We start from the raw sequence: 57,671 nt of genomic DNA on the forward strand, positions 1-57,671 counted from the left end.
CCTTTTGTTCCGTCAGCGTTGGAGAATGGCCATCAACCGTTCCGCGGAAGCGATGACCATCTTCTCGGTAGTCCAGGCCGGTTTGTTTCCGGTAATCCACATGGGTCGCCCATGGATGGGTTATTGGGTACTTCCGATCCCAAACCAATTCGGATCACTTTGGGTAAACTTCAACTCGCCACTCCTTTGGGACGTATTTGCGATCTCGACTTACCTTTCGGTTTCACTCGTATTCTGGTGGACAGGTCTTTTGCCTGACTTTGCGATGCTTCGTGACAGAGCCGTGACGCCTTTCACAAAAAGAATCTATTCCATCCTTTCGTTCGGATGGAGCGGACGCGTAAAAGACTGGCAGCGTTTCGAGGAAGTTTCCCTCGTATTGGCAGGTCTTGCGACGCCACTTGTACTTTCTGTACACACGATCGTATCCTTTGACTTCGCTACCTCGGTAATTCCGGGATGGCACACGACCATCTTCCCACCTTACTTTGTTGCGGGAGCGGTATTCTCAGGATTTGCGATGGTAAACACGCTTCTCATCATCATGCGTAAAGTGTGTCACCTCGAAGCCTACATCACTTTGCAACACATCGAATTGATGAACATCATCATCATGATCACGGGATCTATCGTTGGTGTGGCCTATATCACGGAGTTGTTCGTGGCATGGTATTCAGGAGTGGAATACGAACAGTATGCTTTCCTTAACCGTGCAACCGGACCTTACTGGTGGGCTTACTGGTCGATGATGACTTGCAACGTGTTCTCTCCACAATTCATGTGGTTCAAGAAACTCAGAACTTCGATCATGTTCTCTTTCATCATCTCGATTGTTGTGAACATCGGTATGTGGTTTGAGCGTTTCGTTATCATCGTAACGTCTTTGCACCGCGATTACCTTCCGTCTTCATGGACGATGTTCTCGCCAACATTCGTCGATATCGGAATCTTTATCGGAACCATCGGATTCTTCTTCGTATTGTTCTTGCTTTACTCTCGTACGTTCCCTGTAATTGCACAAGCCGAGGTCAAGACAATCTTGAAGACATCTGGAGAATATTTCAAAAAACGCAGAGACGAAAATCCTTCACACCATGAGCACCACTAATAAAGTACTACACGCCATTTACAACGATGACGACGTCCTTATGGATGCCGTGAAGAAAACACGTGCGGCCCATTACCACATCGAGGATGTATTTACGCCTTTCCCTGTCCACGGACTTGACAAGGCAATGGGAATCGCTCCTACGAGACTCGCTATCTGCGCTTTCCTTTATGGATTGACAGGTCTTTCGGTTGCGACTTGGATGATGAACAACATCATGATTCAGGATTGGCCGCAAGATATCGGCGGTAAGCCAAGTTTCACTTACTACCAGAACATGCCGGCTTTTGTTCCTATCATGTTCGAAATGACGGTATTTTTCGCTGCCCACTTGATGGTAATCACTTTCTACATGAGAAGTAGATTGTGGCCGTTCAAAGAAGCCGAAAACCCGGATGTCCGTACGACAGATGACCACTTTTTGATGGAAATTGCCGTAAACGACAACGAAGCCGAACTCGTTTCCTTCTTCGAGAAAACAGGAGCGGTAGAAGTTAAAGTAATCGATAAGCACTAACTGTAGTATGAAGACAGTATTCAAAATATCACTATTGGCCACGGTGGCGTTTTCAGTGACTTCTTGTTTCAACAAGAGAGAGCCGAACTACCAATACATGCCAAATATGTACGAGTCTACGTCTTACGAGACGTATTCTGAATCGCCAGCTTTCAAAAGAGGTGGGGTAGAAGCGCAGTTACCGGTGCCGGGGACAATCAAAAGAGGTTTTACGCCTTATGAAATCCCGAACACTACAGAAGGTTATAACTTTTCAAAAACGGTTGCCACTTCGCCTTTGGATTCTACCGAGGTCGACATGGAGAAAGCCAAAGCACTTTTCGATATCTATTGCGGAATTTGCCACGGAACGGCCGGTGACGGAAAAGGAAAACTCGTAAAGCAGGAGAAATTCCTTGGAGTTCCGAGCTACAAAGACAGAGTCGTGAGCATAGGAAGCGTGTATCACGTGCAAACTTACGGACTGAACTCAATGGGTTCATACGCCAACCAGCTTAGCCAACAAGAGCGTTGGATGGTCGCGGCTTACGTAATGAAGCTCAAAAGCGAATTGAAATAACAGAATTAACTGATCGTAATAGATATGTACACTATTTCAAGTAAATTAAAAACATTTTCGGTAATCCTGATGGTTCTCGGACTTCTCGGGATCGGATACGGGTTTTTAACTGCGCCAAAAGATATTAAAGAAGTCGAAGCGATCCTGGCTGCCGAAGCGCACCACGGAGGCGGACACGGTGAAGAACACGCGGCTCCGGCTCACGGAGAAGCGACTCACCACGAAGCTGCGGAAGCTCACGCAACGGCCGAACCTGCTCACGATGCCGCGCATCACGAGACTACAGGCGATTCTGCTACTGCTTCGCACGATTCTGTTACTTCATCAGTTGATACGGTTGCTGCTCATGCGACTGCCGAAGCTCCGGCTGAAGCGCACCATGCCGAAGCGGCTGCTGCCCACGCCGAAAACGGTGAAGCAGACGCTCACGCTGAACACCAAGAACACTTGGAGCATGTTTACCACCAATTGCAAAACAAGCCTTGGGCTGCACTTTACGTCGCTTGTATCTTCTTCTTGTTGATTTCTATGGGCGTTCTTGCTTTCTACGGAATCCAGCAAGTGGCTCAGGCAGGCTGGTCTCCGGTTTTATTCCGCGTTATGGAAGGAATCACGGCTTATTTGCCAATTGGATCCATCTTGTTCTTCGTTTTCCTTTTGACTTGTGCTTTCCACATGAATCACTTGTTCATTTGGATGGGAGAAGGTGTCACAGATCCAAAATCAGAGCATTACGACGCGATGATCGCCGGTAAATCAGGCTTCCTGAACGTTTGGTTCTGGCTTGCACGTGCTGCTGTTTTCCTTATCGGATGGAACATCTACCGTTTCTTCGCCCGCAAGAAAAGTTTGGCTCAAGATGAGTCCAACGACGACAGCAATTACAAAAAACTATTCAAAGGATCGGCAGGATTTCTGGTGTTCTTCATCGTTTCGGAATCGATCATGTCTTGGGACTGGATTATGTCGCTTGACCCGCACTGGTTCTCGACTTTGTTCGGATGGTACGTTTTTGCCTCTTTCTTCGTAAGTGGAATCACAACAATCTGTATGGTGACACTTTACCTGAAATCGAAAGGCTATCTGGAGTATGTGAACACAAGCCACATCCACGATTTGGCCAAGTTCATGTTCGGTATCTCTGTTTTCTGGACTTATCTTTGGTTCTCACAATTCATGCTTATCTGGTATGCGAACATTCCGGAAGAGGTAACTTACTTCGTCCAGCGTATCAACGACTTTGGAATCTTGTTCTGGGGCGCAGTTGTACTGAATTTCGTATTCCCGATCCTCATCCTTATCAACACCGACTTCAAGCGTGTTACCTGGATTTTGATCGGAGCGGGATCTATCATCCTCGTCGGACACTATATTGATTTCTTCAACATGATCATGCCGGCAACGGTTGGTACACAATGGTTCATCGGAATCCCAGAAATCGGATCCCTTTTGTTCTTCCTCGGATTGTTCCTACTTGTCGTATTCTCGGCTCTTACGAAAGCACCACTGCTTCCGAAAAGAAACCCGTTCATCGAAGAAAGCAAGCATTTTCACTATTAATATTTAAAGACATCACAGATGACGACTTTGTTGGTAATTGTAATTTTAGTCCTTTTGTCTGTTGCTATTTGGCAATTGACTAAGATATTTGACTTAACACAGGCAGGCCAGGTTGCTGATGCAGATAATTCGCAAGTGGCGAACGACACTGACAATAACATCCAGGGTTATTTGATGTTCGGAATGCTTGCCTTCATCTATTTGTTCACTATATACGGACTGTTCAAATGGGGACATTTGGTACTTGGCACGCCGGCTTCGGCTCACGGTGCACAAGTGGACAACCTGATGAACATCACTTGGGTTCTGCTTTTCGTGGTTCAGGCCATCACGCAAGGTTTGTTGCACTGGTTCGCATTCAAATACCGCGGAAAAGAAGGGCAAAAAGCGCTTTATTTCGCAGATAACGACAAACTTGAATTTATCTGGTCCGTTATTCCGGCCATCGTTTTGGCAGGTCTTATCCTTTACGGACTATACGCTTGGACAAACATCATGTTCGTTGACGAAGACGAAGATGTGTTGGTAGTGGAAATCTACGGAAAACAGTTTTCATGGGAAGCGCGTTACGCCGGGGAAGACAATGTTCTCGGAAAAGCGAATGTTCGTTACATCGAGGGTGTTAACACGCTTGGTGTCGATATGGCAGATCCGCACGCTCAAGACGATAAGGTCGTAAACGAACTTCACTTGCCGAAAGGAAAGAAAATCCTTTTCAAGATTCGTTCACAGGATATTTTGCACTCGGCTTATTTCCCACATTTCCGCGCTCAAATGAACGCTGTTCCGGGAATGGTAACACAGTTCTCTTTCGAGCCGATCTACACCACAGCCGAAATGCGCGATATGCCGCACATGAAGGAAAAAGTTCACGAAATCAACGAGATCCGTGCACAGAGAAGTCAGGAGTTGATCGCGAAAGGTCAGCCGGGATTGGATCCTTACACATTCGATTACCTATTGTTGTGTAACAAGATCTGTGGTGCGTCACACTACAACATGCAAATGAAAGTGGTAGTCGATGAACCGGAAGATTTCAAAGAATGGTTGGCAGCTAAAGAAACGCTTTCTGCCGCAGTAAAAGCAGAGAAGTCAAAACCAGCCGACGGAGAGGCAAACGCTCCCGTAACTGTCGACGCCGACACTGTGAAAGCAGTAACTCCTGTTTCTACCGCTCCATCTGGCGCCGCCGCCGATACATCTGCAGCGAAACAGGCGAAAGCACAAAAACCATCAGCAAAGTAATTTCAAGAAAATTAAAAGTAAGCATATATGTCAGCAGTAGCTCACGCACACGACCACAGTCACGATGATCATTCCCACGATCACGAGCATCACCATAAGGATACTTTTATAACGAAATACATATTCAGTATCGATCACAAGATGATCGCCAAGCAATACCTTATCACAGGTATTATCATGGGCGTCATCGGGGTCGGAATGTCATTGCTTTTCCGCATGCAGCTTGCCTGGCCGGAAGAATCTTTCAAAGTTTTCAGCTGGTTCCTAGGTGATACGCACGCTCCGGACGGCGTCATGAAAAACGACATGTATCTCGCTTTGGTGACCATACACGGAACAATCATGGTATTCTTCGTCTTGACTGCCGGATTGAGCGGAACGTTCAGTAACTTGTTGATTCCGCTTCAGATTGGGGCACGAGATATGGCATCGGGATTCCTTAACATGATCTCGTTCTGGTTGTTCTTCCTTTCTGCTGTCGTGATGATTTCTTCGCTATTCGTCGAAGCTGGTCCTGCCTCTGCAGGATGGACGATCTATCCACCGCTAAGTGCGCTTCCGCAAGCAATCGGAGGTTCGGGTACAGGTATGACGCTTTGGTTGACTTCAATGGCAATATTCATCGCCTCGTCCTTGATGGGATCTTTGAACTATGTTGTTACAGTAATCAACTTGCGTACAAAAGGAATGTCGATGACACGCCTTCCGCTTACGATCTGGGCTTTCTTTATCACCGCAATCATCGGAATCATCTCGTTCCCGGTTCTTTTGTCAGCAGCTTTGTTGCTTTTGATGGACAGAAGCTTCGGAACTTCATTCTTCCTTTCGGATATTTACATCGCCGGAGAAGTACTTCACTACCAAGGTGGTTCACCAGTATTGTTCGAACACCTTTTCTGGTTCCTCGGACACCCTGAAGTTTATATCGTAATCCTTCCTGCAATGGGACTGGTTTCGGAAATCATGGCGACAAATTCACGCAAGCCGATCTTCGGATACCGTGCGATGATCATGTCGATCCTCGCGATCGCGTTCCTTTCGACTATCGTTTGGGGTCACCACATGTTTATGTCCGGAATGAACCCGTTCCTCGGATCGGTGTTTACGTTCACCACTTTGCTTATCGCGATTCCATCGGCCGTAAAAGCCTTCAACTGGATCACGACACTTTGGAAAGGAAATTTGCAGATGAACCCAGCGATGATGTTCTCAATGGGATTCGTATCGACTTTCATCACCGGAGGTCTGACGGGAATCATCCTTGGAGATTCAACGCTTGACATCAACGTTCACGATACTTATTTTGTGGTTGCTCACTTCCACTTGGTAATGGGAATCTCAGCACTTTACGGAATGTTCGCCGGTATTTATCACTGGTATCCGAAAATGTTCGGACGCATGCTCAACAAGAACATGGGTTACGTGCACTTCTGGGTGACTACGGTTTGTGCTTATGGCGTCTTCTTCCCAATGCACTTCATCGGCCTTGCCGGATTGCCACGTCGCTACTATACAAACACGAATTTCCCTTTGTTCGACGATTTGCAGAACGTGAACGTGCTGATCACGATGTTCGCCCTTATCGGAGGTGCGTTCCAGTTGGTCTTCCTTTACAACTTCTTCAGCAATATTTTCTTCGGAAAACGCGCTCCGCAAAACCCTTGGAGATCGACTACACTTGAGTGGACAACTCCGGTAGAACACATCCACGGAAACTGGCCGGGAGAAATTCCTCACGTACACCGTTGGCCATACGATTACAGCAAACCAGGACACGATGAGGATTTCGTACCTCAAACCGTTCCGATGAAAGACGGCGAAGAACAACTTCACCACTAATTCACAAAAGCATATTAAGAAGCCTCTCGATCTCGGGAGGCTTTTTGTTTTTGTCGTATCTTGGAATCAAATCCTAGCATAATGACTGAAGACAACTTCCGTTTCGACGAACACAAAAAGCGGTTTGAACTCGACGTTGACGGCCACCAAGCCATCATCGAAAGCATCCTGAACAACGAAAACATCATGTTTCTTACGCATACCGAAGTTCCGGTGGCGCTCGAAGGAAAAGGTGTCGGCAAGAAAATCGTCGAACTCGCCCTCGATTACATCAAAGAACACAATTACAAACTCGCGCCTTTGTGTCCGTTCGTGGCCGCTTACCTAAAGCGTCATCGCGATTGGGAACCACTTCTGGCGCCAGGCTATCACATCGGATAATGGAAATCACGAAAAACGAATCCCAAAGCCAATACGAACTTCACCTCGAAGGCGGCAAAATCGCTTTTGTCGAATATTCGGTCAAAGACGATAAAATCTATCTGACGCATACCGAAGTTCCGAAATCAGTGCAAGGCCAAGGCGTCGGACAAAAACTGATCGCCCAAACGCTCCAATCCATCAAAAAAGAAGGCAAGACTTTGGTGCCGCTTTGCGCTTTCGTTTCTTGGTACGTAAACAATCATAAAGAATGGCATTCGCTGCTTTCCGAAGGTTACCAAATGTAATCCCGCGCCCGAACATTTCCCTATCTTTGCCGCATGAATGAACACCTCGATCCAACGAATTCCGGTTACAATCCCGAAGAACTCGATGTAGAAAAAAAGTTGCGGCCTTTGAGCTTTGACGATTTCGCGGGTCAGGATCACGTGTTGGACAACCTCAAGATCTTTGTCGAGGCGGCTAACCAACGAAACGAAGCGCTCGACCATTCGCTTTTTCACGGCCCGCCGGGATTGGGCAAGACGACTTTGGCCAACATTCTCGCGAACGAGCTCGGAGTCGGTATCAAGATTACTTCCGGTCCGGTGCTGGACAAACCCGGAGATTTGGCCGGATTGCTGACGAATCTCGAGGAAAGAGACGTGCTTTTCATTGACGAAATCCACCGTTTGAGTCCGGTTGTCGAAGAATATCTGTATTCCGCCATGGAAGATTTCAAGATCGACATCATGATCGAATCGGGTCCAAATGCGCGAACGGTCCAAATTAACCTGAATCCGTTTACTTTGGTTGGCGCGACAACGCGTTCGGGATTGCTCACAGCGCCAATGCGCGCGCGTTTCGGAATTTCGTCAAGACTCGAATATTACAACACAGAATTGCTCACGACAATCGTACAACGCAGTTCGGCCATTCTGAAAATGCCGATTTCCATGGAAGCCGCGATAGAAATTGCCGGTCGCAGCCGAGGAACGCCACGTATCGCCAATGCACTTTTGAGGCGCGTCCGCGATTTTGCCCAAATCAAAGGCAACGGGAAAATCGACATCGCGATTGCGCAATATGCGCTCAAAGCCTTGAACGTCGACGCCCACGGATTAGACGAAATGGACAACAAAATCCTGGTCACAATTATCGACAAATTCAAAGGCGGACCGGTCGGACTTTCGACTTTGGCAACCGCGTGCTCTGAAAGTTCCGAAACCATCGAGGAAGTTTACGAGCCGTTTTTGATCAAAGAAGGTTTCCTGGTGCGAACGCCTCGCGGACGTGAAGCCACCGAAAAGGCGTACAAACACCTTGGGAAAATCCGCACGAATTTGCAAGGCGGGCTTTTCTAGTAGCAGAGGCAGTTGCAGTAGCAGTTGCAGTTGCAGTAGCAGTAGCAGGTTGTCCCGGAATACTTATTTTAAATAATTTGGGCGTTCCGGCGTCCGGAAAATGTTTTGTAACGACAAAGATCAGTCTGGCCGCCGTCGGGCTGTCCCGCTGCTATCTTTTTGGCAAAAGCTTTAAGGTTCGAAAACCTTACAGGTTCGTCAAAAAGGATATCCGCTTGCATCCCTAACGCAAATCCCGTTTCCAAAACCCATGATTTCCCAAAAATCCAAATACACGGCATTTATCAAGCAAGAGGCAAAACGTCTCGGCTTTATGTCGTGCGGGATTTCAAAAGCGGGTTTTCTCGAACAGGAAGCGCCGAGACTTGAAGCCTGGCTCAAGAACAACATGCAAGGTGAAATGTCCTATATGGAAAACCATTTCGACAAGCGCCTCGACCCGACAAAACTCGTCGAAGGCTCGAAAAGCGTGATTTCCCTTTTGCTCAATTATTTTCCGTCCGAAAGCCAAAACGAGGAATCGTTCAAGATTTCAAAATACGCTTACGGCCAGGATTACCACTTCGTCATCAAAGATAAATTGCGCGAATTGCTTTTCTCGATCCAAACCGAAATCGGTGATGTCGATGGACGCGCTTTCGTAGATTCGGCTCCGGTTTTAGACAAAGCCTGGGCGGCGAAAAGCGGTTTGGGCTGGATCGGCAAGAACTCGAACCTGCTCTCGAAAAAAGTTGGTTCCTTTTTTTTCATTGCCGAACTCATCGTCGATCTCGAACTCGACTACGACAACGCCACGACAGATCATTGTGGATCGTGCACGGCTTGTCTCGACGCTTGTCCAACGCAGGCGATTGTCGCGCCCTATGTGGTCGACGGCAGCAAGTGTATTTCTTATTTCACGATCGAACTCAAGGAAAATCTTCCGTCAGAGATGAAAGGTAAATTCGACGATTGGATGTTCGGTTGCGACGTTTGCCAAGATGTGTGTCCGTGGAATCGTTTCTCCAAACCGCATTCGGAACCGCTTTTCAACCCAAATCCCGAATTGTTGTCGATGTCCAAAAAGGACTGGGAAGAAATCACTGAGGAAACTTTCCGCAAGGTTTTCAAGAATTCGGCCGTAAAGCGAACCAAGTACTCAGGCCTGAAGCGCAACATTGATTTTCTGTGAATTGATTTTTGTCAGTTTACTAAGTTGTTGATTGTCATATTGGTGAAATTGCCGCATCTGAAATCCCGATTTCCTAAAAATCTTGTTTTGTAAGAAAGTTCGCGTTGCATTTTGTACTTTGAAGTCCAAAACTTCAACAAATGACCAAAAAACTACTTTTTCTCTTTTTGCTGTTTCCGATAGTTGCACTCGCCCAGATTCCCAATTGGCAATGGGCGAAAAACGCGGCCTTGATGTTCAACGGCATGACTGCGATTCACGACATCGGCCCAGATGGAAATATCGTCATGGTTGGCGACTTCAATCAACCGACGGTAACTTTCGGAAGTACGACCCTTAGCCAGACCACGCCAAATTTCTCTGACGTTTACATGGTGAAGTACGATCAGTCAGGCAATGTCGTTTGGGCGAAAAGCTTCGGCGGCACAAACACAGATTCGGTAAGTGGCGTGAGAATCGCTCCCGACGGCAGTATTTACGTGACAGGCGGTTTCTGGAACAACCTCACGATCGACGGAACAACTTTCACGACCGTTTTGGGCGCAAACTACATTTCGAAATACGACAGTCAGGGAAATCTGCTTTGGCTTAAAAGAGCTACAAATTCCCAGTCGGGTTGGGGAATCCAACAAATGGATTTCGATTCGCAAGGCAATTTGTATGTGGCGGGAAGCATCAACATTCCAACGCTCACGTTCAATTCGCAAACCGTGAATTACGTCGGCTATCAACCCAATTCGGTGAATCGCGTTTTCTTTGGAAAATTCGATCAGGACGGAAATTGTCTTTGGCTGCGCTGTCCGGAAACCACGCAAGTGAACGAATGGGGCAGTTTTTCGTTTGGAATTTCGGTCGACAATCAGGGCAATATGGCCGTAACCGGACGTTTTCACGAATTCACGCTCGATTTTGGCGGAATCACGTTGTCCAAAACCTCTACGGACAATTACAACTCCAACGTTTTTATTGCCCAATATGACACGAACGGTTCGTTGCTTTGGGCGAGGAACGCAGGAACTTCGACGAATAACATTACGACGGGAAGCGGCATTGCGCACGACAATTCAGGGAATTTGTTCGTGACGGGAAATTTCACCGGCACTATCAGTCTGGACGGAATTTCGCTTACTTCGGGCGGCGGCAGCAAACAATTCCTTTTCAAGTTTTCTGCTGTCGGGACGGCGCTTTGGGGAAAAGCGGTTCACGCGACAGGCGCTTGTTCGGCACTTTCGCGATCGCTCGACGTCGATAGTTTCGGATCTGTTTACGTCGCCGGAATGACGCAATGTTCCAGCCTCGAATTCTGGGACGGCGTTTCGATCACCATGCAAGGCCAAGGCGGACTTTACATCGTAAAATTCAACGCCGACGGTTTGCCGATTTGGGTAAGAAGAAGCGGCGAGCAAAACATCAACAATGAAGCTTGCATCAAAGTTTTGGCTCCGAACGAAATTTACGTTTCGGGCACATTTTCGGCATCCACATTTACTTTGGGCACGATTACCTTGACTAAAAGTCCGGCGAATTATGATCTGTATCTGGCCAAAATGTACGCCCAACCTTTGAGCGTCGACGATTTTGCGTCCCAAAAAATCGCGGTTTACCCGAATCCGGTGACATCTGAAATGTTCCTCGAAAATGTAGCGTCCGGACTTGACTTCTCGATCAGCGACGTATCGGGGCGAATGGTCAGAACTGGAAAAACGGAACTTTCGCCAATCTCGGTCATCGGGCTCGCATCTGGTATTTATGTGCTGAATCTGCGAAACCAATCCGAAAACAAATCGGTAAAATTCATCAAACAATAATCAGTCGAACTTCATCTCGAATAACAAATAGTGTTCGATGTTGAACTTTTTGCCCCAATTCTCGATGTCGGTTCCGTCGGCTTCAACCTCGCACCACGACTTGCTTCCGTCCTTATGTTCAGTCGGTAGAATGTAGGCGAAGGCGTAGAAAGGTTTTCCGACGGAAATCGGCATTCTTGTTCCGAAGTCCCGCAAACTGTATTCGTCAGATTTCGTGCTTTTGTAATTTCGGCTGATTCCGAATCGGCCAAAATTGAACTTGATGCGCAGGTTTTTGGCATCGGTTTTTCCCGACATCACCGTAAATAGCAACGAATCGTTGTCGATTTTGAAAACTTCGTGTTCGCGCGAATTGAAGATCGTATCGACCTTTTTGACTTTTCCTTTCCAGATTTCTTTCGAGACGATCGAGTAATTCCTGCCTTTGACATTTTCGCCAGAAATCGCAACCTTATAGTAATCGATTTCCTCAAATTCAAGCAGATTCCGGAACTCCTTGTTTTCATATGAACCTGTCGCGTCCATTTTCAGTTGCGCGATCGAAATCGTTCCGATGAGACAAAAAAGTGCTGTCACAATGTGTTTTCCAATATTTTTCATGAGTATAAGTTTGAGGCAAAACTAGCGCCGGGCAAACGCAATTTGGGTTAACCCGACACTAAACAAGGTTAATTAGTGTTAACGGATCGGGATTTTTGTGTGACCGAAACCTTACTTTTGGCACATGAAAAAAAGTGTGATTTGGGCGATTTGTTTGATGACGGTTTGCGTGATCGGGATTTCGGCGTTGCAACTTTTTTACAGCGTCAGAAGTTTTGAATCGGAACAAAAGGCGTTTTCGAGAAATGCAAACGAGGCTTTCCGCGCTTCGGTCGACTCGACTTTTTCAATCCGCACGAATCAGGTCGTGATGCAATTTCGAAATTGGGTTTCCGATACGGGTTTCGTCAAGATTACATGTAAGGTCAATCCGGCTTACGGAACGACGGTTTTTACGATGAAAGAAGTCGATCCGTCCAAAAAAGGTCAGACGCAAATCAGCCTGAGCATTGAAGATTTCACCGAGAAAGTGCTGTCGATTACGCCAAAAGCGCGCGCGGTTTTTATCGATCACATCGTGAAAATGGCAAAAGCCGATCTCGAAAAGAACTACGTTTTCTATTATACTCAAAAACTCGGCGACAGCTTGAATGAAGCGCGGTTCAAAACGCCAATCGATACGGCAATCGTGAGACGCGAGCTCAAACGCGAATTGTCCAAACGCGGCATTTCACTCGATTTTACGCTCAATCCGAAGAAAGACAAACCGGACAGTTTCAAAACCGAAAATGTCAATATCGAAATCAAGTCGAACAAAATGCCAAGACTTGTTCACGCGACTTTTTCGAATGCTGATTTGTTTGTTTTTAGCCAACTGAAATGGGCCATTTTTGGAAGTGCGATCTTGCTTTTACTCCCGATTTTTTGCTTCGGATACGCTTTGCGATTGTTGCTTTCACAGGAGAAACTCTCGAAGATCAAGGACGATTTCATCAACAATATGACACACGAAATCCATACGCCATTGGCTTCAATCGTCGTGACGGCCGAGGCTTTGCGCAAGTTCGACCACGATGAGCAAAGCCGCGGGCATTACCTTGACATTATTTTGCATCAGAGCAAACGCCTGGATGCGCTTTCGTCGGAAATTCTCGATTCGGCGCGGTTTGAGAAAAATGGTGTCGTTTCGAAAAAGCGATTTTTGGTGCGTCCGATGCTTTTGGAAGCTGTTCTCGGAATTGATTCGGTACAAGTTTCAGTTGATTCGATTCCGGATGATTTTTGGATTGTCGGAAACAAGGAACTTTTCGAACGCGCGATCCGGAATTTGTTGGACAATTCGTTAAAATACGCAGTTTCGGATAACGTCCAAATCGGACTTTCGGCCAAAATCGAATCCAAAAAACTGCTGATTTCGGTTTCAGACAATGGACAAGGAATTCCAAATCACGAAAAATCCCGAATCTTCGATGCGTTTTATCGGATTCCAAGCCAAACGCACGAAGTCAAAGGTTACGGTTTGGGTTTGCATCTTGTCAGGCAAGTCGTCGAAAACCACGGCGGAACTATTTCTGTCAAGGACAATTTTCCCAGCGGATCGATTTTCGAAACGGCACTTCCGATATGAAACAAAAAACGCGAATCCTGCTCGTGGAAGACGAACCTTTTTTGGGTAAAGTCGTCATGGAAAGTCTCGAAAAAGAAGGTTTTCAGGTCGCGTGGTTCGAGAACGGACAGTTTGCCTGGAACGATTTTGCCGCTGCGAAGTTCGATGTTTGCGTACTCGACGTAATGTTGCCCGGAATCGACGGCTTTGCTTTGGCGGCCAAAATCCGAAAATCGGAACCGAATTTGCCGATACTTTTTCTCACTGCGAGAAACGCGATCGAAGACGTGAAAACGGGCTATGCGAGCGGCGGAAACGATTATTTGCGAAAACCTTTCAGCCTCGACGAGCTTTTTCTCAGGATCGAACAATTGGTGAATCGGGTCAAGCCGGTTTTGGCTGATGAAGTTTCTGTCGGGACACTTTCTTTTCATCCAAAAAGGCAGGAAATCCTAACGCAAAACGGCGAATTGATCAAGTTATCGCACCGCGAATCGAGCCTTTTGGAAATTCTTGTCAAAAACAAAAACGAAATTACCGACAGAAAGGAAGTTTTGCTCTCGATTTGGGGCGACGACAGTTTTTTTCACGCCAGAAGTATGGACGTTTATGTGACGCGTTTGCGCAAGATTCTGTCGGTTGACGCTTCTGTTTCTATCGTGAACATTCGCGGGTTTGGGTATAAACTCATTGGGAAATAACTTCAATCGTTCTTGATTTTTTGGAACCTTGTTTTAACTTTTTTTACAGAAATTCTGGAATTGGATGTGTCTGGAATTCCCGAACTTCGGGGCAGACCTAACAAATCTCAGAGATTTGTTAGGTTTTGGAAAATCGCGTAATCCGCGCAAATATTCCAATTCTCCGGTTTAAATGAAATCACTTGCGATCAAGAAATCTGAAATGCAATCTGAAAACAGCGCTTCGGCGAAAGCAACGTTGCTCAAAACTAAAAACGCTTGATTGACTTCGATTTGTGTGCGTCCAAAACGCACCAAAATCAAACCAACCCACATTTTACTACCATCACTTTCACATAATGCCTAACTTTGCGGCTGTAAAAACAGCATATGAACAAATACAGCAAACGACGCGAAGCGCTTCTTTATCACGCCAAACCGACGCCGGGTAAAATCAAGGTTGTTCCTACTAAAAAATACGCCACGCAACGCGATTTGTCGCTGGCCTATTCTCCGGGCGTCGCCGAACCTTGTCTTGAGATCGTGAAAGACGTCAACAACGCCTACAAATACACGGCAAAAGGAAATCTCGTCGCCGTCATTACCAACGGAACGGCGGTTCTGGGCTTGGGCGACATCGGTCCCGAGGCTTCGAAACCCGTGATGGAAGGAAAGGGTTTGCTGTTCAAGATTTTTGCCGATATAGACGTTTTCGACATTGAAATCAACGAGAAAAATGTTGACGAATTCGTTGAGACGGTCAAGAGGATTTCCCCGACTTTCGGAGGAATCAACCTCGAGGACATAAAAGCGCCTGAGTCGTTCGAGATCGAAAGACGTCTCAAGGAAGAATTGAACATTCCGGTGATGCACGACGATCAGCACGGAACCGCGATCATTTCGTCTGCGGCACTTTTGAACGCTTTGGAATTGGCCGACAAAGACATCGAAAAGGTTAAGATTGTCGTGTCTGGCGCGGGTTCGGCGGCATTGGCTTGCGCGAATCTGTATTTGCTGCTTGGCGTCAAGGTCGAAAATATCGTGATGTTCGACGTGAACGGAATTTTGTCGAACGACAGAAACGACCTGTCTGATTTGCAGAAACTATACGCCAAAGATCTGACAGCTATCACGCTGGCTGAAGCCTTGAAAGATGCCGATGTTTTCCTCGGACTTTCTGCCGGAAACATTCTGTCTCCCGAAATGCTTCTCGGAATGGCCAAAAACCCGATTGTGTTTGCAATGGCGAACCCGATTCCCGAAATAGATTACGATCTGGCCGTGAGAACTCGCGAAGATCTGATTATGGCGACAGGTCGATCCGATCATCCTAACCAAGTAAATAACGTGCTCGGTTTTCCCTACATTTTCCGCGGAGCGCTTGACGTGCGCGCCACGAAAATCAACGAGGAAATGAAAATGGCGGCCGTGAAAGCGCTCGCTGCGTTGGCAAAAGAGTCGGTTCCGGAGCAAGTGAACATCGCTTATGGCGAAACCAAGTTGCTTTTCGGACGCGACTATATCATCCCAAAACCGTTCGATCCAAGATTGATCACGCGCGTCGCTCCGGCGGTTGCGAAAGCGGCGATGGATTCGGGCGTGGCTTTGCATCCGATTTTCGATTGGGAAAAGTATGAGGAAGAATTGCTCGACAGATTGGGTTCGGACAACAAAATGGTGCGATTGCTTACAAACCGCGCCAAAACCGATCCGAAGCGAGTGGCTTTTGCCGAAGCCGACCAACTCGATGTGCTCAAAGCGGCGCAAATCGTTCACGAAGAAGGCATCGGTTTCCCGATTTTGCTCGGAAACAAGGAAATCATACTCGAATTGAAGGAGGAAATCGGTTTTGATGCCGAAATTCCGATTTTCGATCCGAAGACAAAAGAAGAGGACAAACGCCGTCTGCATTATGCCGAAATGTTCTGGAGAGCGCGCCAACGCAAAGGCGTGAATTTGCTCGACGCCCAAAAATGGATGCGCGAACGCAATTATTTCGCGGCCATGATGGTGAACGAAGGTGAAGCGGACGCACTTGTCACGGGATATTCGAGAAGTTATCCGGCGACGGTCAAGCCGATTCTGCAATTGATCGATCGCGCTCCGGGCATTTCGATCGTCGCGACAACGAACATGATGATGACCAATCGCGGTCCGATGTTTTTGTCCGATACGGCGATCAATCCGGAACCAACCGCCGATGAACTGGCGAAAATCGCTTTGATGACGGCCAAAACGGTTCGTCTTTTTGGGATGGAACCCGTAATCGCGATGATCTCGTTCTCGAATTTTGGATCTTCTCCGCATCCGGCGGCGAGAAAAGTTCGCGAAGCCGTCGATTATCTGCACAAATATTATCCGGATCTGATCGTTGACGGCGAAGTACAGGCCGATTTTGCGTTGAATCAGGAAATGCTGAAGCAGAAATTCCCGTTTTCAAAACTAGCCGACAAAAAGGTCAATACTTTGATTTTTCCTGATCTGGCTTCGGCCAATATCACTTACAAATTGCTCAAGGAACTGGACAAAGCCGACTCCGTTGGTCCAATCATGCTTGGATTGGACAAACCGGTGCACATTTTCCAACTTGGAGCGAGCGTAGAGGAAATGGTCAACATGGCTGCTGTGGCAGTCGTCGATGCTCAGGAAAAACAAAAGCGACTCAAGAATCTGATTGTGAAAAAATAGCCAAAAAGACATCGGGAAACCGTTAATTCTTTTTAGTATATTTGGCAATTACTTAACAATTGATGATTGCGCATATTCAGGGCAGATTGGTCGAAAAAACACCTACCGAAGTGGTCATTGACTGCAATGGTGTCGGCTACCATATAAACATTTCCCTCCACACTTATTCGTTGCTTCCAACCTCGGAAAACGTCAAACTTTTCACGTATCTCCAAATCAAGGAAGATGCCCATACATTGTTTGGTTTTGTCGAAAAATCGGAGCGCGAGATTTTCAAGCTTTTGCTGTCGGTTTCGGGCATTGGCGCGGGAATTGCGCGTACGATGTTGTCTTCAATGGATCCGAAACAGATCATCCACGCGTTGGCTACCGGCGACGTGGCAACCATACAATCCATCAAAGGAATCGGACTCAAAACCGCGCAGCGAACCATTCTCGATCTCAAGGACAAAGTGTTAAAAGTGTATGATTTGGACGAAGTTTCGATTTCGGCAAACAATACTAATCGGGAAGAGGCGTTATCTGCTTTGGAAGTTCTTGGCTTTAACAAAAAATTATCTGAAAAAGCCGTCGACAAGATTGTTAAGGAAGATCCGCAGGCCACCGTCGAGGCCATCATCAAATTGGCGCTAAAACAGTTATAGGAGTTTGAAAACAGATTACAACCTGACCAAGATAACATTCAATAAATTCCTGTTCTTCTGGCTTTTGCTGGCGGGCTTTTCCGTTGAGGCACAGGTCGATGAGGAAGACGATACGCCTAAAGATACGATCGGGTACAACCAAGGCAGCATGCAATTGCCGAATCCGCCGAGTATCGTCGATGCTTACACGTATGATCCGGTTACCAATAAGTACGTCTACTCGAGCAAAGTCGATGATTTCAACATCAATTATCCGATAATCCTTACACCCGAAGAATACCAGGAACTCGTGCAACGCGAGGCCGTCCGCAAGTATTTCAGGGAAAAATCCGACGCTATCGAAGGGAAAAACGAAGAAGGCAAAAAAGATCTCTTGCCGCGTTATTACGTGAACTCGGGCTTTTTCGAGACGATTTTCGGAAGTAATACGATCGATGTAAAACCAACGGGTTCCGTCGAAATGGATTTGGGAATCCGATACACCAAAACAGACAATCCTTCGCTTTCCCCAAGAAACAGGCAGAGTACGGTCTTTGATTTTGACCAGCGGATCAGCATGAGTTTGATGGGAAAAGTCGGGACGCGATTGAACGTGACGGCCAATTATGACACCGAATCTACGTTCGCTTTCCAAAACCTGATCAAACTCGAATACACGCCAACCGAAGACGACATCATCCAGAAAATCGAAGTCGGTAACGTGAGCATGCCGCTTACGAGTGCATTGATTCGCGGGCCGCAGAGCCTTTTTGGTGTAAAAACGGTTTTGCAATTCGGAAAGACGACCGTGACAGGCGTTTTCTCGGAACAAAAATCGCAAACCAGAACAGTTACGGCTCAAGGTGGTGGAACACTTCAGGACTTCGAAATGTTCGCACTCGATTATGACGCCGACCGTCACTATTTCCTATCGCAATACTTCCGAAATAATTACGATAACGCGCTCGAGAAATATCCTTTGATCAACTCACGTGTGCAGATTACGCGCATAGAAGTTTGGGTTACCAACAGGCAAAACCGCGTCAATACGGTCAACAACAACATGCGTAACATCGTCGCGCTCCAGGATTTGGGTGAAGCCCGAATTGCCGGTCAAGCCGATGCCGATGTCGTGGCGATCAATCCGGTTCCGGGAACATTCTTCCTGAATCCGGTCGGTTCGCCTCCGGACAATGACAATAACCAGTACGATCCGGCGCTTATCGGCACGGGCGGATTGCTCAATTCGAACATACGCGAAATCGTTACGGCTTCTACGGGTTTCAACAACACAGTTAGTGAAGGGCGCGATTATTCCAAGTTGGAAAATGCGAGAAAACTGACCGAAGGAACCGAGTTTACTTATCATCCACAATTGGGTTACGTTTCGCTTCAGCAAAGGCTTTCGAACGATGAAGTACTTGCCGTGGCTTATCAGTATACGATCGGTGGAACGGTTTATCAAGTTGGGGAATTCGGTACCGATGGTGTCGAGGCGACAAATGCCACGACAGATCCTAATACAGGCCAGGTTTCGTCGGTTTCCACACAGGCGCTTATCCTCAAAATGCTGCGTTCGAGTCTGACTAACGTGAATTTGCCGGTTTGGGATTTGATGATGAAGAACGTCTACCAGATTCCGGGCGCTTATCAGTTGGAACAGGAGGATTTCCGATTCAATATCTTGTACACCGATCCTTCGCCATTGAACTACATTACGCCGGTTGTGGGAACAACTTTCCCGAATAACCCCGATGCGCCGGTGGCCGAAACGCCTTTGTTGAAAGTCTTCAACCTCGACCGACTCAACTACAATAACGATCCGCAGGTTGGAGGCGACGGATTCTTCGATTACTATCCGACCCAAACCGTCGATCCGCAATACGGACGCATCATCTTTACTACTGTCGAGCCTTTCGGAAAATTGCTTTTCGAGAAACTCAGGACGAGTACGACACAAAATTACGAAGGTGACCAGGCGTCACTCATCGACTTTAACGAAAACCAGAGAAAATACGTTTTCAAGCGAATGTATCGCGACACGCAGGCACAGGCTTTGCAGGAAAGCGACAAGAACAAATTCCAGCTCAAGGGACGATTCAAGTCTACGGGCGGCGATGGAATTCCAATCGGGGCTTACAACGTGCCGCAAGGGTCGGTCGTGGTTTCGGCCGGCGGACGTATTCTCGTGGAAGGCGTCGATTATTCGGTGAACTATCAATTGGGTCGCGTGCAGATTCTCGATCCGTCCTTACAGAATCAACCCGTTGAAGTTTCTGTAGAGAACAATTCTGTTTTCGGACAACAGACACGACGTTTTTGGGGATTCAACGTAGAACACAAAATTTCGGATAAAATCCAATTGAACGCGAACTACTGGCGTTTGACAGAGCGTCCGTTCACGCAAAAATCGAACTACGGACAGGAATCGGTAAACAACTCGATTTTCGGAGTTGGCGGAACTTACGCATCGGAGCTACCTTTCCTTACGCGTTGGGTAAACAAATTGCCAAACATCGACACGGACGTTCCATCGAACATCTCAGTAAGAGGTGAAGTTGCGTTCCTGAAACCCGACACGCCAAAAGCCGACCGTTTCAACGGAGAATCCACCATTTACATTGACGATTTCGAAGGTTCGCAAACGACGATCGATTTGAGAGGCGCGCTTTCGTGGTTCCTGTCGTCGACTCCGGCCAATAACGCTACGAGCCCGTATGACTTTTTCCAGAATGCTTCGACGCAAAGTCTGCAATCAGGCTATAGACGCGCGAAACTTTCGTGGTATTCGATCGATCCGATCTTCTACGCGCAAAGACCTGCGGGCGTTTCCCAGCAAGATATCAGCTATAACTCGACACGTCGCATTTACAGTGAGGAATTGTATCCGAATGTGGATATTGCCGTTGGTCAAAGTACGGTTGTCAACACACTCGATTTGACGTATTATCCAAACGAGCGCGGTCCTTATAACTACAATCCGGAAGTTGCCGGAGGCGGTGCATTCGTCGAGCCGAGAAACAACTTCGGAGGAATCATGCGAGCGCTGAACTCAACCAACTTTGAACAAGGAAACGTCGAATATATCCAATTCTGGATGCTCGATCCTTATTACGATCCGGGAAATCCAGATGCCGCTACTCCAGGCGCAAACACGGGTTCACTTTACCTGAACCTCGGTGCGATTTCCGAAGACATTCTCAAGGACGGACGCAAGCAATTCGAGAACGGTCTCGGGCCGGGAAGCGTTTTGGTTCCGACGGTTTGGGGAAATGTTCCGGGTTCACAGTCGCTTATTTATGCTTATGATGCCGATGGCGCAAACCGTTCGGCACAAGATATCGGTCTCGACGGATTGAGTGATGCCGAAGAAGCCGCGAAGTTTCCCGCTTTCGCAGATTTGGCCGATCCATCGGGCGACAATTATCGCTACTATCTGAACGCACAGGGCAATATTCTCGAGCGTTACCGCGATTACAACGGAACGCAGGGCAACTCGCCAACAGGCGTTTCGGACACAAACCGCGGATCGACGACTTTGCCTGACATCGACGACATCAACCGCGACAACACGATGAACGAGATCAATGCGTATTACGAATACCGCATCAATCTTCGTCCGGGAATGGAAATCGGAACAGATCCTTATCTCGTGGATATCCGCGATACGCCGGCTTCGCAATTGCCTTCTGGGACGAACGCGACTTCCGCACGTTGGTTGCTTTTCAAGATTCCGGTCGATCAGTACGTAAACAACATCGGTGATCTAGCCGATTTCAAGACCATCCAATTCATGAGAATGTTCCTTACCGGATTCCAGTCGCCTTTGACTGTGCGTTTCGGGGCGCTCGATTTGGTAAGAGGCGAATGGAGAAGATATACGAGTTCGCTTGAATTGAGCGATCCGACAGTCGATGACGACAATACGAATTTTGACGTTCAGGCGTTGAACATCCAGGAAAATACGACGCGTTGTCCTGTGAATTACGTTTCACCTCCGGGCGTTTCGCGCGAGCAATTGTACCAAAACCAAACGGTCATCAACCAAAACGAGCAATCGCTTGCGCTACGCATTGACGGGCAAGGCGGACTTGAACCGGGAATCAACCAATCGACTGGTGACGCGCGTGCGGTTTTCAAGAATGTGAGCGTCGACATGCGTCAGTTCAAGAAACTCAAGATGTTCTTGCACGCTGAATCTTTGGCGGCTGACCTTGAATCTGAAAAACTCAGAGACAACGAGATGATCGCTTTCATTAGATTCGGTAACGACTTTACGCAGAATTACTACGAAGTCCAGATTCCGTTGAAGGTTACACCTTACACTTACAATCCGGCGGGTGGAAATACGAACTGCGCCTCGATTGCAGACGACATTGTATGGCCGGAAGCCAACGAAATGGATCTTTCGCTCGAACTCCTGACCAAATTGAAGGTCATGATGCTGAACGGAACGGCTCCGGAGCCGGACGAAAACGGTGTGCGTTTCATAAACGAAGGCGAGTTGAACGCCGCTTTGGCCGGACGCGAGAACGAACTTCGACTCGGTATCAAGGGTAATCCGAACTTTGGTTTGGTTCGCACGCTCATGATCGGTATTAAGAACAACACGAGAAATCCGCTTATTCCTACGGCCGGAACGACAGCTTCGAACCGTCCGATTCGCGGCGAAGTTTGGTTCAACGAATTGCGCATGGCCGAAATGGACAACCAAGGCGGTTGGGCCGGTGTTCTGAATATGGACGCGAACGTTGCAGATTTCGCTACGATTTCTGCGGTCGGCCGAATGAGCACGATAGGTTTCGGATCCCTTGAACAAGGCCCGAACGAGAGAAGCCGCGAAGACCAACGTCAGTATAACATCGTGACCAACGTCAATCTTGGGAAATTACTTCCGAAGAAATGGGCAGTGAATCTTCCGTTCAATTATGCTGTCGGAGAGGAAATCATCACACCTCAATACGATCCGTTCTATCAGGATATCAAACTCGATCAATTGCTTGAGAATACCGAAGGTGCGGCTGCGAAAAAGAATGTCGAGAATCGCGCGGTAGACTATACGAAACGCACGAGCATCAACTTCATCGGTGTAAGAAAAGAAAGAGCTGCCGAGAAAAAGCCGCATTTGTGGGATCCGGAAAACCTTACGTTGTCCTATTCTTACAACCAAGTAGATCGTCACAGCTATGAAATCGAGAATTACCTCGACCAGCAAGTCAGTGCGACAGCCGATTACGCTTACAGCTTCCAAAGCAAACCGATCGAACCTTTCAAGAAATCGAAGTTTTTTAAGAAGTCCGATTACTGGAAATTGCTCAGTGATTTCAACTTCAACTATCTGCCGTCGAACATTACTTTCAATACGAACATCTTGCGTCAATACAACAAGCAATTGTTCCGTCAGGTCGATGTGGAAGGTATTCCGTTGGATGCGTTGTATCAAAGAAACTACCTTTTCAATTACCAATACGGATTCAACTTCCCATTGACAAAAGCGTTGAAGATCAACTACAACGTGACTTCAAGCCATATCATCAGAAATTATATCAACGAGCAGGACGTGCCAGACAATACGATTACAGTCTGGGATGATTTCTTCGACGTTGGAATCCCGAACCAACATTCGCAGCAATTGGTCGTGAATTACGATTTGCCGATCAACAAGATTCCTGCTTTGGCTTTCATAAAGTCGACTTATTCCTACACTGGCGATTACAGCTGGCAAAGAGCGTCGTTCGCGATGCAGGAAGTCGAAGCGACGGACGGCACGATCTACAACTTGGGTAACACGGTCCAAAATGCGGCTTCCCACAAGTTGAATACGGCTTTCAACATGGATGCGCTTTACAAGTACATCGGTTTGGGCAAAAAGACGCCAAAAGCTCCGGCGCGTCCGGCAGGTCCGCCAAAACCAGGCGAGAAAATCCAGAATGCGGCTCAACCGGCTCAGGCAGGTCGCGGCGTTTTCCTTGACGGATTGATCGGCGTTTTGACAAGCGTAAAAAACATCCAGGTCAATTATACCGACAATCGCGGAACGGTGCTTCCGGGTTATTTGCCGGATGTCGGATTCTTCGGATCGTCGAAACCTTCACTCGGATTTGTTTTCGGATCTCAGGAGGACGTGCGCTATGAAGCGGCCAAACGCGGTTGGTTGACCCAATATCCGGACTTCAACCAGAATTATACCGAGGTCGTCAACAAAACGCTCGACTTTACGGCAAACGTCGATCTGTTCCCGGATCTCAAAATCGACCTGACGGCGAACAGAACCTACGCAAACAATTACTCGGAACAGTACGACGTGGGCGACAATCCGCTTACTTCGCAAATTGAGGACGACTATTACAACCAGCGTTCTCCTTACGATTTCGGAAACTTTTCGATCTCGACCGTGATGCTCAAGACTTCGTTCAAGAAAAGTGACGAGAATTTCTCTTCGGCTTTCCAGGATTTCCGGGAAAACAGGCTTATCATCGCGAATCGTTTGGCGGTTCAGCACTACGGATCGACGAGTTTCCCAATTGGAGCAGACGGTTATCCGGTAGGTTTCGGAAAGAACAACCAAGCGGTTTTGCTTCCGTCATTCCTCGCTGCTTATACTGGTTTGGGAATCGGGAAAAGCGGTTATGGAGAATCGGCCAAGGACATTTCGCTAAGTGCTTTCCGCGACATTCCAATCCCGAACTGGACAATCAAATACAACGGGTTGATGCGCTACAAGTTCTTCAAGGACACTTTCAAGCGTTTCTCATTGCAGTCGGCTTACCGCGCTTCTTACACTTTGAACTCGTTCCGTTCGAACTTTGAGTACGATCCGGTGACTAATCCTACAGATTTGTCGGGCAACTTCCAGAACAAGACTATCATTTCGAATGCGAACCTCGTCGAACAGTTCAATCCGCTTATGCGCGTTGATTTCGAGATGAAGAACTCTTTTAAATTCCTGGCAGAAATGAAGAAAGACCGCGCGATGTCGTTGAGTTTCGACAACAACTTGCTTACCGAAGTCATGGGTAAGGAATTCGTTTTGGGACTTGGTTACCGTTTCAAGGACGTGATTTTCTCGACGCGTTTGGCCGATAATCCGCAAGGAATCATCAAGAGCGACATCAATGTAAAGATCGACGGATCGTACAGAAACAACAAGACCATCGTAAGGAATCTCGATTATGACAACAACCAATTGGGCGGCGGACAGAACATCTGGTCAGCGAAATTGACTGCCGATTATTCGTTCAGCAAAAACCTTACTTTGATTTTCTATTACGATCACCAGTTCTCGAAAGCGGTCATTTCGACTTCGTATCCAATGACGAACATTCGCGGCGGATTCACGCTTCGATACAATTTCGGTAATTAAAATCGCGAAAGATTTCAAATCCCGCGCCTAAATTTTACATTTGCGGGACAAACCTAAAAATACAACACCATGAACATTCCAGCTGACTTGAAGTATACGAAAGAGCACGAATGGATTCGTCTCGAAGGCGAAGTCGCAACTGTAGGAATCACTGATTTCGCCCAGAAAGAATTGGGTGACATAGTCTATGTTGAAGTCGATACTTTGGATCAGACGCTCGACAAAGACGAGGTTTTCGGAACGGTTGAAGCCGTAAAGACTGTCTCAGATTTGTTCTTGCCGCTTGCTGGCGAAATCGTCGAGTTCAACGATGCGTTGGAAAGCAATCCGGAAGCGGTCAATTCCGATCCTTACGGACAAGGCTGGATGATCAAGATTAAAGTTGCCGACGTGGCTGATTTCGACACTTTGTTGTCTGCCGACGATTACAAAAACTTGGTAGGTGCGTAAAAAACTGTGGCTTGTTGCGGCTTCACTGTGGACGATTTTCCTGATCGTGCTGTGTTTGGTGAACTTCAACAACCTACCCACGGTAAGCGTAAGCAATTTCGACAAATATGCGCACGCGTCCTTCCACTTCATATTTACCATTTTGTGGTACATGTATTTGCGCGTTGAAGATCGAAAGGTCAGCAACGCGCAATTGTTGTTAAAGATCGTATCGGCATCTCTTTTTTTGGGAATCGGACTCGAGATCGGGCAAGCTTTCACGCTCACGAGAAGTCCTGATTTTGCCGATGCGCTGGCGAATCTTTCGGGCGCGATCATTGGCGCTTTGGTTCTTTTCGCTCACAGACGTTGGATTAACAAACCGTAACGCTTCGCCAACACGCGATTTTCATACTTTTACCGCATGGATGTAAGGCAATTTCTCGATTCCACTTATCTCAAAACCGGCGATCAGGCCGGAATTTCCGAACCCGAAAATACCAAAGTCGTCGAGGCGGCGATTCGGGAAGCGATCGAATTTGGGTTCAAACTCATTATGATCCGTCCGGAATACGTTGCTATGGCGCGTGAAATGATTTCCAAAGCCGAATCGAAAGTTTTGGTGGGAACGGTAATCGATTTCCCTTTGGGAAAAGCATCGGTGGAACAAAAATTGGCCGAAGCCGAAAAAGCGATCGAAGACGGAGCCGACGATCTGGACTTCGTGATCGACTATTCGGCGTTCAAAAACGGAGATGTCGACAAAGCGAAAGCCGAAGTTTTGGCCGGAACCGCATTGGGATTGGCGAGTCACAAAACCGTGAAATGGATAATCGAAGTCGCGGCTCTCGACGATTTGCAGATAGCGAGACTGTCGGCATTGGTCAAGAAAATCGTGGTTTCGAACTTTAAGGAAATCCAATATCCGAATGTTTTCGTAAAGTCTTCGACAGGATTTTATCAAACGCAAAACGGTGTGCCGAACGGAGCGACCAAAGAATCGATCGTGATCATGCTGGAAAACGCTTGTCCGTTGCCTGTCAAAGCGGCCGGCGGCGTTCGCAATTTCCGGGAATCCGAAGAAATGATACAACTAGGCGTGAAGCGCATCGGAACTTCATCGGCGAAAGCCATATTCGAACAAAGAACATCTGATTCCGACTATTAAAAAGTGATTATGAAAAGATATTTTGCAGTGTTGTTTTTGATTATCGGAATCGCTACAGGATTTTCCCAAAAGGAGGAATTCCCGAAAATGCCGGGCTGCGAAGGCAAGTCCGGAGCTGAACTCGAGGCCTGTTTCTACACAAACGTACAGCAATTCGTATATGACAATTACAAAGTTCCAAGCGATTTGGGAAGCGATTACGCCGGAAATGTAGTCGTACTTTTCGAGGTCAACAACGAAGGCGTTTTCCGCGTGATCTACATCGATACCGACAAAAGCCAATTGGCTGAAGAAGCCAGACGCGTGTTCGCTCAAATGCCAAAAACTTCGCCTGCGACTTACAACGGCAACCCGACTTACGCCAAATACACGATCGACATCGCTATTCCGCTTTTGAAACCCGGAGAAGTTCAGGTCAAAAAACCGATTGACGCCCAGAACGCGGCTTTGGCCGAAAAAGAACGCCGCAAAAAAGAGCGCAACAAGGAATTGCAGGAATTCGACAGCGTGGCCAAAGGTTACACGAAAACATTCGACAATCCGCAGTTTCGCAGCCATCTGAACATTCCGCTTTCGCACAGCTATTACTCGCAGTTCGACGCCGAATTGAACCAGGTCGGATCGAACAATCACACCGCTTCGAAGCCTTACGCTTACGCGGATGTGAACAAATATTACGACTTGCAAACGGCTTACGACAAGATAAGGAAGAACAAATCAGGTTGGTTCGGACGCAAGCTTTGGAACGAAAGCACGGTTCAGATCCAGGGTCAGGATTATTGGTTTACCTTGAATCCGATTTTCGACCTGCAAGTCGGGAAAAGCAGTGACGACAAAGTGAGCGGCACATTCGTCAACACTCGAGGTTTGCGTCTCGAAGGCGGACTCGGAAGCACGATCAACTTCACGACGACAATCTACGAAAGCCAAGGCCGATTCGCCGATTATTTCAACCAATACGCAGAATCGATCAAGCCCGACGGCGGAAATCCCGCGATTATTCCGGGAATGGGAATCGCCAAGCGGTTCAAGTCCGATTCTTATGACTTTCCTTTGGCCGAGGCGAATTTGTCGTTTACGCCTTCGAAATTCCTGAACCTGAATTTGGGTTACGGACGCAATTTTATCGGAGACGGTTACCGCTCTTTGCTTCTGGGCGATGGCGCGAGCCCTTATCCTTACTTTAAGATGAATACGACTTTCTGGAAAATCAAGTACACGAATGTCTATACCTGGCTCAAAGACGTGCGTCCCGATGTGGTTGACGACGGGACTTACGCCACGAAATTCGCAGCAAGTCACTACTTGAGCATCAATTTGACCAAGCGCTGGAATTTTGGGTTTTTCGAATCGGTGATTTGGTCAAAACAGAACAATCGCGGCTTTGATATGAGTTTCGTGAATCCGATCATTTTTTATCGCTCGGTTGAATTCGCCTCGTCTTCGAGAAGCGGAAATGCGATGTTGGCCGCTACTACGAAGTACAAATTCACGAACCAGTTCTCGTTTTATGCCCAATACTTGCTCGACGAATTTTCGCTTGAAGACATGAAAGCCGGCGACCAAAGTTGGAAAAACAAATTCGGTTATCAACTCGGACTCAAGTATTTCAACGCGTTCAATGTAGACAGACTGACGCTTCAGGTGGAATACAACCACGTTCGTCCGTACGTGTATGCACACAGCGACGCAATCACGAATTACGGTCACAACAACCAGAGTTTGGGTCACCAATGGGGCGGAAATTTCCAGGAATTCATCGCCATAGGACGCTACAACAAAGGGCGTTTGTATGCCGATGCGAAATTCACGATCGGCGTGCGCGGCTTCGACTTCGATCCGTCAGTGAACAGCGCCAATTACGGCGGAAACATTTACCTGAGTTATGACGACAACCGTCCGTTGGAAACCGGTGTGAAAGTGGGCCAAGGAAACAAGACAAACATTTTTATAGCAGATGTCCAAGCGGGTTATCTTGTGAATCCGGCGACGAATCTTCGTTTGTTCGCGAGTTTCATCTACCGCAATTTCGATCCTTTGGCAAATACTCCGACGATTTCAAAAGACGCGACTTCGTGGTTTTCTGTCGGGCTTCGCAGCGACGTTTTCAACTGGTATTTCGATTATTGATTTCCCGTGGGACGCATCGGTTTTTTTGCGGTTTTGGCCATTTTGGCGCTAGGGCTTTCGTGTCAGACGAAATCGATCGTCAAGCCAAATCCTGTTTCCGATGGACCAAAAGTTTTGACCGCTCAAGACAGCCAAGACGTCTGGAGCGCGAAAATGTTGGCGATCGCTCTCGATTCGTTTTATAAAAAAGGAGGCGATAAGGCATTGCCGATGAAATTTTCGGTAACTGATTTCAGCGGCGAATACTGGAACATCGAGGTCGAAATGCGCGAGGATTTGCTCTCTGGCAAAAAGCGCTGTCTTATCGTGCATCGAATTGGCGGCGGCGCTGTCGATATCGACATTTTTTCTATCGGCGATTCGCTGCAAAAACTGGTTTCGCATTCGGAGTCAGAAATGACTTTCGAGAACGATACGATACGCGACATAAATGGCGATGGGCGCAAAGATTTTGTCGTGAATTGGTATGGTACGAATGGCTGTTGTTTGAAGGCGTATGCCGATGTCTATCTGATGAGACCCGACGGAATCTCGTTTTCCAAACCGATCAATTTCCTGAATCCGACGTTTTTTCCGGAAGAACAACTTATTCGCGGTGTTTGCTACGGACAACCTGGAATGACGCCATTGTACAAGAAAAAGTGGAAAGGCGAGGCAGTTGAAGATGTCGAATATGTGTTTTTTGAAATGGACACAGCTTACGTAAAAACGGGGAAAATCGTGAGAGCCGATGCGCCAAGCGTCGCAGAAGCCAAACGGTTAGAATATCTCGATGAAATTCCCAAGGAGTACGAGGGGATTTTTGGTTTTGACTGGTTTTTGGATAAACTTGAGTGACGTAGAAAGTTCTAAATCCTAAATTCCAATCCCAAATCCATCCCAATTGCTATCGGGAACCAAATTCTGGCCTTTATAGTTCGGCGGACAACTTCCGTTTGTCTTGGGCGTGGATTTGCCGATTCAGGAGATTTTTGCCGCGGTTGTCGCATCACGTTCGTCAAACTAATCGGCGGAAATTTCTTGCAAGGTGGGGTCGTTTTTCGGCAACCTACGTTTAACAAAAAATACAGATTTTCTGTAAGTGGCGTATTTAAGGAAATCCGAACTTTGCTTTCCAAGGGGAAGGGGCGAATGCGTCCTTAGTAAAAAAGCGAATCGTTCCATTACAGAAAATCTGTAAACTTTGTTAATTTTTAAGTGTGGTTCTCCCGGATTGGATTTAAAAGATTTCATATACGCTCCATAAACCAATTGAACAAAGCGAAGCTTAGTGAAAGTCCCTGCGAATAGTTTTGGAATTTGGCCCCAATCGCTATCGGGATGGATTTGGAATTTGAAAATTAGAATTGAAAAAATCCCACCATTATCTCTACTTTTATCAAAACACCAAAAATAGTTGGAAAATCTACCGCAAGAGTTGAAGAACGATGTGTTGAAAATCGGCAGTATCGCAATAGTGCCGAATTTGCTCGACGTGGTTTGCCGAATGACAGGAATGCGTTTTGCGGCAGTTGCCAGAGTGACGCAAGATCGTTGGATCGCTTGTTCGGTTAAGGACGACATTGCTTTCGGACTGGTTGCGGGAAGCGAATTGCAGATCGAGACGACAATCTGTAACGAGATCCGCGACAGCGAAAAAGCCGTGATAATCGAAAATGTGTCGGAAGATGTCATTTTCGCGAACCATCATACGCCGGCGATGTACGGTTTCCAAAGCTATATCTCGATTCCGATTTTTCGCAAGGACACGACTTTTTTCGGGACTTTGTGTGCGATAGATCCGAGTCCGAACAAACTCGATACGCCAGAAATCGTCGGAATGTTCCATCTTTTCGCCGATTTGATCTCGTTTCACCTCGACGCGATCGAGCAACTGGATTCGAGCCGCATGAATCTTGAACAACAGCAATCTTTCACGGTCGCTCTTGAGCAGAAAATCAAGGAACGCACGATCCAGCTCGAGGAAAAGAACGAAATGCTGCTGAAATCGAACAAGGAACTTCAGGAATTCAACTACATTTCGAGCCATGACCTGCAAGAACCTTTGCGTAAAATCCAGACTTTCGTTTCAAGGATACAGGATTCGGAATCCGGACAATTTTCCGAAAAGGCGCTTACGTATTTCGACAAAATCCGCGAGTCGGCCAATCGCATGCGCGAACTCATCAACGATTTGTTGTCGTATTCCCAGACCGATCAGGACAAAAGCAAGTTCGAAGTTGTCGATTTGAGGGAAGTCGTCGAAGAAGTCGTCGACGATCTCGATGAGGAAATCGTCAAAAAATCGGCTAAAGTCGAGATTGGTGAAATGTGTCAGGCGACGGTTGTTCCGTTTCAGTTCAGCCAGCTTTTTTACAACATCATCGGCAACTCGCTCAAGTATTCGAGCAAAGACCGAAGTCCTGAAATCAAGATCGAATCTAAATTGGTCGAAAATTTGAATCCTGAGAACCCGGATTTGGGCGATGGAAAATATTGCCGGATACGCATTTCAGACAACGGCATCGGCTTCAGCCAAAAGTACGCCGACAGGATTTTTGAGCTTTTCCAGCGGCTTCACACGAAGTCTGAATTTTCGGGAACTGGCGTCGGGCTTGCGATCGTGAAGAAAATTGTCGAGAATCACAAAGGCGTGATTTCGGCAAAAGGCACTTTAGACGTGGGCGCGCAATTCGAGATATTGATTCCTCAAGCTTAGTGTTTTTCGTTTTTTCGGATCCCGATTTTTCGGCGATTGCGAACTTTCTAATTTTATGGAAGCTTTTTTGTTGAATCGCTTTTCGTGCCTTACCTTTGCCGCGATTTGTAGCAAATGAAAACCGCATTGGACGCTCATCCGAATACTTTTTCGATCAAGACTATTTTTGCCGATTTCAAGGCCATTACCAAGGCCGGATTGGCGATCAGCGTACTTTTTTCTTCGATTGCGGGCTACTTGCTCGGTTTTAGCGACACCAATCCTTTTTCGTGGACTGTGTTAGTGATGTTGCTTATTGGCGGCTATTGCATGGTCGGCGCCTCGAACGCTTTCAATCAGGTTATTGAGAAAGACCTTGACGCGATGATGGATCGCACGAAAAACCGTCCGGTGCCGTCGGGAAGAATGTCGGTCAATACGGCTTTGGCCATCGCTTTTGGTTTGACTTTCGTCGGACTTGTTTTGCTTTATCTGATCAATCCGAAAACGGCCATGTTCGGCGCCATTTCGATCTTTCTGTACGTTTGCGTTTACACGCCGATGAAACCTGTGACGCCTTTATCGGTTTTTGTCGGAGCATTTCCAGGAGCGATTCCATTCATGCTCGGATGGGTTGCCGCCACAGGCGAATTCGGCATTGAAGCCGGAACTTTATTCCTGATCCAATTTTTCTGGCAATTCCCGCATTTTTGGTCTATCGGCTGGTTTTTGTATGAAGACTACGAGAAAGCCGGGTTTTTCATGCTTCCGAACGGAAGACGCGACAAATCAACTGCGATGCAAACCATGTTGTACACGATTTGGCTCATAATTGCATCGATTTTGCCGAGTTTCGGTTTTACCGGACAATTTTTCATCACGAAAATTTCTGCGGCAATCGTACTCGTTTTAGGACTTTGGATGCTTTTCTACGCCGCCAGACTTTATAAACTTCGAACGGCCAAAGCTGCAAAAGCGTTGATGTTGGCCAGTGTTTCGTATATTTCACTGTTGCAGATCGTTTACATTCTCGATAAATTCCTAAGATGATTACAATGACAAATGAAGGTATGTCTGCCGAAGAATACAAAGCGCGTTCAGAGCGTTCGGCCAAACTGATCCTGTGGTTCGCGATGATTTCGATGACGATGATGTTCGCCGGATTGACGAGTGCTTTCGTGGTGAGCAAAAGCCGTAAAGATTGGTTGCAGAACTTCGATATGCCAACGGCTTTTTACGCTTCGACAGTTGCGATTTTGCTTTGCAGCGTTTTTATGTTCATGGCGAAACGCTCGATAAAACAAGACAATCGTCAGGCCACGACTGTGTTTTTGCTGGGAACTTTATTGCTTGGCGGCGCTTTTGTGGCTTTGCAGTTTTACGGTTTCGGACAGATCATCCAACAAGGTTATTATTTCACCGGACCGGCGAGCAACGTGACCACGACTTTTCTGTATATTGTCGCAATTACGCATTTGGCGCACCTTGGCGGAGGAATCATTTCGCTTTTGGTCATTATTTATAAACATTTTAAACAAAAGTACAACGCTTCTCAAACCCTTGGAATTGAACTAGGTGCGACTTACTGGCATTTTCTCGATTTCCTGTGGCTTTATTTGTTTTTATTTTTGACTTTCTTCAAATAAAAAAAAGCGTAAATTTGGGAACTTTTTAACGGTATACACTTTAATATGGGAGCAACAGTTACAACTGCTACTACTGAAAAGGTCTGGGGCGGCGGAAACGAGCCGATGGGAGCGAGCTACGGCAAACTCATGATGTGGTTCTTCATCGTGTCCGATGCCTTGACGTTCTCCGGATTCCTTGCGGCTTACGGATTTTCAAGATTCAAGTTCATTGAGACATGGCCTTTGCCGGACGAGGTGTTTACGCACTTTCCGTTCATGCACGGAACAGAAGCGCCAATGTACTACGTAGCCTTGATGACTTTTATCCTCATTTTCTCGTCCGTGACGATGGTTTTGGCTGTTGATGCCGGACATCAGATGAAACAAAGAAAAGTGGCCGTTTACATGCTTTTGACGATCATAGGAGGTTTGATCTTCGTAGGATCTCAGGCTTGGGAGTGGAAAAACTTCATCAAAGGCGAATACGGGGCAATCGAAACCAAAGGCGGAAGTTTGCTACAGTTCGTCAATGCCGAAGGGAAACGCGTGAAACTCGAAGATTTCGTGGTGCAACTTCCGGAAGAAAGACAGGAGTTGAAGCGCAGCAACGCGACTTGGTATATGCAAGAAGCCGAAACGCCTACGACATTTTCTGTCACTGAAGTTCAGGCAGCTTTCAAAGCGCATCCGGAATTGAGAGTAAGAACGGAAAGAATTTATCAAGATACCAAAGAAGACCAAGCAGACACACGTCTCGAAAAAGGTCTGAACAAAAAGAAACACAAAGAGGTTTTGACGCGTGAGGCATCTCAAAAAATGATGGACAACGCTCACGTCGTGGTTGAAGGCGCGAATCTTTGGAGAAACGAATACGGAAGCAAATTGTTCGCTGACTTCTTTTTCTTCATCACAGGTTTCCACGGTTTCCACGTATTCTCGGGAGTCATCATCAACATCATCATTTTCCTGAACGTTCTTTTGGGAACTTACGAAAAGAGACGTTCCTACGAAATGGTCGAGAAAGTCGGTTTGTACTGGCACTTCGTTGACTTGGTTTGGGTATTCGTATTCACCTTCTTCTACCTCGTTTAATTTCTTATCAAAAGCATCATGGCACACGGACACGGAGAACACGTTTCAAACTTAGGCAGAATCTGGAAAGTTTTCGGATACATGTCGGCTATCACGATTGTCGAAGTCGCATTGGGTATCATAAAGCCGCCCTTCTTGCACGAGCATACTTTCTTGGGAATGAACGTCCTCAACTGGATCTTCATCATCCTGACACTTGTAAAAGCCTATTACATCGTTTGGGCGTTTATGCACATGGAAGGCGAAAGAGCCAGCTTGCGTTGGTCAGTTGTCGCGACGGTAATCTTCCTGATTTTATACCTTGTTTTCATTCTTCTTGTAGAAGGCGATTATATTTATGGGGTTTTTGCGAATTCTACGATCAAGTGGAATTTTTAACAACATATTAATTCGATGAAGAAGGCGGTTTTAGACCGCCTTTTTTTATTTTTGTACCCGAAAATACAGGCACTTCCCGATGAAGAAAACTATCGTCCTTTTTTTGCTTTTTGTCGTTCCTATCGTCGCCTATCTCTTTTTTGCTTCCGGAGTCCACAGCTTTACCACTTTGCCGGTTTTGAATCCGAAAGTTTCCGAGTTGGGAAATTGGGAATCGCTTGACAAAAAGCCTGTAAAGCTCGAAGGAAAAATCACGGTTTTGGGCTTCGGCGGATTCGATGTCGTCAAGAATCGCGGCACTATTTTCAATCTGAACCAAAAGGTTTATGAACGCTATCACGACTTCACAGATTTGCAGTTCGTAACCGTATGCCCAAAAGGAACGGAAAAAGACGTGCAGGCTATTTTTGACAAATGCGCCGAAGTTACCGATATGAAAAACTGGAAATTCGTCTTCGCCGATCCAAAGGAGATCATGGATTTGCAAACGAGCCTGAAGACGCGAACTACGTTGAACAAAGACTTCGGAACACCAAATGTTTATCTGATAGACAAGAAACGGCAACTTCGCGGCCGAAACAGCGATGGCCAATACGTCGACGGTTACGACACTTTCCATCCGTCAGAAATCAGCAATACTTTCCTGGACGATTTCAAGGTGTTGCTTTACGAATACAAATCGGCTTTCAAACGCAACAACAACGCGACCAAGAGACAAATTTAACATGAAGAACAAATCATACATTTGGGTGTCGCTCGTGGTTTTGGTCTTCGGAATCATCTTCGTTCCGAAAATCATCGACCGCGCCAAAAGAGGCGATGTCGTCCGCGGACGCGACCTCGATAAAGTCGACAACAATGTCGAGGGCGAAGGCGAACTTTTCAAGCTGGCAAAAGCTCCGAAGTTCGAACTCATCGACCAAAACGGGAAAAAGATCACCAATGCTGATTACGCCGGAAAAGTCTACGTACTGGAATTTTTCTTCACGACTTGTCCCACGATCTGTCCGAAAATGAACCAGAACATGCTTGAGTTGCAGAAAAAGTTCTTCGGAAACCCGAATTTTGGAATCGCATCGATCACGATAAATCCTGAAACGGACACACAAAAAGTCCTGAAAGAACACGCCGACGCTTTGGGAGTCAAGTCTGAAAACTGGCATATGATGACCGGAAATCGCGATTATATCTACAATCTGGCCAACAAAGGTTTCAACCTTTACGCCGGAGCAGATCCGAACGCCGAAGCCGGTTTCGAACACTCGGGAATGTTTGCGCTGATCGACAAACAAGGAAATATCCGCTGCAGAAAAGACGCTTACGGCAATCCGACGGCTTATTACGACGGCATCGAAAAAGGTGGAATCGAGGCGATCATGCAAGACATCCAAATTCTCTTAAAACAGTAAAATGCAAGAAAATACACCATCGCTCGAAAAGCGAATGAGTAAATTGATCATCGCGGTTTCTATCGTGATTCCGGTCGTTGTGGCCGTTTTGTTTACGGTGAAGCTCAAGGATTTCGGTTTCGACGTCGAGCCGCTCTCGTTCCTGCCGCCAATTTACGCTGCAATCAACGGACTTACGGCTGTTGTTTTGGTCGTCGCGGTAATGGCCGTAAGACGCGGAAAACTCAAGTTGCACGAAAGATTGATGACGTTCGCGATTGCTTTGTCGCTGCTGTTTTTGGTGATGTACGTCGCTTATCACATGACGTCAGACAGCACGCGTTACGGCGATTCCAACCACGACGGACAAATGTCGGTCGAGGAAATTGCCGAAGCCGGAAAAATGCGTCTGGTGTACTTTTTTATCCTGATCACGCATATCATTCTATCGGTGGCGATCATTCCTATGGTTTTGTTCACTTACGTTCGCGCCCTTTCTCAAAGGTTCGACAAACACAAGAAACTCGGTAAGATCACGTACCCGATTTGGCTTTACGTGGCCGTTACCGGAGTCGTCGTCTACTTTCTGATTTCTCCGTATTATGCGCATTAAGCCACAAATTCCAGCGCTTGTTTTTGTCTTTGCACTTTTGTTGCTTCCGACTTTTGCCGAAGCCCAATGCGCGATGTGCCGAGCGGTTCTGGAATCGTCCGACGAAACAGACAAAGCCGAGGCTGTGAACGACGGAATCGTTTATCTGATGGCCGTTCCATACATTTTGGTAGGCGTACTCGGATTTTTCGTGTATCGGCTTTACAGCAAGAAAAAAGCCTAAAACGTCCAGCAGTAGATTTTTCCTTCGAACTTTCGCATCGAAACCAAAGTGTAAACGCAATGTGAGTGCTCTTTTTTGAGCGAAGTCACCGCGTTCACCAATGAAATCGAGTGTTCGCTCGTGAGATGCGGCTTGAGTTGGTACGTGAATTCCCAATCGTAGATCGCGCTTTCTTTCGATGTCTCGGAAAAATCAATGCTGAGAATTTTCGACAAAAAAGGCATCAATTCATCGATGGACGAAAATGCGACCGCCGATTTCTCCCTGAGCCGAAACCGCTTGTCTTCCAAAATAGTCACTTCTGATAAATTATCGCGCAAATAACCCGCAATCTCAACCAGCATTTCTTCGGTCGGATGCGCGAAACACAAGCCTTCGTCCAACCGCAAGTCTTTCCACAAATGGAAATCGTGTTGCTTGAAATAGGACTTTATCTTGTGCTGGAGTTTCATTTCATGCCGTCGATCTTGACGTCGATTTTGCCGTTTACGGTTACGAATGCGATTACGGCCTGGTTGGTCAATTGGATTTTCCCGAAGTTGATGTCGCCGATCGATCCGTTGACGAAAACGCCCGGCATCGGAGAATAATTGTTCAGGTAAGTCATCATGTTTTTACGGCCTTCCTCGAGATTCGGTTTGATCGAATAACGGCAACTTTCCTGCATTTTCTTGAGGATGTAACCGTTCATGAGCCAGTTCGCCGTTCGCATCAACTTGCTTTTCGTGTCGAGCACATAATCGAGTTGGTCGAAGTAAATCTCTTGGGTTTTCTCGTTGTATTGCGGAAATCCGGCCAGGTAAATCGTGCCATTCATGCTTCCGACCATATCCAAAGCGATGATCATTTTGCCTGATTTGTGCCAGATTTCGACCTTGGTGACTTTGACCTTTTTGCTGCCTTCGCCATATTCCTGATTCGCGAAATTCTGCGACATGATACGTGATGCGTCAGCGTAAGTCGAGACAGCGGCGATGTTTGCCGTGAAATGATCGGGCATTTTCGCGACGGGTTTCAGAACGATTTTGCTGCGGTCAAACTTTGCATCGGGTTTTTTTCCGACGAAGGTTTCCATCGTGCATTTCAGTCCCATTTCCATAGAGATCGCGTCTTTTTCGAGCTTGGCGTCGGTCGTATAAATTTCCGTCGGAACGGTTCTGAGCCAACTTTCGTAAGCCTCGCTCATCTGGATCGGAGCGGCGAGTTTCTCCAAAGCGTCGAGTACATTCGGCTTGAAATCCATCGATTTTTCAATGGCTTCGTCTATCGATTTCTCGATTTTCGATCCGTAAAGTTTTATCGCCGGATTCACGACATAAGTGATCGGGACTTGTCTTCCCATGACGGTCGTCGTAGGACTTTCTGTCCAATCGATGCTTTTGAGTTCGGTTTTGGTGAGCATTTTCCAGTTCGAAACGGCGACGTTGCTCAAAAGTGTGATTTTTCCGTTCAGGTTGAACTCTCTTGTCGAAGTCAAATCGACGCCAAGTGATTTTGTCCCGATGCGATATTTGACATTCACTTTCAGCGGAAGGATCGTCTTGATTTTCCCGTTTTCGTTCGAGAGCAAAATAGGCCCTTGCTTGTAAATCTGCATCTGCAAATCGTCGTCTTCGATATTTTTGTCCTCATAAATCAGTCCTGTCATATACTTATTGACCTGATTTTCTATGTCTTTCAACTTCATCTTGACGGGCAAATCGATGAACGATGGCGCGGTTTCGTACAACAAAGGCGTCGCATTATCCGGTTCCGGACGCAAAGCATCGATTTTTGAGGTTGAACCACAGCCAGTTAAAATGGCCGTAGCCGATATCGTGTAAACAAGGTTTCTGAAAGTCATTTCCGACGGAATTTTTGTCAAAAGTAACAAAACGCAAAATATTAGCGTTTGGTGTAACAATTACCTTTGGGTGAAGTCTTATTTGGGTGCCGATGGAATTCTCAAAATTTCGTCGGCATCAATCATCATCAAAAATCGAATCAATACAATTGTATCACCAAACAGACTGTCCATGATCGAGATCAAAGATCTTCACAAATCCTATAAGACAGGAAACTCGAGCCTTCACGTGCTCAAAGGCATCAACTTTAACGTCAAGGAAGGCGAACTCGTGGCCATTATGGGTTCGTCGGGTTCGGGAAAGTCCACACTTCTCAATATTTTGGGAATTTTGGACGAAGCCGATACTGGAAGTTACACGTTAGACGGCGTTCCGATCAAGAAACTCAACGAGACGATCGCCTCGCGCTACCGCAACCAATTTCTGGGTTTCGTGTTCCAGTCGTTTAACCTGATAAACTACAAATCGGCACTTGACAACGTTGCGATGCCTTTGTATTACCAAGGAATCAAGCGAAAGGAAAGAACCGACATCGCGATGAGTTATCTCGAAAAAGTTGGATTGGCGTCTCACGCACAGCACTTGCCCAACGAAATGTCAGGCGGACAAAAACAACGCGTTGCCATCGCACGAGCGCTCGCTTCGCATCCGAAAGTTTTGTTGGCCGATGAACCTACGGGCGCGCTAGACACCAAAACGTCTTACGAAGTCATGGAACTCATCCAAGGCATAAACGACGAAGGGAAAACCATCCTGATCGTTACGCACGAACCCGATATTGCCGCCATGTGCAAGCGAAACGTAGTCCTCAAAGACGGACTTATCATCGACGATGTAATGGTTGAACAGCAAAGGGCGAGTTCTTATGTTTAACATCGAACGCTGGCAAGAGATTTTCGAGGCCATTTCCAAAAACAAACTGCGCACTTTCCTTACGGGAATTTCTGTTGCGTCGGGAATTTTCATTCTCGTGATCTTGCTCGGAGCCGGAAAAGGCCTGCAAAATGGAATCGAGAAACAGTTCGCACGCGACGCCGAAGGAATCGTCGAGGTTTGGAGCGGCGTGACCACGAAAGAGTACAAGGGTTTGAACCCGGGACGTTTTGTCCAGATGCACAACTCCGACTACGATCTTTCGGTTCAGAAACTGGGCGACCAAATGGTGTTGAAATCAGCGGGTGCGGGCGTTTGGCAGACGCAATTCGCCTACAAGAAAGAAACGGGAAGTTACCAGGTTCGCGGCGCCAATGCAGATATGCAAGGTATCGAAGCCATGAAGATGATTTCGGGGCGTTTCATCAACCAGAACGATCTGATCAATGCCGAAAAAGTCGCCGTCATCGGGAACAAGCTCAAACTGACGATGTTCAAGGAAGAAGATCCGATAGGAAAAATCTTCACGATAAACGGCATTCCATTCAAGGTCATAGGCGTTTTTACCGATCCGGGAGGCGAACGTGAGGAATCGCGCGCTTTTCTGCCGTTTACGACAACCCAAAACGTCTTCGGACTAGGACAGAACATCAACAACATGTTCTACACGCTGAAAAAGTCGAACGATTACGATCAGGCGTTGGCCGAATCGAACCGCTTCAAGAAAGAACTCGAGTCGATGCTCAAAGCCAAGAACGTGGTCGCTCCAGACGACGACGGAGCGATCCAGGTGCACAGTTCGGTGGAAGAAGCCAAGAAATTTTACGACCTGAATTTGTACATAAGACTTTTCTTTTGGTGGGTCGGAATCTGTACGATCGTCGCCGGAGTCGTCGGCGTAAGCAATATCATGTTGATCATCGTCAAGGAACGCACCAAGGAAATCGGTATCCGAAAAGCACTTGGAGCGTCTCCGTTTTCCATTGTCGTGATGATCTTGCACGAATCGATCTTCATCACTACAATCGCCGGTTTCATCGGATTGCTCGCGAGTCTGGCTTTGCTGGAATTCGTCGGGCCGATGATCACTAGCGAGTTTTTCCAGAATCCGCAAGTTGACTTCAATGTCGCGCTCACAACCTTGGTGTTGCTGATAATTGCGGGCGCCGGCGCCGGATTTTTCCCAGCTTACCGAGCGGCCAGAATCAAACCGATAATCGCTTTAAGAGAAGAATAATATGTTCGACAGAGACAAATGGGGAGAAATCCTGCAGGCACTTTCAGCCAATCCGGTTCGCACGGCTCTTACGGCTTTTGGCGTTTTTTGGGGAATTTTCATTCTCGTGATTTTGCTCGCGGCCGGAAAAGGTCTCGAGAATGGCGTAAAGAAAGGATTCTCAGGAATTGCGACCAACACGATGTTCATGTGGACGCAAGTCACGTCCAAACCACATAAAGGCTTGCCGATTGGGCGTCATTTCAATTTCAAGAACGAGGATGTTCCGGCGTTGAAAGCCAATTTCCCCGACTTGCTTTACGTTTCCCCGAGAAACCAATTGGGCGATTACCAAGGCGCGAGCAATGTGATCCGGGGCGACAAAACCGGCGCTTTTGGCATTTATGGCGATTATCCGGAGTTGACTTCCCAGGAATCGATGGACATCATCAAAGGCCGATTCGTAAACCACGGCGACATCAACGCCAAACGCAAAGTCGCGGTAATTGGGCAAGGCGTGATCAATCTGATGTACAAACCCGGCGAAGAAGTGATAGGAAGTTACATCAAGATCAACGGCGTGACTTTTATGGTAGTGGGCGTTTACAAATCGCGAAACACCGACGGCGGCGTCGAGCAGGCGCAAAAGAACATCTTCATCCCGTTCACGACTTTTCAACAGGCTTTCAATTACGGCGATGTCGTCGGATGGATGGCCATCACCGCAAGAGACGGAGCGTCGATTACCGAGATGAAAAAAGACATCATCAATTTTCTCAAAACCAGACATTCGGTGCATCCGGATGACGAACGCGCCATCGGTAATTTCGATTTGTTCGAGGAATACAGCAAGATCAACGGACTTTTCCTGATTTTGAGGTTCATCGCTTATTTCGTCGGAACTTTGGTTTTGCTTTCGGGCGTTATCGGAATTTCGAACATTATGCTTATTGTCGTCAAGGAGCGAACCAAGGAAATCGGTATCCGACGGGCTTTGGGCGCGACACCGGGAACGATCCGAAAGCAAATTCTGACCGAATCGATTTTCCTAACGATCATCGCCGGAATGGCCGGAATAGCATTTTCCACTGCACTTTTGGCCGGAATCAACGCCTTGCTCGATTCGATGCCAAGCGACGACATGATGTTCGCCAATCCCAGCGTCGATTTGCTCGTCGTGTTTTTTGCGCTTCTGGTTTTGGTCGGATCAGGATTGCTCGCCGGATTCATTCCTGCCCAAATCGCGATCAGCGTGAAACCGGTCGATGCTTTGCGGACGGAATAAGTCGGAATTTGTATGAATCAAGATTTTAGAGTAAACGAATAAAATAACATCATCAATCAATATCACTAAACAATGAAAAAAGGATTAACCGTAACCATTCTCGTTTTTATCGCTGTGGTTTTTGTCGGGGCTTTGTATTATCTGTACGCCAAAAATCAGGAGTCGCCCGTGGTTTTCCAAACCGAGAAACCCGAAACCAAAACGATCACAAAAACCACGATCGCAACAGGAAACATCGTGCCTGACGAAGAAGTTCTGATCAAGCCGAACATCTCCGGAATCATCGAAAAAGTGTTCATCAAGGCCGGAGAAAACATCAAGGCCGGCGATCCGATCGCGCTTATAAAAGTTGTTGCGAACGTGTCGAGTTTGAGCAATTCACAAAATCAGGTCGTCGCAGCTAAAATCGAGCTCGACAATCAGGAACGCGTCTATAAAAGGCAGAAATCGCTTTTTGACAAGGGCGTTATTTCGGCGAACGAATTCCAGTTGGCCGAAACTGCGTGGATGCAGGCAAAACAAACCTATACATCGGCGAAACAAGGTTTGGATATCGTGAAAACGGGAACGTCGGCCGGACTTGGAAGTTATGCCAACACAATGATCCGCTCGACGGTCAACGGCAAAATCCTCGACGTTCCGGTCAAGGTCGGAAATCAGGTGATCGAAGCCAACAATTTCAACGAAGGCACGACAATCGCGACTTTGGCCGATACGGACAGAATGATTTTCGTCGGAAAATTGGATGAATCCGAAGTGGGGAAAGTGAGAGAAAACCTTCCGATCGAAATTACAGTGGGAGCGATCGAAAACAAAAAGTTCGACGCAATCCTGAACTACATCGCGCCAAAAGGCAAAACCGAAAACGGGGCGATCCAATTCGAGATCAAAGGTGCTTTGCAGAACCGCGACACGACTTTTATCCGCGCTGGCTTGTCGGCGAACGCTTCGATCATTCTGGCGAAAGCCGAAAACACTTTGGCGATCAAGGAATCTTTGGTGCAGTTTGACGAAAAGACCAAAAAATCGTTCGTGGAAGTGGAAACCGCTCCGCAAAAATTCGAGAAAAGAACGATCGAACTTGGCGTGAGCGACGGCATTTACGTCCAAGTAAAAAGCGGATTGAAGAAAGACGACAAGATCAAAATCTGGAATCAGGCGCTCGACAATTCGCAAGGCAAACAGTAAGCAACAATCATTAGTCAAAAAATCATAAATTTGTGCAGCCCAAAAAGCCGTGCAACAACAAATCACCATGAGAAAAATCACTGCAATCCTAGCGCTGCTGCTCGCCTCGACCAGTATTTCGTTTGCACAAGAGGGCAAAAAATGGACGTTGCGCGAATGCGTCGAATATGCGCTCAAGAACAATATCCAGATCAAACAGTCCGAACTTGACATACAACTTGCCGCCATTGACAAGAAAGATGCGATCGGGAATTTTCTTCCTTCCTTGAACGCGAGTGCGAACCACAGTTGGAACATCGGTTTGAACCAGAACATCACGACCGGTTTGCTCGAAAATCAAACAACACAGTTTACGCAGGCCGGACTCAACGCCGGAATCGACATCTACAAAGGCTTGCAAAACCAAAATACGCTTCGACGTTCGAAGTTGTCGATCATCGCGGCGCAATACCGTCTGGACAAGATGAAAGACGATGTTTCGCTGAATGTGGCGAATGCTTTTCTTCAGATTCTGTTCAACAAGGAAAATCTCAAAGTTCAAAAAGCCCAGTTGGCGAACAACCAAAAGTTGATGACGCGAACCCAGGAATTGGTGAACGCCGGTTCTGTGCCCAGAGGCGATTTGGCCGATATGAAAGCGACTGTCGCAACGAGCCAAAAAGCGGTCGTCGACGCCGAGAACGTAATGCTGATTTCAAGATTGAGTCTGGCGCAATTGCTCCAAATCGAGGATTTCAAGGATTTCGATGTAGCCGATAACGACTATGAAGTTTTTGAAAGTCCGGTGATGCAGGAATCGCCTAAGGCCATTTTCGAAAAAGCCAAAGAAGCCAGAAACGAGATCAAGATCGCAAGAGCGAATTTAGAGTTGGCCGAAAAAGACGTGAAAATCGCCAGAGGAACGCTTCAGCCGAACCTTCAGGGCTTTTACAGTTTCAGTACGCGTGCTTCTTATGCCGACAGAGTGATCGGCGGAACACCAGATCCGAACAATCCAACGACAACTATCGGAACGGTCGAAGGTACTGGCCAAAACGTAATCCAGCCGAACTTTATTCCTGTTCTAGGGAAATACGAGCCGATTTTCGACCAATTCAGCGCCAACAAAGGACACAACTTCGGACTTCAACTGAGCATTCCGATCCTTAACGGATTTCAGGCAAGAAACGGCGTCGAGCGTTCAAAAGTCGCGCTCGAGCGTTCCAAAATCGCATTTTCGCAAGCGGAACTCGATTTGGAAAGAAACGTTTATCAAGCGTTCGTCGATGCCAAAAACGCGCTTCAGTCTTACGAAACGGCTTTGGTCGCGGTCGAGGCTAGAGAGTTGGCGTTCAATTATGCGCAAGAGCGTTACAACGTGGGAATGATGAACTCTTTCGACCTGAATCAGGCGCAGACTTTGTTCGTGAATTCCCAGTCGGATGCGGCGCGAGCGAAATTTGATTATATCTTTAGGGTAAAAGTCGTAGAATTCTACTTCGGAATTCCCATCCAACAAAAATAAAAGCCATGTCAAAAAAAACGATGTATTTTCTCCTGGGCGGCGTCCTCGTCCTGATTGTTGCAATGATCGCGTTGTCGAAATCGGGCGCCATCGGAAACAAAGATGAAGGAACCGAAGTCGAAACGGCCAAAGTCGAGGAAATGACAATCGTGGAAACCGTGTCGGCTACGGGAAAAGTACAACCTGAAATCGAGGTCAAAATCGCGCCTTTGGTGTCGGGAGAAATCATTGAACTTCCCATCAAGGAAGGACAAATCGTCAAAAAAGGCCAGCTTTTGGCTAAGATCAACCCTGATGTTTACACTTCAGGATTCAATCGCACAGTTTCGAATCTCTCCGGAACGAAAGCGGGTTTGAGCCAAGCCGATGCGCAATTCGCCGAGGCCAAAGCCAACTACGACAGAAACAAGACGCTTTTCGACAAAGGCATCATTTCGAAAGCCGACTGGGACAAGGCCATTTCGTCTTTTGCAGTTGCGAAGGCCAACAAACAATCGGCTTATTACAATGTGCAAAGTGCGGAAGCGACAGTTAGCGAAGCCAAAGACAATCTGGGGCGAACCAACATTTATTCGCCAGCCGACGGAACGATTTCGGCATTGAACGTCGAACTCGGCGAGCGCGTTTTGGGAACACAGCAAATGGCCGGAACCGAATTGCTTCGCGTGGCCAATTTGAACAACATGGAAGTCGAAGTCGACGTGAACGAGAACGACATCGTAAAAATCAGCGTTGGAGATTCGGCAAATGTCGAGGTCGACGCTTATCTCAAAAAGGAATTCAAAGGCGTCGTAACGAGTATTTCCAATTCTGCAAGTACAACCACGACAGCCGACCAAGTCACGAATTTCAAAGTAAAAGTGAGAATCGTCAAGGAATCGTATCAGGATTTGATCGATGGAAAACCGTCCAATTATTCGCCTTTCCGTCCGGGAATGACCGCGACCGTAGATATTATCACCAAGAAACGCGTCGGTGTGACCGGAGTTCCGATCAGCGCTGTCGTAGTCAAAACCGATACGACTGCCAAAAAGACGTTCAAGGTCGAGGATAAAAATTCTGAAGAAGCGTTGAAAAAGGCCAAAACCGAGAAGAAATTCGAGTGCGTGTTCGTCAAAAATGGCGACAAAGCCCAGATTCGCGTGATCAAAACCGGAATTCAGGACGATGCGAACATCGAAGTGACTTCGGGTCTCAAGAAAGGCGATGTCGTGATCGTCGGACCTTATAATGTCGTGACCAAAGAACTTGCTTCGGGCGACAAAGTCAAGTCTGGAGAAAAATCCGAAGCCAAAAAAGACAAAGGTTAATGGCGTTGATCCTCAATATCGAAACGGCTACCAAAAATTGTTCGGTGGCTTTGGCCGAAGACGGGAAAACGCTTGCGAGCCGCGAAATTTCGGGTCCAGGTTATTCGCATGCGGAAAAACTCCACGTGTTCATAGACGAAGTGATTGCCGAAGCCGGAAAGAAATTTTCTGACTTGAAAGCAGTCGCCGTGAGTCGCGGGCCAGGTTCTTACACTGGTTTGAGAATTGGCGTTTCGGCAGCAAAAGGTTTGTGTTTCGCTTTGGAAATCCCGCTTATTTCAGTCGATACTTTACAGGTTTTGGCCGCTCAGGCAAAGGTTCCAGACGGTTTGCTGATTCCGATGTTGGACGCCAGGCGAATGGAAGTTTACAGCGCGATTTTTTCTGCAGATTTGAATCAAATCCGCGAGACTAAAGCCGAAATCATCACTGAGGAATCGTTCACGGAAATCTCTGAAAAGGCTTATTTTCTGGGCGACGCGAACGATAAATGCAAACCATTCCTGACTCGCGCGAACTTTGTATTTTTGGATGAAATGGTCTTTCCATCGGCCAAAGAAACGGCGGCTTTGAGCTTTGACAAATTCCAGAAATCCCAATTCGAAGACGTAGCTTATTTCGAGCCTTTTTACCTCAAAGATTTCGTCGTTGGCGGGAAATGATCGTTGCTTTCGATGCTTTTTACTCAGGCTCGATCAACTTGCAAAAACTGGTGAATATCATTCGTAACGTTCGATGACCGAATCGCGTTTTGTCACGACAATTTTCCCTTTCACGACCTTTTGATATTCCTTGTAACGGATCTGAAACTGTTCGCCTTCGACATATTGCAGGTAATCTGAGAACGTTTCGGTCGATTCCAATTTTCCCGATTTGTCGAAACGATGGTGTTTTGTCGTCTCGAAATACCGTCCGAAATTCCCTGTCACGAGTATTTTTCGGACAGAATCGACTTCGACGCTGTTGTCTGATAAGTCGTTAGAAAGCTCAAAATTTTTTGTTTTGCGATTGAACAGATAAACGCTCGTGATCTCGTTCTCGGCTGAGCTTCCGTAACTTCGGATCAGGAAATCGTTGAATCCGTCGAAGTTGACATCCCGAAAATGATCCGCGGAAGCGAAATCAAAACCGTATTTGAGGCAACATTCTATGTGTTTCAGCAAAAGACGCCGGGTTTTTGTATCGCGGATTTTTATCAACTCCACTTTGCCTTCGTCTACCAGAGTATCGGTTTGCTCCCAAACACATTCGAGTCCGTTTATGCGGAAAGGCTCGCTGGTTTTTATGACAGATCCGGGTTTGGCGATCGTGATTTCGGTCTTGGAAACAGTGTCGGCAATCGGCTTTTCAGTTTTGTCAGAAATCTTCTTGTTTCCGCAATCGGCGAAAGCGAACACCAACAACAAATACAGAATCGGGATTGATTTGAAAGTTCGCATTTCTGACGCAAATTTGGCGCGGAAAAACCGCAATTATTGAACCGAACGCTCTTTCATGATTGGTTGGATCGAGATTCCCGCGGCGTCGAACGCGTCTTTTCCTTCTTCGAGAATTTCGGCAACCATATCGCTGAAATCGTTGGTTTTCGCCCAGGAACGCACAGCGAGGTTTATTGAATGGTCGGTCAAATCGCGAACGACGATCGACGGTTCGGGCTTTGGCAACACGTTTTTGTTTTTTCTGAGAACTTCGAGCAAGATTTCGCGCACTTGTTTGATGTTCGTGTCGTAAGAAACCGTAAACGTCAGGTCTGAGCGGCGCAGGCCTTCCATCGAGAAATTTATGATCGTTCCGTTTGACAGCGCGCCGTTCGGGACAAAAATCGTCTGGTTGTTTCCGGTAATCAGTTTCGTGACGAAAATCTGGATTTCAGAAACGGTTCCAGTCACGCCTTGTGCCTCGATCGTGTCGCCGACGCGGAAAGGTTTGAACATGATGATGAGCATTCCGCCGGCAAAATTCGAAAGCGAACCCTGAAGCGAAAGTCCGATCGCCAATCCCATCGCGCCAAGAATCGCAACGAAAGACGAAGTTTCGATCCCGAGTCGCGAAATCACCGTGATGAACAACAAAACCCGCATCGCCCAAAGCAAAATGTCGGCCAGAAACTTCGAAAGCGTCGGGTCGAGCTCGCGTTTGACCATGATGCGTTTGATCACGCGATTGATGAGCCGAATCGTCCAAAGTCCGATAAAAAGAACGACAATCGCCGAAATAAGCCGAGGCGTATAATCGATTAGCCACGTCATCGATTTGTGGACGTAATCTGTCAAGGTTGTGAAGTCTGAGACGAGTTCTCTCTTTTCTGTGGTTTCGAGGTTTTGCATGCCGCAAAAATAGAGATATTAGAGGATAGACGAAAAGATAATAGATAATAGACGTAAAGATGAAAGACGGGCCGCGGTGTAAAAAATGGCTTCAGTTTAAAAAAAAAACGACAGATTTCTCCATCGCAATGTCTATTATCTATCAGTCCAGTATCTATTATCTGCCAGTCTATTATCTGCCAATCTATTATCTGCCAATCTATTATCTTCAGTCCTAATCGGCAGGTTCTTCGAATCTGTTTTCGCTTTCGCGGTCGGCTTGGCGGATGTCTTCGATGTCCTCGTTTCCTTCATTGGCGAATGCGCTTGTCTTTTCTACGATCGGTTCGGTGGTTTCCGACATGATTTCGGGTTGAGGCGCGTAATAATCTGAAGCGTCTTTCACCGGATCGTTCGCGGTTTCGATAGGCGGCGGTTCGTTCCCGTTTTCAGGCGGTCCGCCAAATAGTCTTTTGAAGAAATTTCCCAATCCCATTTTGTCTTAGATTTATGGTTACTTCCTAAATGTAAGCAATTTAAGTGGTTGGCAGTAAATTTTTTAATGCCGATTCCAAATCGGTTTCAGGCAATTGGCAAGTTTGGTTTTGGCAGATGTAATACAGATTTTGTCCCTCGGAAAACCGATTTTCCAAGAACGGGATTTTCGATTCTTTCGAAGTTCCGGCCAAAGTGACATTCGGAAGATATTGCGAGTTGATTTCGGCTGCGTCCGACAATGCGTTCGGACCGCAAACAGCCAATTCGCGCTGACTATCGGAATAATTTAAAAACACATTGAGCCAATTCGAAAAAGCCGAAGGATAATCGACCACCGGAATGATGTGATTGAGCATATTCTCGCACTTGGTTTCATAATGCTGATTGCCGAAATGGATCGAAAGTTTATACAGATTCTCGCACATCACAGAGTTCGAAGCCGGAATCACGTTGTCCTCCATCTCGTAATGACTCGCGACCAAAGCTTTGTCGAGCCTTGACGTGAACTGGAAAAATCCGCGTTCGGCATCGAAAAAATGGTCGAAACAATAGTCGCAAAGTTGTTTGGCGTCAGTAAGGAATTTCTCGTCCAAAGTCACTTCGTAAAGCGCGATGAAGGCGTCGATCGTGAATGCGTAATCTTCGAGATAACCGTTGATCGTGCTTTTGCCGTTTTTGTGATTGTGCCACAAATTTCCGTTTGGTGACCAACATTCGCGTCTGATGAAATTGGCGTTTTCAAGTGCCGATTCGAGATATTCCTTATACCCGAGTGCTTTGTAGGCGTCGACGAAACCTTTTAGCATGATCGCGTTCCAGGACGTAAGCGATTTGTCGTCAAGTCCCGGACGTGCCCGGTTTTCTCGCGCCTCGAACAACTTTTTTACCCAACGCTGTTTGTTTGCAAGCAAATCGTCTATCGGGATTTTGTGGATTTCAGCCTGTTCTTCTGAAGTGTGTTTTTGGATAAGGACGTAATTGCCGTTTTCCCAATGTCCGAAGTCGTTTATATTGTAGATTTTGCCGAAAAGTTCAAAATCGTCTTCAAGTATCTTTTCGAGTTCCGATTTTGTCCAGACATAAAACGCACCTTCTTCGGAATGCCCGTTTTCGTCTTTGGAATCGGCGTCAAGCGCGGAATAGAATTCACCGTTTTTGCCTTTGAGCTCGCGGTTGACGAATTTCAAAGTGTCTTCGACGACTTCGGCGTAAAGCGGATTTCCCGTGAGTTTGTAAGCATCGGCGTAAAGCGAAACCAATTGTCCGTTGTCGTATAACATTTTCTCGAAATGCGGAACGTGCCATTTGAAATCGACCGAATAGCGCGAAAATCCACCGCCGACGCTATCGAAAATTCCGCCCAAAGCCATCTTTGTCAACGTCAGGTTCACGAAATCGAGCAGATCTGGATTTTGGGTTTGGAAACCGTAGCGCATCAGGAATTTGAAGTTGTTCGGAAGCATGAATTTTGGCGCTTTTTGGTAACCTCCAAATTCCCAATCGAAGCTTTTTGACCAGTTCGCGAGCAAATCGGACAGTTTTTGCTGGCTCGGAAATCCGTTTCCCTGATTCTCGTTCGGAAGAATGTTCAGCGCTTCAAGGCCTTCGTGCAATTTTCCGGCGTAATCAAACATGCGGTGCGGCTCGTTTTTCCAAAGATTCTGCAAGTGGTCGAGCGTTTGCATCCAATCGCCTTTCTTGAAATACGTTCCGCCCCAAACCGGACGTCCGTCGGGCAATGCGACTACGTTCATTGGCCAGCCGCCGCGTTGCGTCATCAGCTGCACGGCTTTCATGTAAACCGCGTCGACATCGGGACGTTCTTCGCGATCGACTTTTATGTTGACGAAATGTTCGTTCATCAGGTTCGCCGCCTCGCCATCTTCGAAGGTTTCGTGTTCCATGACGTGGCACCAGTGGCAAGCCGAATATCCCACAGATATCAGAATCAACTTCTTTTGCGCTTTCGCCGATTCGAGCGAAGTTTCGTTCCAGGCTTTCCAATGCACGGGATTTTGAGCGTGTTGGAGTAGGTAAGGGCTGGTTTCTTTGGAAAGTTCGTTCATCTTCGGTGAGGTGGTTTGTGATTTTATTGGTCGGACTGCTTGGATGTCTATCGGATCGAAATAATTGCGACTTGGATTGGGATTGATTTTTATTGGATTTCGATTCGATTTCCGGCGGAATTTTCGTGGGATTTTGGTAGGAAATCTTTGTCGATTTTACTGGTCGATTTCTTTGCTTTTGCAGACCTAACAAATCTCGAAGATTTGTTAGGTCTAGCAAAGTTACCCTTGAAAAACCAAATTTCATTACAGATTTTCTGTAGAAATTGTTAAAACTGAACTTTTGGAAGTTTAGATTGCGCGATTCGAGAACATCGGTTGAAAACGGATCAAAATCAATTCGGGATAATTTGCTGCCGTTTAGCGAATTGTCCTATCATTGCAAAAAACAAAACCAACCAAATGAAAAACAAGACTACTTTGCTGACGAATGCTTTTTTGGCGACTGTTTTTGCGGTCAATCTGTCATCAGGACAATGGCAATCGCAAACTTCGCCCACGACACAAAAATTGGAGGCTTTGTACTTCACGAGTCCAACGACGGGATTCACCTCGAGCTCGAACACTTCCCAACTGTATAAGACAGTTGACGCAGGCGTGACTTGGGCGACCGTAGGCGCATTTTCATCGCGTGATCTTTGGTTCATCGATTCGAACATCGGGTTCGCCTCGTCGTCGATAGCTTCAGCCAGTGGCACGATGAAAAAGACCACGAACGGCGGCTCTGCGTGGACGCAAATTACCGCTCCGAACAGCAGTTCTTATCTGGGTGTGAGCGCCACATCGGCTACGAACGCATATTTCATCAATACGGAAGGAAAAGTCATCAAAACCACAAATGGCGGAACAAGCGTAACGTCGTACACACTTCCGCTGACAACGCCGTCGAGCCAGTCGCTGATGGATATTTTCTTCGTGAACGCGACCACTGGTTTCGTATGTGCGCAAGGTGGCCAAATCTTCAGGACGACCAATTCCGGAACTTCTTGGACAGCACTAACGCCGAATGTCGGAACAAGTGCGCTCAACTCGCTTTATTTTACGGATGCACTTACCGGATATGCGACAGGTTCAGGAGGAAAAGTAATCAAGACGACAGACGGCGGGACGACTTGGGTAGACAAATCGGTTCCGGGAAATTTCGCTTTTAACGGCGTTCGGTTTTTCGATGCGAACGTAGGCTTGGTCGTCGGACTTTCGGGAAGGATTTTCAGGACGATGGACGGAGGCGACACTTGGGTGCAACAAGCTTCAGGCACGACAGAACATTTGCGGAGCGTATTTTTCCTCAATGCCACGAGTGCGATAATTGTCGGTGACGCGGGAACGATACTCAAGAACAACGATGTCTTATCTGAAAAAGACTTTGTTTTGAAACCTGTGTTTTCACTTGCTCCGAATCCGATTGACGAAACGTCTGTACTTTCTGTGCAAAACGTCGAAGATTTCAGCGCGCTTTCGATTGAAATTTATGACGTCACAGGAAAGTTGGTCAAGAAAGACGCGATCAAGTCACAGCACTACAATTTGTCGCGAAGCGAATTCACGCCCGGCGTTTATGTCATCAAGATCAAAGATGGCAGCGGCGTTTTGGAAACCCAGAAATTTATCGTGAAATAGATTTCGAAACTGACTTGAAACGGAAGATTTTCCGCGGGAGATTTGATGTTGAATCGAACGGTCAATCTTACGCTTTTTTGCTTTGGAAAAACGTCCGAAAGTGGCATTTTCCAAGACCTGACAAATCTCCGAGATTTGTTAGGTCTGGCTGCAAATTTCGAGGATTTTAAGAAGTCTACATTACAGATTTCCTGTAAAAAATGTTAAAAGCCACCTAAAGAAACGGCAATTCGTAGTTTCTCAAGTCGCCTAGCCCAGATGGCAGCGGTTAGCCTTTTGCAGGAAGCGCCCTGTTTTTGTTGGTTTGGCAAAGCGACCGCAGGAAGCTCTTGGCAAACCTCTACAAAAACACGGCGTTTTCAAGAAAGCTAAAAGTGGACAGCTGGATTTTGCTCCCAATAAAAAAGCGCCCTTTCGAGCGCCTTATCTTATCCGTTCAAGGCTTCCACCTTGATGTTTTCGTCGTGAAGCATGTCTTTGAGCATGTTCTCGATTCCGCTTTTGAGCGTGAAAGTCGAGGACGGACAACCGCTGCACGCGCCTTGAAGCACCACTTTTACGCGTTTGTCATCGGCGTCGTACGAATCGAATAGAATGTTTCCACCATCGGCCTGAACCGCGGGTTTGACATATTCTTCAAGAATGTTGATGATTTGCTGAGAAGTCACGTCGAGGATGTCGAAATTGGCGTGCTTTTGCTTTTCCTGTTTCGGACTTGACGCGATCAGTTCTTCGTCGATCGCCGTTCCTCCGTTTTCGATGTATTGCTTGATGAAAGTTCTCAGCTCAAGCGTAATTTCATCCCAGGAATAGCTTTCGTACTTGGTGACCGACACGTAATTCTCGTCGATAAAAACCTCTTTCACGTAAGGGAATCGGAACAATTCCTTGGCCAACGGCGACGGCGTGGCTTCGTCGATGTTCTTGAACTCGGCTGATGACTTGGTGAGCATCCGACTGACCACGAATTTTAGTGCCGATGGATTTGGCGTGATTTCACCGTAAACCGTAATCGGTTGCTTTTTAGGTTGTTCTTCTTCGATCAGGATCGGATTGCCTGAATTGGCGTAGTTTTCGATCTGTTCGGCTACTTCATCCTGAACATCTTCCCATTCTACAATGCTGTATTTTTCGATGGCGATGAAATTTCCCGAGATATAAACCGTTTTGACAAAAGGCAGGAAAAATAATTGCTTGGCAAGTGGCGAATTCTTGGTGTCGTCGATGTTCTTGAATTCGTGATTTCCGCTCTTCGAGATGAATTCCGGGAATTCAAATTTGACGATTGCGGCGTTTTGGGTGGGCTTTATTGAAATTCTCATTGAAAGTGCGCGTTTACTAATTTTGGATGCAAATTTAACAAACATATGATTGGTGTTTTTCTATATTTGGGGATTAAAAAAAAATTAACACAACTTAAAGTTTTCAGAATAAAAACCTGAAAACTGATTCCATCTTTGTACTTCTATGAAAAAAACTTTACTTCTGCTGTTTTTTTTCTTTCTATCTGTTAGTGCATTTTCCCAAGCTGACATCGTAGTTACGAATTCGGATTACTCAAATTACTACATTCCTGGCACGACATCGACTTACACGGTGACCGTCACGAATTTTGGGCCGAACGCGGCGACGAACGTCAACGTGCAAAATGCGATTCCCAACGGCATAGAATACTTCTCGTGGACGGGAAGCAACGGTAGCAGCGGCGTCAACGATCCGCTGAACAACACCATTGCAAACCTGCCTGTAGGCCAAACCGTTACTTATACGATTTGGATGGAGATTCCGGCCTCGATGTTCGGACCTTTGACTAGCACGACTGCCGTGACTTCGACATCTGTCGATCCGAATCCAACGTGTCCGCAATGCGTCGATACGAACGTTCGAGCGCTTGGAGCCGATTTGGAAGTAACGAATACTGACAATCAGACGCAATACGTTCCAGGCGGAACAAATGTCTACACGGTCACGGTTCACAACAACGGTCCTTTGACTGCGGCCAATGTTGTGGTGAGTAACCCGATTCCGGCCGGAATTCCTGCCGCGAACTTTTCGTGGACGGGAAGCAATGGTTCCTCCGGGACTGGCGTTCCTTTGAACAACACGGCTCCATCGATCGTTGCCGGATCAAGTGTCGTCTATACGGTAACCATACAAATTCCAACGACATTTACCGGAAACTTGACCAGTACCGTTTCAACCACAACGCCTTCGATAGATCCGGTTCCGGGATGCGCAGGTTGTACCGATGTCGACACACAAGGTTTCGGCGCCGATCTCGAAATCACGAATACGGACGGTCAAACGACGTACGTGTCCGGGACGACGAATACATATACAGTCACCGTCACGAACAACGGGCCCGGAGTGGCGACAGGCGTTCAGGTTGACAATGCGATTCCCGCGGGTATTCCTGCCGGGAATTTTTCTTGGAATGGCTCTAACGGAAGTTCGGGAACGGGCATTCCTTTGAGCGATTTGATCCCGACAATGGCGCCTGGAACCACGATCACTTATACGATTCTGGTAAATATCCCAGGAACTTTGACAGCGCCTTCGTTGACAAGCCAAGTTGTGGTAACAAGTACTTCCACAGATCCGACTCCGGCTTGTACACAATGTACAGATACGGATACTTACACTTTCGGCGCAGATTTGGTCGTGACCAATACTGATTACAACGTGACTTACGTTCCGGGAACGAACAATACTTATATCGTTACGGTTACAAATCTTGGGCCGCTGGCCGCCACAAACGTCATCGTCACGAATCCGATTCCAGCCGGAATCACTGCATTTTCTTGGACGGGAACAAACGGCTCGAACGGAACTAACGTCGCCCTTAACAATACGATTCCTACTTTAGTTGCCGGAGCGACGGTTACCTATACCATCACTTTGGGCGTGCCCGCCGGATTTACGGGGCCGCTTACGAGCGTAGCCAACGCGACAAGTGTAACACCAGATCCAAATCCGGGTTGTACGACTTGTAGCGATACAGATACGCAAGCACCGGCCGGCGGAGCTGATTTGGTCGTGAACAAAACTGATGGGGTCACGTCGTTCACGCCGGGAAGCTCAGTTGTTTACACGATAACAGTTCACAACAACGGACCGAACGCTGCGACAAACGTGGATATAGTCGATAACGTTCCTGCGGGAGTTCCTGCCGCGAATGTTACCTGGACGGGTCCGGGAAGTACGACCGGAACTGGAAATATCAACCAGAACTTTGCGTCGGTTGCCGTTGGTCAGACCTTGACTTATACGGTTACGGTTCTCGTTCCGGCAAGTTTCGACCAAGCGACCAATTTGGTCAATACGGTCGCGGTTACGAGCGATACGCCAGATCCGAATCCGGGTTGCGCGACTTGCACCGATACCGATACGCCTTTCGCTTACGCGGATCTGGTCACTTTCAAGACCGATAACAGCACGACTTACAACAGTGACGGTAACGTAACATACAACATTTCGATCACCAACCTTGGGCCAAGCGACGCTGTGAATGTTCAGGTCAACGATCCGCTTCCGAACCAGATCACGACCATGAACTGGGCAGGAAGTAACGGTTCTTCCGGAACGGGCGCACTTTCTGATTTGATCGCGAGCATTCCGGCCGGCACGATGGTCACTTACCAAGTCACAATCGCCGTTCCCGAAAATTATAACTTGACCAACACGACCTTGACCAATACGGTTTCGGTTTCAAGTCCTACGCCAGATCCGGTTCCTGCTTGTGGTGGATGTACCGATACCAGCAATGCTTCGCCAAGGCATATAGAAGTGAAAAACGATATCCACACGCTGGCAGAACTTGTTGAAGACGTTCTGATTCACTCGGAGTGTGCTGAAGTTGATAATATCACGGCAATTGGATATTCTGCATCACAAAATTCATCAATCGGATATTTCAGGAGACAAAACGCCGACTTTCCTTTTAAGGACGGTGTCGTGATGGCGAGCGCCGGAACAGGTTTTTTGGCGCAGCATTACAATAATCCGCCGGGAGAAACGGCAGGAACAGGTTTTAACAATCCTGGACCTGGAAACGTGCCAAGACCGGAAATTCAGGACTTGCAGACAATCAGTAACTCGATTCCTCTTAACGGAAATAAGTGGCTGCAAGACTATTCTGAAATTAAGTTTAATTTTACGCCTTTAACAACCAGTTTTAGCTTCAACTTCTTGTTCTCTTCAGAAGAATATGGCTTTTGGCAGTGTACATTTGGAGATGTTTTCGCGTTTATCCTTAAGGATATCACAGCTGGAACGCCTGGAGTAAATTTGGCAGTTGTTCCCAATACAAATACACCTATCGGTGTGACGTCTATCCATGATATAGCGTATAATGGGAACTGTGTCTCGGAAAACGCTCAATACTTCGACCTGTTTTCTCCGTCAATTCCGTCGAATCAGACGCCTGTAAACATCCAAGGTTTACTTTATCCAATGACGGCGGCTGCAACGGTTATTCCGAACCACGTTTACGAAATCAAACTTTGTGTGGCCGACTTGCAGGATACTGCGTTGGCAACGGCCGTTTTCATCGAAGGTGGAAGTTTCAACGTAGGCCAAACGAATCTCGTAGGAGAAGGTTTCGAAAACGACTCTTACAACGAATGGCCAGATTTGGTCGGTCCTGCGGCAGTTTGTCCGGGTCAGCCTAAAACGCTTTTCGCGGGCTCTTCCCCAATTGCCGGTGCTACTTATCAGTGGTATTTGAACGATTTGCTTATTCCGGGTGAAACCAATTACTCGATTGTGATCGATGAGGCCGGAATTTACTCTGTGGTCGTAGCGATTGGCGGAGGTTGTCAGCAAACAGACAACATCGTCGTGGAATACCAACCTGATATGCCATTGGAAGATTCCGCAAACTTGGTGCTTCCGTTTTGCGCAGGTCAACCTATCGATCTTTCTGAAATCGAACCGGATTTGATCAACGGACATCCGGAATTCATGATCGATACTTATGAGGATTCTGAGCCGAATGCACAAGTTCAGGCAGGAAGTATCGGCAACTACAACAATTATATGGGTACGGACGGAGAAGTCATTTGGGTTTCCGTGATCGATCCGCTAGGTGGTTCCGAATGTTTCGGTATCCGATATTTCACACTTCAGGAAATTACGCCGCCTCAAGCTATCCAACTCCCGAACGAATCGGTTTGCGACTGCTTCACCTTGCAGGCACTTCCGGC

The 57,671-nt window shown here is 47.0% G+C and carries 47 protein-coding genes (2 of these 47 running past the window's edge); 39 read left to right on the forward strand and 8 right to left on the reverse strand.

What is annotated here, in order from left to right; all coding sequences use genetic code 11:
- The 11 genes from nrfD to EOO49_RS00975 form a co-directional block, all read left to right on the forward strand.
- Positions 1–1,108, forward strand: partial view of an NrfD/PsrC family molybdoenzyme membrane anchor subunit gene (gene nrfD / locus EOO49_RS00925; RefSeq protein WP_290841997.1) — the 3' portion only. 299 nt of this gene lie to the left of the window's left edge; the window shows 1,108 of its 1,407 coding nt (coding positions 300–1,407); the start codon falls outside the window, past its left edge; it ends in the stop codon at positions 1,106–1,108.
- Positions 1,095–1,625: a DUF3341 domain-containing protein gene (locus EOO49_RS00930; protein WP_290841998.1), complete on the forward strand. Its 531-nt coding sequence runs from the start codon at positions 1,095–1,097 to the stop codon at positions 1,623–1,625. The genes nrfD and EOO49_RS00930 overlap by 14 nt, the downstream gene beginning before the upstream one ends.
- 7 nt (positions 1,626–1,632) lie before the next feature.
- The gene (locus EOO49_RS00935) at positions 1,633–2,184 is read left to right on the forward strand and encodes a cytochrome c (protein ID WP_290841999.1); all 552 of its coding nucleotides are present in this window, start codon (positions 1,633–1,635) and stop codon (positions 2,182–2,184) included.
- A 24-nt stretch (positions 2,185–2,208) separates the two neighbouring features.
- On the forward strand, positions 2,209–3,744 hold the full coding sequence (locus EOO49_RS00940) for a quinol:cytochrome C oxidoreductase (RefSeq protein WP_290842000.1): 1,536 nt from the start codon (positions 2,209–2,211) through the stop codon (positions 3,742–3,744).
- An 18-nt stretch (positions 3,745–3,762) separates the two neighbouring features.
- Positions 3,763–4,989 (forward strand): cytochrome c oxidase subunit II, encoded by a 1,227-nt coding sequence (locus EOO49_RS00945; RefSeq protein WP_290842001.1) that lies wholly within the window; start codon positions 3,763–3,765, stop codon positions 4,987–4,989.
- 27 nt (positions 4,990–5,016) lie between these two features.
- Positions 5,017–6,828, forward strand: coding sequence for a cbb3-type cytochrome c oxidase subunit I (locus tag EOO49_RS00950; RefSeq protein ID WP_290842002.1), 1,812 nt, complete (start codon positions 5,017–5,019; stop codon positions 6,826–6,828).
- Positions 6,829–6,909: 81 nt separating this feature from the next.
- Entirely contained in the window at positions 6,910–7,209 is a 300-nt protein-coding gene (locus tag EOO49_RS00955; protein ID WP_290842003.1) for a GNAT family N-acetyltransferase, read from the forward strand.
- Positions 7,209–7,496, forward strand: coding sequence for a GNAT family N-acetyltransferase (locus EOO49_RS00960; RefSeq protein ID WP_290842004.1), 288 nt, complete (start codon positions 7,209–7,211; stop codon positions 7,494–7,496). Before EOO49_RS00955 ends, EOO49_RS00960 begins: the two co-directional genes overlap by 1 nt.
- A 33-nt stretch (positions 7,497–7,529) precedes the next feature.
- On the forward strand, positions 7,530–8,552 hold the full coding sequence (gene ruvB, locus EOO49_RS00965) for a Holliday junction branch migration DNA helicase RuvB (protein WP_290842005.1): 1,023 nt from the start codon (positions 7,530–7,532) through the stop codon (positions 8,550–8,552).
- A gap of 250 nt (positions 8,553–8,802) precedes the next feature.
- Positions 8,803–9,723, forward strand: a complete 921-nt coding sequence (gene queG, locus EOO49_RS00970; RefSeq protein WP_290842006.1) for a tRNA epoxyqueuosine(34) reductase QueG — start codon at positions 8,803–8,805, stop codon at positions 9,721–9,723.
- 140 nt (positions 9,724–9,863) lie between these two features.
- On the forward strand, positions 9,864–11,531 hold the full coding sequence (locus EOO49_RS00975; protein ID WP_290842007.1) for an SBBP repeat-containing protein: 1,668 nt from the start codon (positions 9,864–9,866) through the stop codon (positions 11,529–11,531).
- Here the strand turns inward: EOO49_RS00975 and EOO49_RS00980 are convergent, their stop codons facing one another.
- On the reverse strand, positions 11,532–12,131 hold the full coding sequence (locus EOO49_RS00980) for a hypothetical protein (protein WP_290842008.1): 600 nt from the start codon (positions 12,129–12,131) through the stop codon (positions 11,532–11,534).
- Between the two features lie 124 nt (positions 12,132–12,255).
- Here EOO49_RS00980 and EOO49_RS00985 point away from each other — a divergent pair, with 124 nt between their 5' ends.
- The 19 genes from EOO49_RS00985 (at position 12,256) to EOO49_RS01075 (ending at position 36,757) form a co-directional block, all read left to right on the forward strand.
- Positions 12,256–13,698: a HAMP domain-containing sensor histidine kinase gene (locus EOO49_RS00985; protein ID WP_290842009.1), complete on the forward strand. Its 1,443-nt coding sequence runs from the start codon at positions 12,256–12,258 to the stop codon at positions 13,696–13,698.
- Positions 13,695–14,378: a response regulator transcription factor gene (locus EOO49_RS00990; protein ID WP_290842010.1), complete on the forward strand. Its 684-nt coding sequence runs from the start codon at positions 13,695–13,697 to the stop codon at positions 14,376–14,378. The genes EOO49_RS00985 and EOO49_RS00990 overlap by 4 nt, the downstream gene beginning before the upstream one ends.
- 369 nt (positions 14,379–14,747) lie before the next feature.
- Positions 14,748–17,045 (forward strand): NADP-dependent malic enzyme, encoded by a 2,298-nt coding sequence (locus EOO49_RS00995; RefSeq protein ID WP_290842011.1) that lies wholly within the window; start codon positions 14,748–14,750, stop codon positions 17,043–17,045.
- Between the two features lie 62 nt (positions 17,046–17,107).
- Positions 17,108–17,689 (forward strand): Holliday junction branch migration protein RuvA, encoded by a 582-nt coding sequence (ruvA, locus tag EOO49_RS01000; RefSeq protein WP_290842012.1) that lies wholly within the window; start codon positions 17,108–17,110, stop codon positions 17,687–17,689.
- Between the two features lie 4 nt (positions 17,690–17,693).
- Entirely contained in the window at positions 17,694–25,031 is a 7,338-nt protein-coding gene (gene sprA / locus EOO49_RS01005) for a cell surface protein SprA (RefSeq protein WP_290842013.1), read from the forward strand.
- A gap of 69 nt (positions 25,032–25,100) precedes the next feature.
- Positions 25,101–25,481 carry a glycine cleavage system protein GcvH gene (gene gcvH / locus EOO49_RS01010; protein ID WP_290842014.1) on the forward strand — a complete coding sequence of 127 codons (381 nt, stop codon included), beginning with the start codon at positions 25,101–25,103 and terminating at the stop codon, positions 25,479–25,481.
- Entirely contained in the window at positions 25,474–25,848 is a 375-nt protein-coding gene (locus tag EOO49_RS01015; protein WP_290842015.1) for a VanZ family protein, read from the forward strand. Before gcvH ends, EOO49_RS01015 begins: the two co-directional genes overlap by 8 nt.
- A 36-nt stretch (positions 25,849–25,884) precedes the next feature.
- A complete protein-coding gene (gene deoC, locus EOO49_RS01020; protein ID WP_290842016.1) occupies positions 25,885–26,628 on the forward strand; it encodes a deoxyribose-phosphate aldolase in 744 nt (247 codons plus the stop codon).
- A 9-nt stretch (positions 26,629–26,637) separates the two neighbouring features.
- On the forward strand, positions 26,638–28,758 hold the full coding sequence (locus EOO49_RS01025) for a gliding motility protein RemB (RefSeq protein ID WP_290842017.1): 2,121 nt from the start codon (positions 26,638–26,640) through the stop codon (positions 28,756–28,758).
- Between the two features lie 6 nt (positions 28,759–28,764).
- A complete protein-coding gene (locus EOO49_RS01030) occupies positions 28,765–29,595 on the forward strand; it encodes a hypothetical protein (protein WP_290842018.1) in 831 nt (276 codons plus the stop codon).
- Positions 29,596–30,154: 559 nt separating this feature from the next.
- Positions 30,155–31,456 carry an ATP-binding protein gene (locus EOO49_RS01035; protein WP_290842019.1) on the forward strand — a complete coding sequence of 434 codons (1,302 nt, stop codon included), beginning with the start codon at positions 30,155–30,157 and terminating at the stop codon, positions 31,454–31,456.
- A 126-nt stretch (positions 31,457–31,582) separates the two neighbouring features.
- A complete protein-coding gene (cyoE, locus tag EOO49_RS01040; protein WP_290842048.1) occupies positions 31,583–32,485 on the forward strand; it encodes a heme o synthase in 903 nt (300 codons plus the stop codon).
- Positions 32,482–33,081: a cytochrome c oxidase subunit 3 gene (locus tag EOO49_RS01045; protein WP_290842020.1), complete on the forward strand. Its 600-nt coding sequence runs from the start codon at positions 32,482–32,484 to the stop codon at positions 33,079–33,081. The genes cyoE and EOO49_RS01045 overlap by 4 nt, the downstream gene beginning before the upstream one ends.
- 45 nt (positions 33,082–33,126) lie before the next feature.
- Entirely contained in the window at positions 33,127–34,155 is a 1,029-nt protein-coding gene (locus EOO49_RS01050) for a cytochrome c oxidase subunit 3 (protein ID WP_290842021.1), read from the forward strand.
- 18 nt (positions 34,156–34,173) lie between these two features.
- A complete protein-coding gene (locus EOO49_RS01055) occupies positions 34,174–34,533 on the forward strand; it encodes a cytochrome C oxidase subunit IV family protein (protein ID WP_290842022.1) in 360 nt (119 codons plus the stop codon).
- 79 nt (positions 34,534–34,612) lie between these two features.
- On the forward strand, positions 34,613–35,257 hold the full coding sequence (locus EOO49_RS01060) for a hypothetical protein (protein WP_290842023.1): 645 nt from the start codon (positions 34,613–34,615) through the stop codon (positions 35,255–35,257).
- Between the two features lies 1 nt (position 35,258).
- Entirely contained in the window at positions 35,259–35,942 is a 684-nt protein-coding gene (locus EOO49_RS01065) for an SCO family protein (protein ID WP_290842024.1), read from the forward strand.
- 1 nt (position 35,943) lies between these two features.
- The gene (locus EOO49_RS01070) at positions 35,944–36,534 is read left to right on the forward strand and encodes a DUF420 domain-containing protein (RefSeq protein WP_290842025.1); all 591 of its coding nucleotides are present in this window, start codon (positions 35,944–35,946) and stop codon (positions 36,532–36,534) included.
- Entirely contained in the window at positions 36,524–36,757 is a 234-nt protein-coding gene (locus EOO49_RS01075) for a hypothetical protein (RefSeq protein ID WP_290842026.1), read from the forward strand. The genes EOO49_RS01070 and EOO49_RS01075 overlap by 11 nt, the downstream gene beginning before the upstream one ends.
- On the opposite strand, the gene EOO49_RS01080 is transcribed toward EOO49_RS01075, so the two are convergent.
- Together EOO49_RS01080 and EOO49_RS01085 are read right to left on the reverse strand one after the other, a co-directional pair.
- Positions 36,754–37,209 carry a hypothetical protein gene (locus EOO49_RS01080; RefSeq protein ID WP_290842027.1) on the reverse strand — a complete coding sequence of 152 codons (456 nt, stop codon included), beginning with the start codon at positions 37,207–37,209 and terminating at the stop codon, positions 36,754–36,756. The genes EOO49_RS01075 and EOO49_RS01080 overlap by 4 nt on opposite strands.
- Positions 37,206–38,600, reverse strand: a complete 1,395-nt coding sequence (locus EOO49_RS01085; protein WP_290842028.1) for a DUF4403 family protein — start codon at positions 38,598–38,600, stop codon at positions 37,206–37,208. The genes EOO49_RS01080 and EOO49_RS01085 overlap by 4 nt, the downstream gene beginning before the upstream one ends.
- Before the next feature lie 172 nt (positions 38,601–38,772).
- On the opposite strand from EOO49_RS01085, the gene EOO49_RS01090 reads away from it, so the two are divergent.
- From EOO49_RS01090 to tsaB, 7 genes are all read left to right on the forward strand, one after another.
- The gene (locus tag EOO49_RS01090) at positions 38,773–39,474 is read left to right on the forward strand and encodes an ABC transporter ATP-binding protein (RefSeq protein WP_290842029.1); all 702 of its coding nucleotides are present in this window, start codon (positions 38,773–38,775) and stop codon (positions 39,472–39,474) included.
- A complete protein-coding gene (locus EOO49_RS01095; RefSeq protein ID WP_290842030.1) occupies positions 39,467–40,711 on the forward strand; it encodes an ABC transporter permease in 1,245 nt (414 codons plus the stop codon). Before EOO49_RS01090 ends, EOO49_RS01095 begins: the two co-directional genes overlap by 8 nt.
- 1 nt (position 40,712) lies before the next feature.
- Positions 40,713–41,975: an ABC transporter permease gene (locus EOO49_RS01100; protein ID WP_290842031.1), complete on the forward strand. Its 1,263-nt coding sequence runs from the start codon at positions 40,713–40,715 to the stop codon at positions 41,973–41,975.
- A gap of 72 nt (positions 41,976–42,047) precedes the next feature.
- Positions 42,048–43,163 carry an efflux RND transporter periplasmic adaptor subunit gene (locus tag EOO49_RS01105; RefSeq protein WP_290842032.1) on the forward strand — a complete coding sequence of 372 codons (1,116 nt, stop codon included), beginning with the start codon at positions 42,048–42,050 and terminating at the stop codon, positions 43,161–43,163.
- Positions 43,164–43,230: 67 nt separating this feature from the next.
- Positions 43,231–44,667, forward strand: a complete 1,437-nt coding sequence (locus EOO49_RS01110) for a TolC family protein (protein ID WP_290842033.1) — start codon at positions 43,231–43,233, stop codon at positions 44,665–44,667.
- 5 nt (positions 44,668–44,672) lie between these two features.
- Complete coding sequence (locus EOO49_RS01115; protein WP_290842034.1) at positions 44,673–45,977, forward strand: efflux RND transporter periplasmic adaptor subunit; 1,305 nt, start codon at positions 44,673–44,675, stop codon at positions 45,975–45,977.
- Entirely contained in the window at positions 45,977–46,639 is a 663-nt protein-coding gene (gene tsaB / locus EOO49_RS01120) for a tRNA (adenosine(37)-N6)-threonylcarbamoyltransferase complex dimerization subunit type 1 TsaB (protein WP_290842035.1), read from the forward strand. The genes EOO49_RS01115 and tsaB overlap by 1 nt, the downstream gene beginning before the upstream one ends.
- Positions 46,640–46,696: 57 nt before the next feature.
- On the opposite strand, the gene EOO49_RS01125 is transcribed toward tsaB, so the two are convergent.
- The 4 genes from EOO49_RS01125 to EOO49_RS01140 form a co-directional block, all read right to left on the reverse strand.
- The gene (locus tag EOO49_RS01125) at positions 46,697–47,416 is read right to left on the reverse strand and encodes a hypothetical protein (RefSeq protein ID WP_290842036.1); all 720 of its coding nucleotides are present in this window, start codon (positions 47,414–47,416) and stop codon (positions 46,697–46,699) included.
- A 33-nt stretch (positions 47,417–47,449) separates the two neighbouring features.
- Positions 47,450–48,304 (reverse strand): mechanosensitive ion channel domain-containing protein, encoded by an 855-nt coding sequence (locus EOO49_RS01130; RefSeq protein WP_290842037.1) that lies wholly within the window; start codon positions 48,302–48,304, stop codon positions 47,450–47,452.
- A 214-nt stretch (positions 48,305–48,518) separates the two neighbouring features.
- Positions 48,519–48,779 carry a hypothetical protein gene (locus EOO49_RS01135; protein WP_290842038.1) on the reverse strand — a complete coding sequence of 87 codons (261 nt, stop codon included), beginning with the start codon at positions 48,777–48,779 and terminating at the stop codon, positions 48,519–48,521.
- 40 nt (positions 48,780–48,819) lie between these two features.
- Positions 48,820–50,847 (reverse strand): thioredoxin domain-containing protein, encoded by a 2,028-nt coding sequence (locus EOO49_RS01140; RefSeq protein WP_290842039.1) that lies wholly within the window; start codon positions 50,845–50,847, stop codon positions 48,820–48,822.
- A 402-nt stretch (positions 50,848–51,249) separates the two neighbouring features.
- On the opposite strand from EOO49_RS01140, the gene EOO49_RS01145 reads away from it, so the two are divergent.
- Positions 51,250–52,467, forward strand: a complete 1,218-nt coding sequence (locus EOO49_RS01145; RefSeq protein WP_290842040.1) for a T9SS type A sorting domain-containing protein — start codon at positions 51,250–51,252, stop codon at positions 52,465–52,467.
- Positions 52,468–52,895: 428 nt separating this feature from the next.
- Here EOO49_RS01145 and EOO49_RS01150 read toward each other — a convergent pair whose 3' ends face one another.
- The gene (locus EOO49_RS01150; RefSeq protein WP_290842041.1) at positions 52,896–53,789 is read right to left on the reverse strand and encodes a NifU family protein; all 894 of its coding nucleotides are present in this window, start codon (positions 53,787–53,789) and stop codon (positions 52,896–52,898) included.
- 145 nt (positions 53,790–53,934) lie between these two features.
- Between EOO49_RS01150 and EOO49_RS01155 the strand changes: the two genes are divergently transcribed.
- The coding region annotated (locus EOO49_RS01155; protein ID WP_290842042.1) for a choice-of-anchor L domain-containing protein crosses the window boundary (this coding region is incomplete at its 3' end): on the forward strand, positions 53,935–57,671 show 3,737 of its 6,092 nt. Its footprint extends 2,355 nt past the window's final position.

The sequence above is a fragment of the Flavobacterium sp. genome, assembly GCF_004295795.1.
Classification (GTDB): Bacteria; Bacteroidota; Bacteroidia; order Flavobacteriales; family Flavobacteriaceae; genus Flavobacterium.

What these genes read in the sequence shown, in the direction of transcription:
- EOO49_RS00930 (WP_290841998.1), top strand. Translation starts at nt 1,095, where the DNA reads ATGAGCACCACTAATAAAGTACTACACGCCATTTACAACGATGACGAC.
- EOO49_RS00935 (WP_290841999.1), top strand. Translation starts at nt 1,633, where the DNA reads ATGAAGACAGTATTCAAAATATCACTATTGGCCACGGTGGCGTTTTCA.
- EOO49_RS00940 (WP_290842000.1), top strand. Translation starts at nt 2,209, where the DNA reads ATGTACACTATTTCAAGTAAATTAAAAACATTTTCGGTAATCCTGATG.
- EOO49_RS00945 (WP_290842001.1), top strand. Translation starts at nt 3,763, where the DNA reads ATGACGACTTTGTTGGTAATTGTAATTTTAGTCCTTTTGTCTGTTGCT.
- EOO49_RS00950 (WP_290842002.1), top strand. Translation starts at nt 5,017, where the DNA reads ATGTCAGCAGTAGCTCACGCACACGACCACAGTCACGATGATCATTCC.
- EOO49_RS00955 (WP_290842003.1), top strand. Translation starts at nt 6,910, where the DNA reads ATGACTGAAGACAACTTCCGTTTCGACGAACACAAAAAGCGGTTTGAA.
- EOO49_RS00960 (WP_290842004.1), top strand. Translation starts at nt 7,209, where the DNA reads ATGGAAATCACGAAAAACGAATCCCAAAGCCAATACGAACTTCACCTC.
- ruvB (WP_290842005.1), top strand. Translation starts at nt 7,530, where the DNA reads ATGAATGAACACCTCGATCCAACGAATTCCGGTTACAATCCCGAAGAA.
- queG (WP_290842006.1), top strand. Translation starts at nt 8,803, where the DNA reads ATGATTTCCCAAAAATCCAAATACACGGCATTTATCAAGCAAGAGGCA.
- EOO49_RS00975 (WP_290842007.1), top strand. Translation starts at nt 9,864, where the DNA reads ATGACCAAAAAACTACTTTTTCTCTTTTTGCTGTTTCCGATAGTTGCA.
- EOO49_RS00980 (WP_290842008.1), bottom strand. Translation starts at nt 12,131, where the DNA reads ATGAAAAATATTGGAAAACACATTGTGACAGCACTTTTTTGTCTCATC.
- EOO49_RS00985 (WP_290842009.1), top strand. Translation starts at nt 12,256, where the DNA reads ATGAAAAAAAGTGTGATTTGGGCGATTTGTTTGATGACGGTTTGCGTG.
- EOO49_RS00990 (WP_290842010.1), top strand. Translation starts at nt 13,695, where the DNA reads ATGAAACAAAAAACGCGAATCCTGCTCGTGGAAGACGAACCTTTTTTG.
- EOO49_RS00995 (WP_290842011.1), top strand. Translation starts at nt 14,748, where the DNA reads ATGAACAAATACAGCAAACGACGCGAAGCGCTTCTTTATCACGCCAAA.
- ruvA (WP_290842012.1), top strand. Translation starts at nt 17,108, where the DNA reads ATGATTGCGCATATTCAGGGCAGATTGGTCGAAAAAACACCTACCGAA.
- gcvH (WP_290842014.1), top strand. Translation starts at nt 25,101, where the DNA reads ATGAACATTCCAGCTGACTTGAAGTATACGAAAGAGCACGAATGGATT.
- deoC (WP_290842016.1), top strand. Translation starts at nt 25,885, where the DNA reads ATGGATGTAAGGCAATTTCTCGATTCCACTTATCTCAAAACCGGCGAT.
- EOO49_RS01025 (WP_290842017.1), top strand. Translation starts at nt 26,638, where the DNA reads ATGAAAAGATATTTTGCAGTGTTGTTTTTGATTATCGGAATCGCTACA.
- EOO49_RS01045 (WP_290842020.1), top strand. Translation starts at nt 32,482, where the DNA reads ATGATTACAATGACAAATGAAGGTATGTCTGCCGAAGAATACAAAGCG.
- EOO49_RS01050 (WP_290842021.1), top strand. Translation starts at nt 33,127, where the DNA reads ATGGGAGCAACAGTTACAACTGCTACTACTGAAAAGGTCTGGGGCGGC.
- EOO49_RS01055 (WP_290842022.1), top strand. Translation starts at nt 34,174, where the DNA reads ATGGCACACGGACACGGAGAACACGTTTCAAACTTAGGCAGAATCTGG.
- EOO49_RS01060 (WP_290842023.1), top strand. Translation starts at nt 34,613, where the DNA reads ATGAAGAAAACTATCGTCCTTTTTTTGCTTTTTGTCGTTCCTATCGTC.
- EOO49_RS01065 (WP_290842024.1), top strand. Translation starts at nt 35,259, where the DNA reads ATGAAGAACAAATCATACATTTGGGTGTCGCTCGTGGTTTTGGTCTTC.
- EOO49_RS01070 (WP_290842025.1), top strand. Translation starts at nt 35,944, where the DNA reads ATGCAAGAAAATACACCATCGCTCGAAAAGCGAATGAGTAAATTGATC.
- EOO49_RS01075 (WP_290842026.1), top strand. Translation starts at nt 36,524, where the DNA reads ATGCGCATTAAGCCACAAATTCCAGCGCTTGTTTTTGTCTTTGCACTT.
- EOO49_RS01080 (WP_290842027.1), bottom strand. Translation starts at nt 37,209, where the DNA reads ATGAAACTCCAGCACAAGATAAAGTCCTATTTCAAGCAACACGATTTC.
- EOO49_RS01085 (WP_290842028.1), bottom strand. Translation starts at nt 38,600, where the DNA reads ATGACTTTCAGAAACCTTGTTTACACGATATCGGCTACGGCCATTTTA.
- EOO49_RS01090 (WP_290842029.1), top strand. Translation starts at nt 38,773, where the DNA reads ATGATCGAGATCAAAGATCTTCACAAATCCTATAAGACAGGAAACTCG.
- EOO49_RS01095 (WP_290842030.1), top strand. Translation starts at nt 39,467, where the DNA reads ATGTTTAACATCGAACGCTGGCAAGAGATTTTCGAGGCCATTTCCAAA.
- EOO49_RS01100 (WP_290842031.1), top strand. Translation starts at nt 40,713, where the DNA reads ATGTTCGACAGAGACAAATGGGGAGAAATCCTGCAGGCACTTTCAGCC.
- EOO49_RS01105 (WP_290842032.1), top strand. Translation starts at nt 42,048, where the DNA reads ATGAAAAAAGGATTAACCGTAACCATTCTCGTTTTTATCGCTGTGGTT.
- EOO49_RS01110 (WP_290842033.1), top strand. Translation starts at nt 43,231, where the DNA reads ATGAGAAAAATCACTGCAATCCTAGCGCTGCTGCTCGCCTCGACCAGT.
- EOO49_RS01115 (WP_290842034.1), top strand. Translation starts at nt 44,673, where the DNA reads ATGTCAAAAAAAACGATGTATTTTCTCCTGGGCGGCGTCCTCGTCCTG.
- tsaB (WP_290842035.1), top strand. Translation starts at nt 45,977, where the DNA reads ATGGCGTTGATCCTCAATATCGAAACGGCTACCAAAAATTGTTCGGTG.
- EOO49_RS01125 (WP_290842036.1), bottom strand. Translation starts at nt 47,416, where the DNA reads ATGCGAACTTTCAAATCAATCCCGATTCTGTATTTGTTGTTGGTGTTC.
- EOO49_RS01130 (WP_290842037.1), bottom strand. Translation starts at nt 48,304, where the DNA reads ATGCAAAACCTCGAAACCACAGAAAAGAGAGAACTCGTCTCAGACTTC.
- EOO49_RS01135 (WP_290842038.1), bottom strand. Translation starts at nt 48,779, where the DNA reads ATGGGATTGGGAAATTTCTTCAAAAGACTATTTGGCGGACCGCCTGAA.
- EOO49_RS01140 (WP_290842039.1), bottom strand. Translation starts at nt 50,847, where the DNA reads ATGAACGAACTTTCCAAAGAAACCAGCCCTTACCTACTCCAACACGCT.
- EOO49_RS01145 (WP_290842040.1), top strand. Translation starts at nt 51,250, where the DNA reads ATGAAAAACAAGACTACTTTGCTGACGAATGCTTTTTTGGCGACTGTT.
- EOO49_RS01150 (WP_290842041.1), bottom strand. Translation starts at nt 53,789, where the DNA reads ATGAGAATTTCAATAAAGCCCACCCAAAACGCCGCAATCGTCAAATTT.